This is a genomic window from Niastella yeongjuensis (assembly GCF_900110245.1).
In the GTDB taxonomy this organism is placed as follows: Bacteria; Bacteroidota; Bacteroidia; order Chitinophagales; family Chitinophagaceae; genus Niastella; species Niastella yeongjuensis.
Genome location: NZ_FOCZ01000008.1, coordinates 288,357 through 346,027, shown reverse-complemented (window position 1 = coordinate 346,027; position 57,671 = coordinate 288,357). Strand labels below are relative to the sequence as shown.

Here is a 57,671-nt window from a genome sequence, read left to right as displayed (position 1 = left end):
CGGCATCGATGGCAAAACCTATACCTTGTCGAGCTTTAAAAATGCACAGGTGCTTGTCATTGTTTTCACCTGCAATCATTGTCCAACGGCCCAGGCCTATGAAGACAGGATCATTCAACTCACCAAAGACTACAGCGCCAAAAACGTAGCAGTAGTGGCCATTATGCCCAATGACCCCAAATCGGTACGGTTAGATGAATTGGGGTATTCCGACATGAGCGATCATTTTGATGAAATGAAGGCCAGGGCCAAACAAAAACATTTCAACTTCCCTTATCTATACGATGGTGATGCCCAGGCTACCGCCAAAGCCTACGGACCTGTAGCCACTCCCCATGTATTTATATTCGACAAAACCCGTACGCTCCGGTACCAGGGCCGTATAGACAATGTAGAAAAGCCCACCAAAACACCCACGGAACTCAATACCCGCGATGCCATCGACGCCCTGTTGCAAGGCGAACCGGTTTCCGTTGAAACCACCAAGGTCTTTGGCTGCTCCATAAAATGGGCCGAGAAAACATCACTGGTAAAACAAGGCTTTGAAGAATGGGCCAAAGAACCGGTATCAGTAAATACCATCGATGAAGCCGGGTTGAAAGATTTGATCAGCAACAATTCCGACAAATTACGACTGATCAATATCTGGGCAACCTGGTGTGGTCCCTGCGTTACCGAGTTCCCGGAGTTCATTTCCATCAACCGCATGTTCAGGCGGCGCGATTTCGAGTTCATCAGCATCAGCGCCGATGACCCTGCTAAAAAAGAAAAAGTACTAAAATTCCTGCAACAACAACAGGCATCCAACACCAACTATCTGTTCTCCATAGACGACAAATACAAATTGATAGAAACCGTAGATCCCAAATGGCCGGGTGCCCTGCCCTACACCATACTGGTTGAACCCGGCGGAAAGATCGTATACGGCAAACAAGGAACGATAGATGCAGCGGAGATAAAAAAGCTAATTGTAGATAATAAGTTAATTGGCCGGTATTATTAAGTTAAACTGTCAACATGTTAACTTGTAAACCCGATCAACTTGTCAACCCTATCAACGTTCCCATTATCACAATTCTTAACTTATAACCACTTCACTCCACCACGCTTACAGTATAACTCTAATTACCAAATATCATCACATAACAATAAAGTCAAATTCGGAGTTTTGCTATTTGAGAACTTAAAAGAGAAGGTTATTTTCGTCACAACCTAATACCTTTTAAGACCAGTTCCTATGAAAGTTATACAAGCTCTTAACCTGCTTTTAATAGCAACCTGTGTTTATACCAGCACAGCTGCTCAATGTACCGGCGGTTGCCCAGTGGGCAGCTTATCCATGCCAGTCAGTTCAGCGACGCTGGCAGCTGGTTCTACCTATTGCATTACTTCCTCCACCGATTTAAGCGGCAACGCCTATACTGTTAATGGTACCCTGGTAATACAGTCAGGAACTGTCACGATAGGCAGTATAACGCTCGATAAGGCCGGAGTAATACGGGTAAAGAATACCGCCAAACTTATTATAACAGGGACCGTGACTGGTAGCAATACGACACCTGTATCTGCCATCGACAACCTTTCCGTATGCGGTGGCGGCATACTGGATATTATAGGTTCAGTTTCACAGGGCAACATAAATATAGCCGTTTATGATATGGGGGCCATGAAGATCAAAGGTGCCTGGACGTCAGGTACAACCGGCACTTCGGTGAAGATCGGCAAGGGATCAGTAATTGAACTATGCGCTTCTTTCAACTTTTCCAAAGATGGTTTCTTTACAGAAACCAGCACCGACCCCTCTTACCTCGTAGTACATGGGGGTATGATGCAAAGTAATTTCGGTGGTGGGTGGCTGTCATCAAAGCAAGGTAATTCCAAAATTTATATGACGACGGAAGCTCAGATAGCCTTTGTATCGCATCCTCTAGACCATACCTGTTCTCCCTGTATGGATTATCACCTGGCGCCTATCGGTACCAACTCCAGCTGTGGTTCCGCAGCCTATGCGTTGTACAACACGGTACTGTCCTCCCCTCCTGACAAGCCGGTTATGCGCCCTGATGACGAAAACACGGATAAGGTGGCCATCTATCCTAACCCGGTTAAAAAATACCTGTACCTGCAATTACCAAAGAAACATACGTATACCAGCCTAGCCATATTTACGCAGGCCGGACAACTGGTACATAAAGCCACGGTAAAAGCCGGCAGCACCCCAACACGGTACGATCTCCCTGCACAACTACCAACAGGTATCTACTTTGTTCAATTGACCGGAAACGACTCTTCACTCACGTTGCGTGTAGCAAAAGATTAATAAAATAAGAAGACCTGTCAGGCTTTAGCCAACAGGTCTTATCTTATTGAGATGGCGCATTACTAATAATTTCTACCGGTACGCTGCCGGCTACTACGGCTCGAGAACATATCTTTTCCGAAATTCTTGAAGTTATACATAAAGCTAACCAGGAAGAACCGTTGCAATACGCGGGTATAGGTATCTTCCACATACAACTCATTCACCGTACGGTTGATGCTTTTATTCTGATTTAACAGGTCAAAACCGCTGATGCGCAATTCCCCGTTCTGTTTTTTAAACAACAGGCAGGAAACATAAGCATTCCACATGGGAATAGCCTGGTTAAAGCCCTGTGCCCGCCCTGTATTTACATAATAATCAAAATCGTTGTTGAACATTATTCTTTTGAAGATCGTATAAGTAACATCTATTGAATAATGCTGATCGAAATATTTATAGTCCGTGGCACCCTGCGTTGTGTAATTCGCATTGTTATAATTAAAGTTGGCATTGGCCTGCAGGTCTAATTTATCCTGGATAAAATAATTGAATGAAATGCGCTGGCCCAATGTGCTGGTATAGTTGAAACGAACGGTATCCAGGATCTTGCTCACATCGCGGCCATAGCGCGCAGACGAAGTAAGGTTCAGGTTCACGGGGCTGCGGCGGCCGGTAGTTACTTTTTTAAGCGGGATACCCACCGTTCCGGAGAAATTAAAACTCTGGGAACCGTTCAGGTTATCGGGCCGTGTTAACAAGATCCCTTCCGCTTCTTTACTGGTGGTGTTTACGATCTTGTTGTTAACGACGTTGGCCCCTGCATTCATATTGAAATATAAAAAGTTGGTCAGGTTGAACGTGCTGTAAGTAAGATTGAAGGTATGGGTAAACTCCTGTTTCAGGTTAGGGTTACCGGTGCGAATGTTCAACCGGTTGCTTTCATCGCGCACGTTCTGTAACTGACTTACGCTTGGGGCACGCGTGCTACCCCGATAATTAAACCGCAGGTTCTTACGGGGCGCCGGGTTGAAATTAAAAGAGGCGTTCGGGAAGAAGTTGGTGTAACTCTGCCGCATGGTAAATGAACTATCCTTACCGGCAGCAGTAATCCGGCTGGTGTAGTTTTGCATGGTGGCAAAATTCACGGCACCGCCAAACTGATAATCGAACTTCTGTTTTTTTACCCGGAAATTGGTCCCCAGCCTGTTTGCTGTAAACAGGTTCTCAAAATAGTTGGTTTGGGCTGTATCAACCAGGTCGAACAATGCATTGGTAGTATCATAATTAAATACATTGCGATCGCTGTTGCTTTTATTGATCGTATACGCATAGTTCAACTCCCATACGATACTTGAATCGATCATTTCAGTTACCGACGAACTAATGGTGTTATTAAAAGAACGGGTAGTTTGATCGTTGATCTGCTGGCGGTTGTCGAAACGGTATTCCGTTTTGGTTGAATCAAAGAAATGATAAGGCGAGAAATTAAATCCATTGCCATTGCTGTTGTTCACCGCCGTGTTCCAACCCATTGTAAAGGTGCGGCCTGGCTTATGAAAACGGTGACGGAACAACAGGTCATTGGTAAAGCTTTCCCCATCGCGGGTATTGGAGCTATGGGTTGATCCATCGATAGCTTTATAATCCAGCCTGGCATTGACAGCCCGGGTAGTGGAGGTAGAACTATCATCAGAGGTGCCTTTTTGATAATTGAGCGAGGGTGTTACCAGCACTGAGTTCATACTGTCAATAGTATATTCCAGTCTAAAATTCAACCGGTGATTGATATTGATATCGCTGCTGTTGCTTTTTGAACTTACATAGGAAGAGGAGTCTCCGCCAAACATATTCTGCCGGTAGTTCTCGCTGTAGTTGCCGTTGTTGGTTTTTGCCACAAAATAGCTGCCGCTGAAATTTAATTTGCGTCCCCATTCATCACGGAAATTGATACCTGCACTCCATGATTTGGTATTTCCATTAGCAGCAGCAGGTGCATTACCACCGCCACCACCACGGCCGCCACCTCCGCCCTTTCGTCCACCACTCATCCCGCCCATGGAACTAACCAGGTCGTTATTGGTGAATCCTAATTTGTTGATGTTATTGGCTCCGCCAAGAATGGAGATCTGACGCGAGTTATTGAATGTACTGAAAGAACCGCTGCCTTCATACCGGCCTTCGGTACCCGCAGAAGCGCTGGTGCGGCCGAAAACACCTTTCTTTTTATCTTTCTTCAGTTTTATATTGATGGTGCGTTTGCGGCTGCCATCATCAATTTTCGTGAACTTGGCCTGTTCACTCATATCATCAAATACCTGTACGGCTTCCACCATATCCGACGACAGGTTCTTGGTAGCCAGCTTGGGATCGTTCAGGAAGAACTCTTTCCCATCTACATATACTTTAGTGATCTCTTCGCCCTGTGAAGTAATATTACCATCCTTATCAACTTCAACACCCGGTAATTTCTTCAACAGGTCTTCTACCGTTGCGTTGGGTTTTGTTTTAAAAGCGCTGGCTTTGAATTCTATGGTATCTTTCTTGATCTGTATGGGAGGCGCCGTCACCACAACTGCTCCCATCAACAAGGAGGTATCCAGTTGCATGAATACAGTATCAAGGTCCATCACAAATTGTGACTGGGTAATATTCAGGTGTTTGGTATAAGGCGCATAACCAGTGAAGGTAATGCCTAATACAAAGTTTCCTTTCACCAGGTTTTTTATCTCAAATAAACCCGTTTTGTCGGCCACTGCAAAACCAATGGCAGCTGAGTCAACCGGGTTAATAATCGTCACCGTTGCATCGGGTAATGGCAGCCGGTTTTGGCCATCAACGATCTTACCGCTTATTTTATTTTGAGCAGTAACAAATTGTGCCGTAAAAATGAATAGAATAAATAGGGTAAAAATCCGCATGCACCTCAAGACGGAGGTTCATCTTAAAAAGTGGCACGACATTAAAAAAATATTAGAACCTAACGTGTCAGCGTTACACTCATTAGTCCTATAACCACATCATTGGCAATGGTATGCAGGCTTACAGACTGCAGTTCTTTATTGGGATCAAGCCGCATATCGAGTATAGTAGCTGCACCACCATCGATGGCCATGTTTGAAAATCCTTTAAGTGAAGTATATTCCTGAGCCGTAGTATATAGTTTTCCTGTTTTTAATTGCAACCGGAGCGGACGGGCCGCACTAGTCGTAAAACCAACACCATCAATGAAATAATCCTGTTCAATGGGCCACCAGTTTTGTGGGTTCACCAGGGCCAGCGTATCGGTTGTTCCATCTTTATAATGTACCCGTAATTCACCATTTACCAGCCTGGTTTGCATGGGATTGGTTGAACCGGCCATTAAATAATAGGCATGACTCGCATTACCGGCTAATGGCACCACCACCGAATCAGGATAATTATCCCATTTTGAAGTGAACGCAATATTCTTTGCCAGCGTATCGGCTGGTGTTGCCAGCGGAATATGTTGCTGCAACATGATCTCATTGTTAACAGCGGCCTTACGTAAACCCGCATCGTCAATTACCGGTTGCACCAACGGATAACACCAGTTACCTATTCCCTGTGTTGGTAATTGTAAAGTGGGCGCCTGTGGCCTTGGTGACAAATACGACTGTCTGAAAATATTCGTTACCTTATCGTTATAATACTTAGTAAGATCTACTTTTTCGAACCGGCTGGCAGCATTGGCGGTTACCTGCCAGTTTAATATGGTAGTATCTACTCGGTTACCTTCCCATTCAACCTGAACGCGGTTGCTGCCTGGCACCAGCGAAGCCGCTAATACTTCAATCACATCGGTGGTTGCATGCGCAGGCAATTGTCGTGTTTGTTCAAATGAATTCACTTTTATTTTAGCAGCAACAGCAGCTCCATTGTTTCTTATATAGAAATGGAGATCAGCGTCATCACCTTCCCTGTTCGCAATAATTTCAAGGGGTTGTTTTACTTCAAAGCAAAGCGGGAACCACCAAACCATTTCTCCCTGCCGTAATTGTATAAAAGCAGTTTTATTTCCTGCCGCACTCTGTACAGTTGCCTGCACCTGGTTGCTGGTTAACATGATGTTCTGCAGGATCTGCTGCGGATCAAAAATGGACTGGATAAAACCTGCTGGTGTAGCCGCTGTTAATTGTGAGCCCATGGCATACACACTGTCATACTTCATGGGTTGAAGCGGTGTACCGGCCCATTTAATAACGATCGTATATTGTTTGGCTTTACCCGTTGTTATTTCTACAACAGGTTCGCCCACGGCATCAGTAACGCCATGCCAGCGCACCGGTTGATTGTTCACCGTGATAGATTCAATCGCATCTTTCCAGGCCCGTACCCGTAATTGCAGGTTCATGGCATGGGGGTATGCCGGTTTCAGGATATATTGATCCGTATTGGCTGTTCTTTTAAAATCAAGGGCGATATCCGGTGTTTGCAAAGCGGCGGAATTCCAGGCAGCAGGCCAGCCTGGTTTTATGGCCAGGGTATCTTTCAATGCATCGGGTGTAATACCAAACAATCCTTCCACCAGCGACCGGCCGGCCATCCCAATGGGATCGGCAAAATCGCGGTATAATTCTCCACGGATGGCATCGTAATACGACAACTGCTCAAACCCGCCGGGGCTCGATGAAAGGTACATACTTTCAACCAGGGCGCTTTTCCATAACCGGTAGGCCTCTTCTGAGCGGTTACCCTGCCAGTAGGCCAATGCAGTATGCAGGTTCTCGGCCAGTACCACATTGTTCAGCGACCAGTCATATGGCTGCCAGTTGGTGGTGGTCAATACATAGTTGGTGGTATCACGTAATCCTTTTGCCCGCACCGGAATGTGTGGAATGGATTTGTCTACATATCGCAAAGCCTGAAAAGCTTTAAACCCGTCAGGCAGCTTTTCATCGATGGCATGATAGATGGTCCACAAGCCGGCTGCCGGGTGTAACAATCTATCGCCCAGTGCATCTTTATATTCTGCATACCAGCCCAGCTCAGGCAGCCACAGCTGGTTGTTTACGGCATCAAATATTTTGTTGGCCTCGTTTTGATACGGTGTGGGATCCTCCCCTACAATAGGTGCCAGTTGCGCCGCTACAGTGTTGGCGCGGTAGTTATAAGCCGATGAATGCGTAACGCCGCCGCCACTGTATTGCAGGGCGTCGCTTGCCCAAATGCAGCAATAAGCATCATACAGGCCATCGTTATCAGCATCGAAATTTCTTTTCTCCCACGCTAAATGCCGTTGCAGCAATGGCCATTGCTGTTTTATATAGGCAGTATCGCCCGTATAGTAAAAATGTGTTAACAACTGATCTACAAACACCAGGTTCATATCGTAGTGGTGCGGACGAAAATCGCCATTGGGATTGCGGCAGATGTAGCCGCTGCTGAACATGGATGTGCCCATCTTCTCCAGCTGACGCGCCAGGTGCAAAGCCGTATCAAATACTACCGGACCGGTTGCAGGTGTGGTTACCTGTGACAAGGCATAGCTGCTGAAATGTGTTCTTGCCCTGTCGTGCCAGCCAAGTGCATCCGCCACATAGGCGCCGCGCCAGGCTGGTAACCGCATCCGCCAGGCAACTGCGCCATGCATATACGTAGGCGATTCCCAGATGCCATCAGCGGCCACACTCAATGCGCCCCCCAGTGTATTGATCCAGGGATCGGGTGTAACTACTTTAACGCGACCAGCCAGTTTTTTACGGGCAGCTTCTGCTTCATTATAAGTTTGTACCAGCTTGTTGTAGGAAACCTGTATTGTATCGGCAGGTTGTATCAAAAAATACTGCGCGCCATTCACCACCGGCATTTTGCCCGCAATGGCCGGCGTAGCCGAGGCATTGCTTTGATATAATGTCAACGGGTCCTGTTGCCGGGTAGCGTCTATTACTTTAATGATAGAAGTGGGCGGAACAATAGCCGAGAGCTGCTTTAGCTTTTTATTGATCTCACCAGGCAATTCGTTCTTGGGCTTGTATTGTATTTCATACCGCTCATCTTCAGTCAACACCCGGCCGGTGCCGTATAAGAGATGAAAGCTGTTTTTTGAAATGGTATAGGTATTGTCTTTACAATAATCCGGTTGCAGGTAGAAGGATGACTCCGGATCAGCACCGATATCACCATCACGGGAGAACTTTTTTCCGGAAGCACCGCCAAACACCCAGCACAGGGCTACCTTGTTACTGACATTTACAAACTGGGTCTTTATGATCATCCCTTCCGTATCGGCCAGCGCCAGTACGGTGATTTGCAGGGAGCCATTTCCCAACAGCGGGTCTTTCACCTCGTACATCATAGAGCCGGGGCGATAGATGGCCTTAATTGATTTCGCTGCTGTTATCCAGGTACTTTTATTGCCTGCGATCAGGCCCAGTTTAAAATTGCCGCCCATACCCGGCATGTATAAAGCAAACTCCGGCAAATCTCCGGTCTCAATTCTAAAACCCGTATTGGTGCCATATAAGGCGCGGTTAAAACGCATTTTCCCATTCACCGTTACAAAGTCTGTTCCTTCAGCCTGGTAGTGTAAAATCCGTTCTCCAGCTGATTGTATGCCCTTTACTGCAGCCGGTACCGGTGCTTTGCTTTTGGCCAATTGCGCCTCTACAGAAGTAATAGTAGCCAGAAATGCAATAAAGTATAATGACTTGTAGAACATGCTTGGGTATACTGGTGGGTGAATGCTATTAAAAGACAATTGGTGTCATAAGAAAGCTGCAAGAAGGGCAAAGGGCAGAGGGCAAAAGGCAGAGATGAAAACTTCCCGGCCTTTATCAACTTTGTCAACCCTTTTCAACCTTCTCAACTGGTTAACACGTCAACTGGTCAACTCGTCAACTCGTCAACTCGTCAACTCGTCAACTCGTCAACTGGTTAACTCGTCAACTAAAACATCTGCCTCAACCCCTCCCACTTCACCTTCCACGTGCCGTCCTGGGGAAAGCCGGGGTTATTGGTTTTGTTATTATCATAACCGGCGCACATCATGGCAACAGCGCTTAACAACCCACCATTACCGGGCAGGTAGATCGTCAAACGATCGTCCTGGTAATTATGTCCGTTAAGCAGGAAGGTGTTTGTTTTTACCGGCATAAACAACGCATCCAGGGCTTTGTCGGGCATGTGCAGGCGGGTAGCCGTCATGGCCATCAATGGAAAATCCCAGCCCCAGGTAGTTTCCCATTTCCATACTTTCAATATGAGGTTGTAGGTATTCTTCATTACCGTTGTATCGAGGCGGTCACACGCAGGCAGCGTGCTATAGGCGCCTAATACTGCCGGGTGATCGGTAATATAGCGTTCATTGGTATAACAATCGGGCGTGCTTTCTGTAGCCAGGTATACCCCGTTTGCCTGCGGCCATTTCGAAAGGTTCTTTACAATGTTATCCCATTTCTTTTCCCGCGGCATGCCCAGGCGTTCGCGCCACTGTTGCGCTGTGGTCAATGCCCATTGCCAATAGGCCAGTTCATACGTTGGGTTATAGGTACGAACCGCATCAAAACATTCCTGTGCAGGGATCAGTCCTTTGCCGAGGTTGTATCTTCTATTTACCGAATCCCAGGTGGGGAACGAAGCCATAAAAGTGGCGGTGCCAAATACCAGGTCTTTATATTTCTGTAAGATCTTTTTATCTTTTTTAGCGCGATACGCCAGTTCCGCCATATAGATCAAATGCGGTTGCTGCCAGATGAGAAAAGCGCCCACGGAAGAAGGTGCTTCCTTACCATCATGATCAGTCATTTTTTGCCAGCGCAACCCTTCAAAGCCCTGACGTTTGGCAATCTCTTTAGCGCCATTGGCCACCTTGAAATACCAGTCCAGACTTTTCTCCATTAATTCAGGGCGACCCCATAATGCATAATGTACGGCATGCCACCAGTGCATTTCGAGGTGTGGTTTGCCATACCAGCTGTTGTAGGTAAGACCGGTTTCCTGCGGTGGAAAATCGGAGGCACATTGTATTCTGGTAAGATATTGCGATAATACAATTCTTCTTTCCAGTTCCTTTGCCCGCTCATTGGTACTGCCGGAAAAGTCGATTGCGCCACCGCTTGTCCAGAATGTTTTCCAGGCAGCGGCAGAGTTGGCTGCGGTTGCCACAAAATCAGGGGCAGCCTTATGGGGTTTATTTTTCGAGAAATAAAACGAAGCCCTGAATACGCTGTCGGCAGTTGGCATGGGCTGTACAATAATGTCATGTTTACGGCGCATGGTTACGTTTGCCGGTTCCATAAACCCGTATTGCACGTAATAGTTGGTAGTATCCAGGATGCGGTGAATGAGGCCATCGTTTAATACAGTCTGGTGTTTGGTGCTATCGCCATCAAAAGTACCGGCATCTTTAAAATCCCCGTTTGGATAGGGGAAGTGCAGTTTGATGGCAATGCGTTTTTCCTTCAACAGCTTAGAGGTTATATATACACCTATGCCATCCTGTTGCTGATGCGCATACGTTACCACCTTCACCCATTCTCCATCTATTGTAAAACGGCTTTCTATACAACCACCCCACAGGTCAAGCACCTGACCTACGTTTTTGATATCTTCAATAGTAGCCAGCTGACCATCTTTTTTTGTGATCTCCAGCCCTATATTACCTAATTGTAAACGATGTGGATTTATGCGGAAGTAATCTACTGCTTTGCGGCTGCGCTCGGGTTCTTTTACCTGAACGCAATAGGTGATCTTTTTTCCGTTCAGGTCGTATTCTTTCAACGTTTCTTCGCGCTTGTAATTTTCTGTATTGGGGAAGCTGTGCCAGCCCCACTCCGATTGTGTTCCCAGCGGAACACCTTTTTCATAATAGGCGGGAAAACTTTGTAAGCCGGTAACATCTACAGTAAAGGCAAAATTTCCATTTCCTACAGACAGGGACGACAGCGGATCGGCTTTATCTACATGCGGGTTATTTCTTGTTACCAGGTCAAACCGGTTGATGGCCTGCTGTGCCTTGCTGCTATATATAACAATACTGCCGGCTACTATTAAAATCCATTTTTTCATAATCGAGAATCGTATATTTTGTTACCGGTTACCAGTTCCCGGTTACCGGGCAAAAAAAGTCGGAAACTCCGATTACTTTTAGAGGGATCGAAATTTAGGCCTGGTAACAGGAAACCGGTAACTGGCAACCAATAACTAAATAACTTATAAACTAACGAACTAAATAACTTACAAACTAAGAAGCAACTTTAACTGCCTGTCTGGCCAACAACTTCCATCGTCCTTTTTGTTTTTGCCAGATCAGTAAAATATTCAGTTTTACACTGCCCGGGTTACCTCCATCATTGGTAGTGGCCGATAAAGTATGACGTACAATAGCGGCATCGCCAGAGATGGATATTGTCTGATTGGTAAGATCGATGGTTACAAAATCTGATTTACCCGTAACAATATTATCAACAAAGGTTGCCTTGTCTTCTATCTTGCCACTGCTGTGTCCGTAACTTAACAGATCGGCGGTAATATTCTGCAAGCCTGCTTTATCACCATCGATCATGGCCTTTTTCAAATGCTCCACTGCTGCGGTCACGGCAGTTTCTTCTTTATTTTGCGCCATGGCAACATTCATTACGGTGGTTAATACAATAAGGTAAACGAGTCGTTTGATCATATACTAGTATTTGAAGGTTATTTTAAAGGTGCAATAGTTACCGGACCTAACAATCCTGAGGTTTCCGGTTCCCATTTTGCAGGCGTAAACAATCCATTGGTACCGCGGTTCTCTGCCAGTCGTGCCGGGAAGTTGACGTTGTAGAACTTCTTCCAGGGCGCCCCTTCTTTCTCCATATCAATGATACGATTGGTCATGCCGTTGGTAACCCTCACCAGCAATTCATTGTTGGTGGCTTTCACCAACCCTGCCGGAACGATTACTTTATAAACGGGTCCCAGTAAGGTTCCCAGTGTTTTTCCATTGAGTATCACTTCAGCACTCCAGGCCACTTTGCCCAGGTCCAGTTCATAAGCTGACGCAGCCCCTGCAGGTTTGGCAAATTCTATGCTGTATTGGGCTGTTCCTGAAAATACTTTTCCTAAAGGCTCAGGGATCTCTGTCCAAGAACCCAATTTAGGAACTGAAATAGGTTTTGGTAAATCAGGGCCGCCCATCATGAAAAACAAACGCCAGTTCCCTTTTATCTCGGTGCTTTTACCAGCGAGGGTATAATATGAATATGGCTTACCGGTTTGGGCTTTATTGGCTGTTTGCAACACACAGCTTCCACCGGGTTCCAGCTGCACATATACTTCCAGTTTGTTATTCTTCACTCTAGTTTTTGCTACACCGCTTTGTCCCGTCATAGGATCGAACTGAATGGCGCTGGCAGCTTTTCTACCCAGGGGCACCCATTCATTAACGATGTTTTCTGTAGCGTTGCTTATGAAATAATAGTTACCGCCGGGAATGCTTCTGCGAATGCATTGTAATCCTGCTCCATACATGGGCTCAGGAAATACGTTGGCCGCCTGCAATAAGGCGGTGATATCGTTCCCTTTTATAAAGGAGCCTTTGCCGGTTGTGGCTTTCTGTAAAGCACCCTCGCCTGCAAATTTCAATGCAGCGGTTATATTGGTAAACTGTTGTTGTCTTTCTGCCAGTTGGCCATAACCGGGTACACCGCTGGGGAAATTGTTGTATACAAGAATGGTAGCACCGGCTTTTGCCAAATCAGCCAGCTTTTGCAGCGTGGGCAACGGCAGGTATTTCGTATTAGCCAGCACAATGGTACGGTAAGCGCCTCCGGGTGTTTGTAACCCACTGCCGCTTGCTGTTACCTTTTGTAACTGGTTGTCTGAAATAAGATCAAATGCATAGCCTTTTGCCAGCATGTCTTCCGCGACCTTGTTAAAATCGGTATTTTCAAAACCCTTCATGCCATCATAATGATGCAACAGGTCGCGGCCAGGTTCAGAATTATGATCACTGAAAGGGAAGTATAATAAAATGTCGTTATCGGGTTTACCGCTTTGCAGGAACGACTGGCAACGGGTTACATAAGTATTTAATGTGCCAAAGTCTTTCCAGAACGGATGAATGGGTTGAAAATGTACGGCTGCATAAAACAACCAGCCCGGCCAGGTGTCGTTGATCGGCGAATAACAAATGCCATGGTACACAATATGATTTACACCACCGAGAAAGTATTTGTCAACCACAGTTTTTACGTCTCCCAGCGTTGATTTGAAATGCTCATTCAACCAGGTTGCAGCTTCTGCCGATGCCAGGGGTTTGTTCAGAATATGGGCAGCAGATACAGCGAATTTGAACCGCAGCAATTCACTGCCTTCGGTTTCCGGAATATCAACCACACTATAACAATCTAAAATATTGGCAGGCGAACCGTGCGACTGGTTACGCACTATTTTTCCTTTTTCCTGCGCCCACCGGTGCCAGGGCATGGTGAATTTTTCCAGCAACAGATCGGCGATGGTTTGCCGATAATCGTATAACACGCGCAGACTGGTTTCGTCGCGCTCTTTTTTTAATAATTGTGGTAGGAACAGTTTAAGATCGTAGCCGCGGCGGTGATTGAATTCATCAAAAAAGCCGGGCGTGTAATTGCTTTGTCCGTGCGCATCATCCACTTCATAGCTATCATTAAAGAAACCACGTAACTGGCTCAGGTCGGCGCCTACAAAGGCAGTGTCGAAACGGCTCAGGTATTTGTTCAATGCCTGTTCAGAAAAATGATCGATCGCATTGCCTTCGGCGCCGGGGGCGGCCCGCTCTACCATTTTACCATGCCAGCCCATAAACAGGGCATATACCGTCCAGGTACCAGCGGGCGCTTTCCAGTTTAAGTTACCTTTTGCATCTACCTGTGCTGTGAGATCGATGGCCTTTCCATCATCACTGTATGCCATTACTACCTGCAGGGGCAGGTTCTTTTTATATTTTAACTGGTCAATAGCCAGTGCCTGCAAATTTTTGTTTGCATACACCGGCTCTTCCAGTTTTTTAACGTTTGTAACATGCTGGCTTTCCTTCAGCATGGCCAGGATGTTAGGACCCGTTGTTCCTGCCGGGGGATATAATTCTTTTTTATCGGCGATGGTATTACCAATAGCATTGAGGTAGGGTTGTTGCTCAAATTCTATCGATTCCCTGATACCATGGCCTTCTTTTACCGTCCAGGTTTTGTATTCAAAATCCTTACACGCTTCTGCATCGCCAATGAGCGGACCGCCGCCAAACGGCCAGCCGCTACCGGTTGCGATATCAATCTGCATATTCAATCGTTTGGCTTCCTGCAGCGTATAAGAGAAAACCTGCATCCATTGAGGCGATAAATAATCGATAAACTCAGATTCATAACCGGCCACGCCATAAATGGGCGTTATTTCCAGGCCGCCCAAACCCACTTGCGCATACTGGGTCATATTGGCACTCAGGCTTCTTGTATTTACCGCACTGCCCGGCCACCACCAGCGGGCCCAGGGTTTGGTCACCGCGTTAACAGCCGGCCATTTTATCTGGGCCTTCCCAATTATTAAAACAAAGGACAAAGTAAGGATGCAGATCAATCTTTTTATCATCTGGTTTTATTGAATATGTATTATATTAAGAAAAAGGCGCAAGCATTAAGTAATAAACCCTACCCTATTGCGGCTTGCGCATTGAATGAGACTTAAAACCAATTGACAAAATAGTTAATTATATTTTAACTGCATAGACTTCTGACTGACCTTCGAAATTTGCCCTGAAAATAATCCACTTCCCATCGGGTGAGAAATGTACATTGGGTTCCAGTTTGTAGTTGTGGTGCTTCATGTTCACCAGTTTGGTGGCTTTAAAATGATCACCTTCGGGGGTAAACAAATAGATATACATGCCATCGGGTGCTTTGGCTACCTGGCCGGGGTCGCCGCCATCACCGGCAAACAATTTCTGATCTGGTGAAGTGGTGAAGTGAACGCTCCATTCGTTGCGGTCCAGTTTATACTTTTTCTCTTCCAGTGTTTTTACGTTCACCCCACCAACATAGAAATTAGTACCCCGTGGCAATTGCTGATCGAACCAAATGGTTTTACCATCGGATGAGAACCACTCATGACCGGCGATCTCATTTTCCATGGTACGCTTGTGCATGAGTTGTACTTTGCCTTTATTGGCATCGCGCACATCGATGGTCCAAATGCGATCAACCTTATGCCAGGGACCTTCATGACAAAACATCAGTAAGTTGGGGTCTGTTGAGGAAAACTGCACATGATTCAGCCAGGCGCTGTCTGTAAAGATTGGTTTCAGTTGTTTGCTATTGATGTCAATAACAAACAGGGTACGGGGCAAACGGGCCTCGTATATTTTATTGAAGTAATCGTGTTTCTCAGGATTCAGTCTGTAGATCTCTCTTTCGGCATCGGAACTGCGATAACCGCCTAATAAGGTTTCATTCGCATTTACTGTAGCAACGGTTGCTTTAAAATCTGCCGGGAAAACATAGATCAGTTTTGTTTGCTTGCTGTCTACATTAGTTACAAACACACTGTCTTTCATCTGGTAATAAACATTATGCCCTTTGGTGGCCAGGATCTCACCATTCATAGGGGATGCCTGATGGGTAACCTGTTCCAGTTTACGGGTGTTCAGATCAACGGTATACATTTGACGGCCATTCGTACTATCGGTACTGTAAAAAACCATTTTATTACCAACGAACGGGTTGTTGTGAAAATAAAAGCTGGCATTGTTACCAGGTTTGTTGGTAAGCCGTACTACAGTGTGGTGGGTGGTAGCATCGATCCAGGTTTCAGGCATTGGCTTTTGGGAGCCGGTTTCCATTACGGGTTGTGCGGAGGCAGAAAAACAAAGTGCTGAAAAAAATGCAAATGATATCACTTTCATATAGTAGCAATTTAAAGTCCGAAAGACGTAAGGAAGTTTTACTTCGTTGCATACATCTTTCGGACTTAATAAGTTTTAATGTCTATTAATAGTAACCCTGATTCTGATCGTATAACCCAGGTTTGGCAAGTATGTCAGCTTGCGGTATTGGATATACGGAGTACTCAGGTATTACTTGTTGAATAGTACTAGTAAGCGCATCGCTTGCGCGCCATGCATTCATTGTTGTAACAAACATGTTTTCACGTACCAGGTCATTCCAGCGAATGGCCTCACCCAAAAACTCACGGCGTCTTTCTTCCATCAGATAAGGCAGGTCTACTTTGGCAGGAGCAGCGGGCACCCCGGCTCTGGTGCGTACCCAGCTCACCACGGTGTCGGCATAATCCGCCGGACCCGGCGCTCCATGTAAAATACATTCTGCTTTCATCATCAATACATCTGTATAGCGCAGTACAATAAAGTTGACTGGCCAGTCGGCGCGGTCTTTACCCTTAAGAGCTACATTTAAGTATTTTTTAATGAAGGGGCGCGTAGTATCAAGGGGGGCATTGGCGGCTGTAGTAGTAACAAAAGCTTTTTTTATTGAGAACGTATCTCTTATATCAATCACACCGGCGCCCGCACTGTTCCTAAAGGATTGTGTCATATTCGCACTCACATTATAGTTGGCGCTGCCATAACCATTGCCATACGAAGTGCCCAGGCCCGGGCCACCCCAATAAGAATCCGGAACCAGCTGGCTGGGGAAATCAGCGCCATTGATGGAAGTCGCATACTGAACATCGAACACTACCTCTTTATTGTTTTCGTTCGTGTAAGAAAAGATCTCGGGATAGGTACGAGCAAAAGTAAATTTCCCGCTGCTGATTACCTGGTCGAAATAGGATTGCGCTTTGGTCCATTCATTACTGTTAAGACCGGGACCACTAGGAAGAACAGGGCCGGATCTTGTCATATATACCAACCCAAGCATTCCTTTTGCCGCCAGTGAAGTGGCGCGTCCCACATCAGCGGAAGGCCAGCTTACAGGCAGGTTAGCCTCAGCATATTCAAAATCGGCAATAAGAAATTTGTATACACTGTCCAACGAAAATCTTGGAATTTTCCCAAACTCATCCGTCAATAAAGGCTTGTCTACAATCGGCAGCCTTCCATAATATTTCACCAGGTCAAAATAATAAAAGGCACGCATGAAGCGGCATTCAGCAGTGTACCTGGTGATCTGTGCCGGCGATAAATAATCGGGGCCTTTTGTTGCAATAGCATCCAGGGCAACATTCGCATTGGAAATACCATTGAAATTGTTTTGCCAGGCATTTACAATAAACCCGGTTGTGGTAAGGTTGGGTGAAAAATTCTTAATGCCCTGAAAATCGCGGTTACCATCTGTAGTCACATTCAGGTTGTCTGAACGCATCTCCTCCATCCACATCCAGTTCGTAGGAACTGTTTTCAATTTGGAATAAGCACCATTTGTTGCCAGCAGAAAATCATTCGCATTCTGAAACAGGGAGGTGACTGAAATATCTGAAACAGGTTCCTGATCAAGCTGCTTGCTGCAGGAAGTGATTCCTGCCATTGAAGCTAAAAATATGAGGTATGTTATTCGTTTCATTGTAATAGCCAATTTAAAGATGAACACTTAGAAGCTTACGTTTACACCAACTGTAATGGTTTTGTTTAAAGGCATAGCGCCATAGTCGCCGGGCAATGGAAAACTACCACCACCTACATTGGTATTTGACGCTTCGGGGTTTACACCGCCTTTGTATTTACTCCACATAAACCCGTTCTGCACAGAAGCATATACCCGTGCATTGCTGATGGCATTGGCCTTGATATACTTTTTCAAATTGTAACCCAGGGTAATATTCTGGATCCGGAAGAAGTTGGAAGAATACAGCCAGTCAGTGGTAAACAGAGGGATCGTATAATTGTAACCGATGCTACCACGTGGAGCATTATAATTCTGGTTCTCAGCTGTCCAGCGGTCTCTCCAAACACCTAAGTTGGTAGCACGGCCGTTAGCGGGGTTATCGATTGCGCGACCCAGGAATGAATAAATGGTACCACCGTTTTGTCCGTACATCTGTATGCTCAGGTCCAGGTTTTTATACTTGAAATTATTGGTCATACCATAAGTAAACTTGGGCGAAGGCTGACCAGCTGCTACCCTGTCCTGTGCATCGATGATCCCATCGGGATGCGCATCCACATATTTTTCATCACCAACAACCTGTCCTTTCAGTTTGGCCACTTTGGGATTGTTGATGTCGTCCTGTGTAAGAATACCATCGGTTTGCACCAGGTAATAGCTATACATGGGTTTACCAATGCTTAACAGGAAAGGCGGATTACCACCCAGTCCATTGGTGGTGATATTGATATCGGCACCATCGTCACCCAATGCAGTAACCTGGTTTTTGTTATAAGCTATATTGAAATTGGTTGTCCATTGAAAATCACGTTTGGAAATGTTGGTCGTATTCAGGGCCAGCTCCACACCTCTGTTCTCAACCGATCCCAGGTTCTTCAGTGAATTAGAGAAACCGGAAGGAGCAACTACTGGTATACTCAGCAGAAGGTCGGTGTTCTTTTTAACATAAGCATCAACCACCACATTGATACGGTTATTGAACAGGGTGGCATCAAAACCTACATCATAGGTATTGGCCTTTTCCCATCTTACATCAGGATTGGGAATTGATTTTGGGATCACCCCATTGGCCGCCACTGGGGTGTTGCCACCAAAATTATAGATTGCGAGCGTGTATAATTGCTGGCTGCTGTAATCGCCAATAGAGTTGTTACCAGCCTGACCCCAGCTCGCCCTTAATTTCAGGTCATTCACGAAATTAAGGTTACGCATGAATTTTTCTTCTGAAACCCGCCAGCCCAATGACAGCGAAGGGAAGGTACCCCATCTGTAGTTCTCACCAAAGCGGGAAGACGCATCCCGGCGAAGGCTTGCCTGCAACAGGTATTTATCAGTAAAGGCATATTGTACCCTGCCAAACATCGAAACCAATGTATTATTGCTTTCAGTGGTGTTACCGGTTACTGTACCATTGCTGGCCACCGTTGCGTAATTGAGTGTAGTAATATCCCCGAGGGCAAAACCATTACCACCAATTGTTCCCAACGTGTAATTCTCCGTATGAACATAGTTATAGGCGAAACCACCTACTACATTAATGGTATGGTCATCGGCGATCGTTTTATTATACGTTACCGTGTTCTCATTTACAAAATTCTGCTTTCTGAATCCGGCATAAGTACCTGATGCCCTTTTACCAGGACTGTTAAGAAAGTCAGAGATGTTACCACCAGCAAAATCCGAGAGATACCGTTTGTTACTATTGTTTGTTTCGTCGTAATTGAGTGTAGATTTCGCAGTTAACCCGTTCATGATCTGGTATTCACCATACATGGAATATAGGAGACGGGTGTTCTTAAACAGGTTAGACGAAGTCTGTAAAGCCGCTACCGGACTGGGGGTGGAGCTTGCCCATCCATACACCGCATTCTTCCCGGCGCCGGAGTATATCCCTGCCGTATCTTCCACTATGGGCGACATGTTGAATAATTTCATCAACTGGTTGTCTTTACCCTCAGCTTGTGGCGAATTGGTTTCGGAATAAGAAGGCGCCAGGTTAAGGCCCAGCTTGAATTTTTTACTCACATTTACTTCCATATTCGCCCGGGCCGAATAGTTCTTATAGCCGGAGTTTATTAAAACACCCTGCTGGTTCAGGTAATTTCCTGAGAAGAAATAGCGCACATTATCAGTACCGCCGCTTGCACTCACTTCATAATTTTGAAAATTAGCGGTCCTGAATGCCTCATCCTGCCAGTCAACAAACTGCAAACCCGGGTGACCAGGCTGTGTCCATCTGTCATCTGTCATATAAGTGTTGTTGATGACACCAGGCGCTAACTTAAGTATAGCAGCACGCTGTGCATTGGTTTGCGAAGCCGTTCTGCTGCCATCCTTTACTGAAGTCACCCATTTATAGTTGGCCAGTTCAGTAGCCTGGGCAATCCATTCTTCCGGACTTAACACATCCAGTTTGTTAGCCACCTTGCTGGCGCCAGCATAAGCGTTCACTGTTACTCTGGCTTTTCCTAATTGTCCTCTTTTGGTTGTGATGATCACTACACCATTTGCCGCCCGTGAACCATAAATGGCGCCGGCTGCTGCATCTTTTAACACCTGGATGCTTTCAATATCATTGGGATTGATATTATTGAGTGGATTTCCCACAAAGCCGCCGTTTGATTGCTGGGCCGTCATATCTAGCGGAAATCCGTCAATAACATACAAGGGCTCGGTACCGGCCCCTATAGAACCTGCACCCCGCACCTGAACGCTAAAACCCTGGCCAGGCATACCGGTTTGTTGTTTGATCTGCACACCAGGCATTTGGCCTATCAGGGCCTGATCAACCCGCGCAATGGGTTTTTCTTCTATGCCTTTTGCGCTAAACGTAGATACGGCTCCGGTGATATCTCTTTTCCGGGCAGTACCGTAACCTACAACCACCACATCTTCGAGCGTACTTTTTTCGCTAATCAGGCTTACGGCCAGGGTGGACTGACCATTTAAAGGAGCTTCATTTTTGGCAAAGCCTACAGAAGTAATAATAAGTGTCTCTTTGCCAGTTGTTACGGTAATAGAAAAGGAACCATCTTCTTTGGCAAGGGTTTTATTATCTGTACCCTTTACCTGTATAGTTGCGCCGGGGACTGCATTACCTTTTTCGTCGGTAATTTTACCCTTTACAACGATACCATTTTGTGATCTTGCTTGAAAAACTGTGAAGAGAAGTAATAGAGGTATTAACCAAATACCTTTGGGTTGAAGTTGCTGAACTCTCATAATGGCACTATTTAGTAAGTTAACAATCGCCTGATTAGAATAAAATTAGGGGCTGCTGTTGCAACAGTCGTCCTGTTCCATCCTGTCTTGTATTGTTAATCGTCAGATTTACAATTCCGGCAACGATTGCATAGATCATAGTGAGTTTACGGGATGAAACAGGATAGTTTACGCAAAATGAAGGGGTAACTTACTAATAACAATTGCCATTAACCAACCAAACGAACTAACTTGCCATGCCGCACCTATCCTTTGCAGCTATCACTATGCCCGTGGTAGTTAAACTTTATTATTTTCTTTCTCCTCCTTTATTAAGTTATCATACACTGTAAGCTGTAAGCAAATACAGGTCGCGCACTCCATCCCCTAACCGGCAAAGAACCGCATTAAAGAACCTAAGAACCCAATAACCCAAAAACCTAATAACCTAAGAACCTAAGAACTATAAACCTTGTCATCAATTAAACCTGTTATATGAAAAAAACGATCATTGCCATTGCACGAGCCCATTCGTGTAAATTGTCCCTGCTTTTAATGCTGATATCCAATTATTCAATCCATGCCCAAACACTGGCATTTCCAGGCGCCGAGGGATTTGGCCGGTTTGCAACCGGCGCCCGCGGTGCCGGCACCAGGCAGGTATACCTGGTCACCAACCTCAACGATGCCGGGGCTGGTTCTTTTCGCGATGCAGTAAGCACACCGGGCCGGATAGTAGTCTTTCGTGTAGGCGGCATTGTTAACCTGGCCTCCGATGTAGTAGTGGCCGCCAATACCACCATTGCCGGACAAACAGCGCCGGGTGATGGCATTGTGTTCTTTGGCAAACGGGTAACTTTTACCAACAGCGTCAACACCATTTGCCGGTACCTGCGTATTCGCCTTGGCGCAACCAATAACTCCGGTAAAGACGCCTCGGGCATTGCGAATGGTGCCAATATGATCTTTGATCATTGCTCCTTTACCTGGGGAATGGATGAGGTGTTCTCCATCAACTGGGATAACAAAAACACCTCACCCGACAACATCACCATTCAAAATTCTATAATCGGCCAGGCGCTGCATCGGGAGAACCATTCCTGCGGTGGTTTGATACAAACACCCGATGGCGGCAAGGTCAGCCTCATCAGGGACCTGTACATCAGCAACAAAACCCGCAATCCCAAAGTAAAGGGCAAGAATGAATTCGTAAACAATGTGGTGTACAACTGGGGCAATGGCAACCGCCTGGGCGATCAAATGAATTATGGCTGGGAAGGCGACGCCTATATTATGGGTGGTTCATCCGGGGTATCGGAAGTAAACATTATCAACAACTATTTTGTGGGTGCACCCAATACTCCACCCACCGTTTCCACTCCCTTCTCAAGGGGAACCGGCACGTTTAATTTATACGGTGCCGGCAACTACTTCGACAATAACAAGAACGGCACGCTCGATGGCAGCCTGGTGCCTTATAACGCTACCGGCTACCCGGGCCTTGATGCGGCTAACTTTAAAACAACACCCTACGCTTATCCAGCCGCCAGTCCTTCCATGACTGCGGCCCAGGCTTATTCCTGGATCGTGAGCAATGTTGGCCCTACGGTACCCAAACGCGACCAGGTTGATTCCCTCATTGTTGCAGAAGTAAACTCGCGAGGCACCCAGGGCCGGTACATTTATCGCGAAACCGATATGCCTTTGATCAATGGTGGTTTGGGAAGAGTGCTAAACGGTACTGCCCCACTCGATTCCGATTCAGATGGCATGCCCGACAGCTGGGAAACTTCGCATGGGGTGAACAAAAACAATGCAGCCGATGCCATCACCAGCAGCAGCACCAACCCGGTTTATCTGAATATTGAAGTTTATATCAATTCTTTGGTATCCTCCACTCCGTTACTGGTACAGCACGAAGGGAAAACACCGGCGCCCCAGCGACCAATAGCAGCAAAGTAAGGCCAGAAAGTATAAAATTACCCCAAAAGGCGGTCTGCTGTGTTTGTAAACATTGAGGCCGCCTTTTTGTTATTACCTTTGGTAACAGACAATTTCAATTCTTAGTAAAAAAATATCTATATGTCAATACAAAATGCCATACTCGCTGGTGGATGTTTCTGGGGTGTTGAAGAACTCATTCGGGCCCTGCCGGGAGTAAAAGAAACAAGGGTTGGGTATAGCGGCGGCGATGTTCCCAATGCCACCTACCGTAACCATGGCACACATGCAGAAGCCATTAAGGTAACCTTCGACGACAGCATATTGTCTTACCGCCAACTGCTGGAATTTTTCTTCCAGATCCACGACCCTACCACGCTCAATCGCCAGGGAAATGATATTGGCACCTCTTATCGTTCGGCTATCTTTTATCACAATGAGGAACAAGAGCAAACCGCTGCCGAACTCATCAGGGAATTAACCGACGCCCATATCTATTCCAAACCCATCGTAACTACCATTACACCGGAATCGGATTTCTGGGATGCAGAGGAAGAACACCAGGATTACCTGCAAAAGAATCCCTACGGTTATACGTGCCATTTTATCCGTCCGGAATGGAAACTGGAAACGGAAAAGAAATAGCAATGTGGAGTGAGACGCATATGATCAAATACTTCATTTGCGTATTTTAACAATATGAAGTAAGAAGTCAGAAGTAGGAAATACGAAGCTCGCGAATTTTCTACCTCTTACTTCTTACCTCTTACTTCCTACCCCCTACCCCTACTTCCCCTCCAACTTTACCCGTAACACACTGAATGAATAAGGTGCTGTAGCCAGGGTTATTTTTTTATTCTTTATTCCAATCGTTGATTCAACAGGCGCTACATTGGCTGGACTATCAAAAGAATTAACCGCGGTAAGTTCAGACTGCATCGATAACAGTTTACCTTTGGCAGCGATCTTTTTTACACCATCCAGTTGCAGGGTGTTGTTTTGTGCTTTGTCAGAGGCGTTCACTACTTTAATGATCAGTTCATTGGCCGCAGCATCTATACAGGCCGACGCATATAAACTGTCCTGCCCGGTCACTGCCTCGTTGTTTAACGTAATGGGAACTACCTGGGAACCCTTGTTAAGGGAGAATAATTTTTGTACCTGGTAATCGGGTGTGCCATACGCCTGCAGGTTGTTCACCCAAATAAGATCGGGCGCCCATTGCCAGCCATCTACATTCGCAAACAGCGGTGCATAGGAAGCCATGCCTACTACATCGGCATTGCGTTCCAGTCCGGTCATAAACGCCGCTTCAGACAACGCTGCCAGCCAGGTATTGCGGTTGTTGCCCACCGTTTTATCAACATGCGAGGCGTATTCACCACCAAAAACCTTTGAACCGGTACGGGGATAATTATCATAGCGGCGGGCATTTTGCAGAAACCATTCGGGTTTTCGATAATAATGTTCGTCTATAAAATCAGCATTCAGTTTACGCAGCTCGCCATTCAGGTAATCGAACCGTTCCCCATTGGGATCAGTGCCGGAGCTGCAGATCAATTTTATATTGGGATATTTTGCTTTAATGGCTGTCTGGAATGCCTTTAAGCGTTCAATATATTGTGGTCCCCAGTTCTCATTGCCTATACCCATCATCTTCAGGTTAAAGGGCGCAGGATGCCCCATATCGGCCCGTACCTTACCCCATTGGGTCCTTACATCGCCATTCGCAAATTCAACCAGGTCCAGTGCATCCTGGATAAACGGATCGAGGTCTTTCATGGGCACCAGTTCTGCCGAATTGAACTGACAGGCCATGCCGCAATTCAGAATAGGCAATGGTTCCGCGCCAATGTCTTCTGCTAACTGAAAGTATTCAAAGAAACCCAGTCCAAATGTTTGAAAATAATCAGGTGCATTGCGATAGGGGAATTCAATATTCCACCGGTTGATCATCAATTGTCTTTCTTCAATGGGACCAACCGTATTCTTCCAGCGATACCGGTTAGAAAGGTCGAACCCTTCTACTATACAACCACCGGGAAAACGGATAAAACCGGGTTTCATCCCGGCCAGCAATTGCACCATATCGGCACGCATCCCACCGGGCCGGTTCTTCCAGGTATCACCGGGAAACAAAGAGATCATATCCAGGTCTACCGTACCATTGCCTTCGAACCAGATGTTCAGCCTGCCTTTCAACACAGTCTCATTGGCATGAAAACTTACGGTTGCTTTATGCCAGCTGTCGCCTGCTTCGGTTAACGACAAAACCGTATCGCCTACCACTCTTTTTGTAGTGTCGGTTAATTCAATATGCAGTTTCGTGTGTGCCTCCCGTTGGCGGTATAGGATTGAAAAGTCATACCGCAGCCCTTTCTTAATACCCATACCGCGGAACCCTTCATTGGTGAGACCAAGATCGCCTTTGGTGGCATTGTTCATGGTAACCCGCAGAAAACGGGGATTGCGGGTATTTTCCGAGCCCTGGTTGATCACCAGCAGTTCGCCTTCCACCATCTTTTTTCGGTTTACCGTCCAGCCCATCATAGGTTTGAAGAACTCAAACGAGCGGTTCTTTACCATCTCCGCATAAATCCCTCCATCGGCCCCAAAATTGATATCTTCAAAAAAGATCCCCCACATGGTTGGGTCAATAGTAGCTTTTGGTTGCGCAACATTCACCACCAGGCTATGCGTTTGTTGAGAGAAAGTTGTATTGAGTACTCCTATTACCAGCCAAACAAGCGTTATCGTTTTTTTCATTATGCTGAATTCTAAGTTATTATGTTTTTAAGTTATTGAGTTCTTTAATTCCTTGTCAAATCAACGCTTCTTTCCCCAGGTAGCAATTCCAGCATTGCTCAACCCACTATATACCAAAGTACTACTTTTCTTATTCTCCCAATCACGTTCGTGGGAAACATATACTTTATCAGTATATGCCCCGTTGTTCCATTTTAGTTCCAGCCAGGGTGCGGCGTATGACCAGGTATTGGCGGCACTGCCATTGATGGTCCCATCGGCATGCAGGGTAATGGTAGTGGCTATCTGCAGGTCGGCATTTACCTGTTCAGCGGCATAGCCCGGCACTACTTTATACCCCAATACAATTTGTTCCCATTCACCGGTAAGCTCAGTTTGCGCAATAGCTGTTTGTGGCACGTTGGCATATCGTTCGGGCGATACCACCGGCCAGCCATCGGGTGTCCAGTATATTTTACGTATGTGCAGGTCCATAAAGAATTTATCGATGGAAGGCCGGCCCTGGTGCGCCATAAAGTACTGGCCATCTTTTTCAAAAACTGCACAATGCGATACGCCCTGCCAGCCGCCATGTCCCTGAAACTGGTAGGGCGCCAGGATCATCGGGTAATCATCTGCTTCGTTGTTGATATCATTTCCATTAAAATCAAGAAAGGGCCCTTGTGGTGTGGCGGACCTGGCTACCCGTACATTGTATTTTGTTTCCAGCCAGTCGTACGCAATAAACAGGTAATATTTGTTTTGCGAGGCGTTGTAAATGATCTCCGGCCCTTCGATATTTCCATTTACGATCCCATTGGTAAACCCGCGTTGGGCAATGCGTTTTCCTTTATCACCGGTGGTAGCGGGTAAACCGGTGGCGGCGTCCAGTTGCAGCACATAAATACCGTCAAAGGCCGATCCATAATACAGCCAATGTTCGCCTTGTGGGGTAACCACTACCGTTGGATCGATGGCGTTGGTTTGGGTTACGGCAAAGTCGTTGCGTGAGCTAACTACCACTCCCTGTTCGGTCCAGGGACCCTCCGGTGTCGCAGCAGTGGCCAAACCAATCACACTCAGTCGTAAGAGGGCGGAGGACAGTGAATAATACAACCGGTACTGGTTATTTACTTGCAGCACATAGGGCGCCCATAACGATTGAAAGGGCGTTCCGCCAGCCTGTGTAATGTATGCAGCGCCTTTTGCCGGCAACGCATTAAAGGCCCAGCTAACAAACTGCCATTGCACCAGGTCTTTCGATCTTCTTATCTGAATGCCCGGTTTTACGGTAGTGCCATACGCCGCATCGGTACTGAAACAATAGTAGTACTCCCCGCTTTTTACAATGGATGGATCGTGTACATTGTATGGTCCCCAATGGGTATAGTAAGTAAAAGGGGCTATAGCGGCATATGTATCGTTAATGGAATTTACATCAAAGGTGGAATCAGCCGGTGGCACCGTATCCAGCGGGGCTATGCCTGCTTTTTTCCCGCAACCAGCCAGGAGGCAGCTGATCGTCACAAAAAGAAACTGTAGGAAAGATAACGTCATTAGTACAGTTATAGTTGGTTATTTGAATTAATGGGGTTCCAGGTTCGCAGCTTTCGAAATCGAAGCAAACGCCCCGGCAACAGGTAACTGGTAACCGGTACCTGGTAACCGGTAACTGGTAACCGGCAACCTGTAACTTGCAACCTGTAACTAACTAATATCCCGTATTCTGTTTTAAATTTTTATTCACATCGATTTCAGCCTGAGGAATAGAGAAGAATTCCCGGCCAGGCACAAAACTATTGAACTCGGGATCGTGTACTTTGAGTTCGGCCAGCCTGGTGGCATTCTGTAACCAGCCCCAGCGGCGCAGGTCATCAAAGCGGTGACCTTCCAGGGCAAATTCCAAAGCGCGTTCATGCGCAATACGATCGCGCATTTGTTCCTGTGTCAAAGCTGCAAACTCAGTTTCCCGATCGGGCAGGTTGGCCCGGTTACGCACGCGTTGTATATATTTGGCGCATTCAGCACGATGGTCCAATTCATTCTCGCATTCGGCATACATAAGCAGTACATCGGCATACCGCATCAATCGCTCGTTGACGCCCGAGCGCCAGTCTTTTTCATCAGGCACCTTCCCATCGCCATTGCCATATTTCTTTACACCCAGTTTACCCGGCTCTGCCGCATATACGGTTTGAAATGATTGTCCATACAGTTTACAACCGGGATAATTGTAATAAATAGTGGCCTGCAGGCGGGGATCATCCCCACCCGTTTTTGTTTTTTCTTTTTTAAATTCATCAACGATCCATTGCGTGGGCGCCGCATCGTTCCAGCCAAAAGGCGCAGGACCAAATGTAATAGCGCGGGCAGTTGTCTTACTCCAGTCTGCCCCGGGCGAACTTACCCACCCCAGAGTTATGCCTCCTGCCTCGCGACTGAACTGCACCTCAAAAATAGACTCCCTGTTGTTTTCAAATGCTTCGGTGAAATTATCGCCATAGTTGTCCATCAGCTCGTAACCACCCATACCCATCACTTCTTTAAATTTGGCCGATGCCAGTTCATATTTCTTATTGAATAAATAGCTTTTGCCCAGGAAAGCAAGTGCAGCGCCCCGGGTTGCCCGGCCCAGGTCGGCACCCGCATAAGAAACAGGCAACAGTTTGGATGCTTCATCAAAATCCTGGTATACCTGGTCCCACAGAACTGCCGGTGCTACCTGTGCCGGATAGTATTCTTCCTGCTGTTCATAGAACTTTGTTATCAGGGGAATATTATTGAAAAAGGTCACCAGGTAATAATAATGAAGTCCCCGTAAAAACAGCGCTTCCCCCTTTAACCGTTTGTACAGGTTCTGATCTTTAAAGGGCACTTTATCGATATTAGCCAATACAAAGTTGGCGCGGGTAACACCACCATAAAAGGCAATCCACAACCATTGTTGCATAATGGTATTGTTAAACAGCTTGAACGAACCCGTGTTCGACAATACATCCCAGGGACTGGGGCTCATCATATCATCACCCCGTAAATCGAGTGCACATTGCGCAAAACGCATAAAGGTACCATCGTAATACAATGCCTGGTAAACGGCATTCACCGACATCAGCGCATCATTCTCGGTTTTCCAGAATGTAGTGACCCGTTGTTGATTAGGATTGTCAAGCTGCAGGTAATCTTTACCACATGCCATACCGGAAATAGTTATAATGGCAGTGAGTAATATATGTTTACTTTTCATTGTTCATAGTTTTTAGTTCTTAGTTCCAGGTTATTGGGTTATTGAGTTATTGGGTTCTATGTTCTTGCGCTCTGTGTTCCTGGAGGCCGCGATGATGTTTTCTGCCTTCTGCCCTCTGCCTTCTGCCCTTCTGCCTTCTGCCCTCTGCCTTCTGCCCTCTGCCCTCTGCCTTCTGCCCTCTGCCCTCTGCCCTTCTGCCCTTCCCTCACAGCCCCACCTGCAACCCAAAAAGAAACGACCTGGGATTCGGCAATCCGCCTGCTTCATTGGCAGTGAATGGGCGGTTGGGGTATGAACCGTTATCGATAGCCCGGTCGAACAGGCCATTGTTATTGGCAAAGTCAGGATCGAAACCCGTGTATTTGGTAAAGGTTACCAGGTTCTGCGCTGTGATATAAATTCTCAGGTTCGACAAATGCGCTTTCTGCAGCATATGTTGCGGCAATGTATAACCGGCCTGCAGGGTGGTGATGCGAAAGAAGCTGCCGTTCTCCAGCCAGCGCGAAGAGTTACGTCCGTTTTTATTTGGGTCGAACATCACTACGCGGGGAACATTGGTATTGGTATGGGTGGGTGTCCAGCGGTCGAGCAACCGGGTGCCGTAATTATCCCAGCCAGCCCCGCCTTCAATACCGGCACGGATGCTGTTGAAGATCCTGTGCCGCTAACACCCTGCCCCACTATCGACAGATCGAATTGTTTGTACGACGCCGCTGCATTAAAGCCGTAGTACAATTTAGGAATGGCGCTGCCGAGGTACGTTCTGTCATCGTCATCAATTTTTCCATCAGGCGAGCCTGTTAGTTTACCATTGGCATCGCGGCCATTGATGTCTTTAAACCGGTAATCGCCCGGGCGCGTCAATTCTTCCTGGTATCGTTTAATAGGCGATTTGGCATTCAGGGCATCTATTTCCGGCTGCGATTGAAAAATGCCATCTATCACCCAGCCGTACAACTCTCCTACTTCACGTCCCACTTCTGTTTTAGTGAGGTTACCATACCCATAAATAGGATTGTTGCCATAACCCAGTGACAGCACTTTGTTTTTAAGGGTCGAAATATTGGCATTGATGTTATAATTAAAACTTCCTTTTTTATCGGCATACCCCAGTTGAAACTCGAAGCCCGAGTTTTGCGTAGAAGCGCCATTTATATAAGGAGATTCACCGGGATACACACCGGTAGAACCGGGGATCGCCACCTGCAACAGAATGTCTTTACCGGTATTGCGAAAATACTCGGCCGAGAAGGTGAGTTTTTTAAACAGCTCCACATCAAGACCAATATTGCGACTGATCATACTCTCCCATTTTATATTAGGCGCCGGAAAAAGAGTTTGGGTAGCACCCAGCGCCAGCTGATTGCCAAACACCGCATGCGCATAAGAGTTAATAAAGGCCTGGTATTGATAATCCCTTATTTCCTGGTTACCCAGCTCACCATAAGAAGCGCGCAACTTCAACTGGTTGACAAACGAAGGCAACGCTGTTTGCAGAAAATGCTCGTTGTGCAATTTCCAGGCTACTGCCAGTGATGGAAAATTACCCCAACGATACCTGGGTGCAAACCGGGATGACCCGTCCCGGCGAATGGTGGCCGTTAATAAATACTTATCATCATAGATATAGTTTACGCGGCCAAAGTAAGACGAGAGGCGGCTTCTGAATTCATCGCCGGTTGCTGTTATGCCGGAGGTACCATTGCTCAGCACCGGGAAATAAGGCTGGTTAAACCCTTCGGCATGCGCAAAGCTGCGCGACAGATTGCTTTCCAGCACTGACTGCCCCGCCAGTACATTCAGGGAATGCAGGCCAAATACTTTATCAAACGTAAGGGTGTTTTCGATGGTGCCCGTATTTCCTGAACCACGCCAATCGTTCAGTTTGGCTATATTGTTTACATAAAACCAACCCAGATCGTGAATGGGTTCAAAATAGAAATCACGCCAGTCCGTCCTTTCATAACTCAGGCTCAATTTATATTTCAGCCATTTGGCAAATTCATATTCACCATAGGCATTTCCAATAAACCGGAAGCGTTCCGTTTTACTGTCCAGCACATTGTTAAAACCAATAGGATTGGCCGTATACGAACCATGAATGGTTTGACTGGAGCTGCTGTACCCGTCGCGGGTAGCAGTATCATGAACCGGCAAACTGGGAATGGCATTTACAATGTATCCCAGAATATTACCGGTATGCAGAAAGGTCATAAAACGCTGATCGATCTTTGCATAGTTGAACGATTCGCCAAACTTGAAGCGGCCTTCCTTAAAATCGGTATTGATGCGGAATGAATAGCGTTTATAAGCAGGGCCCTTACCGGCTACCGTTCCGGCATGATCGAAGTAGTTGATGGAGACATAATATTTAGCGGCATCGGAACCGCCTGAAATACCCACGGTATGCTCCTGGATATTACCGGTTTTGAAGGCTTCCTTTTGCCAGTCGGTATTTATGTTCTTTACAAATAATGGTGAGCCGGGATCATTGGCCGGCTTTATCACCTGTGCCGGTTCCGCATTGATACTGGCCTCATTCACCAGCTCCTGGTATTGTTGCGTATTGGTGACATCGAACCGTTTTACAATATTCTGTACCCCATAATAACCATTGTAATCCAGTTTGAACTTGCCGCTCTTGCCGCGTTTAGTGGTGATGATGATCACCCCATTGGCCGCGCGCGATCCGTATATGGCAGCAGCTGATCCATCCTTTAGCACCTGGATCGATTCTACATCAGCGATCACCAGGTCGTTCACCGGCGCCTGTACACCATCGATAATAAACAGCGGGCTGTTGTTGGAAAAGTTTCCGATGCCGCGTATTCGGATGGCCGGCGCAGCACCGGGTTGTCCGCCACTGGTGACACTTACCCCAGCCACCTGCCCCTGTATGGCTTTCAGCACATCATTGGTGGCAATCTTGTTCAACATTTTTGGATCTACCGTACTAATGGAACCAGTGAGGTCTTTTTTCTTTTGTGTTCCATACCCGATGACCACCACTTCTTCCTGTTCTGTTATATTCTTTTTCAGCACTACATCGATGGCATTTTTGCCGCTGATGGCCACTTCTGTCGTTTGCATATCTACCGAAGAAAATATGAGCGTGGTGGCGCCATCAGGCGCCTCCAACCGGTAAAACCCTTTTTCGTTGGTAACGGTGCCAATGGAGTTTGAACCTTTTACCATCACCGATACGCCGGCCAGCGGTGCCCCTGCTTCGTTGGTGACGGTACCACTGACAGGTATGCTCATCGGGGTATTGACATCCTTTGATATTACGATCACTTCATTATCGATGAGGTTGAACCGCAATCCGCTTGCTGAAAGCGCCGATCTTAATACAGTTGATACGGGCGTTTCTTTTACCGCAATGGTCACCAGGAAATTGCGCGGTAAAATATCGTTGCTGTAAGCAAATCGATATTCGGTTACTTTTTCTATGCTTTTAAACAATTGAGGAATGGATGCATTTTTCAACGACAGGGTTACTTTCTCTTCCTGTGAAAGTCCCCTGGCTGAAACATGCAGACAACCAATGATCAATAAAGCAGTCGTTAGTTTCATAATCCTTACAGCTTTGGCTAATGCCACGTAAAGCAAGGTATCCGCTGTTGGCGGATGAAATTTTTTCATACCTTTAGAAAGTTTAAAGATGAATAATGGAAACAGGCAAACCATTCGCGTTAACCTGTTTCGGCTTTAAGCAGGGGAATGTTGCCGCATTCCCCTATTTTGGCCTCCCCCCGTCTCCGCCAACTGGCGGAAGGGGGGGTTGGGTTATCTCGCAATAAAACTTAGCCTGTTAATTTTTCAACCTTACTTCAGTCAACACTACCAACTTCATTTCTTCCGCGTCAACGAGTTAACTCGTTAACTCGTCAACTTGTTAACTGATCAACTCCTCACTTAAAAATCAATATCTCCTTATCCCCCTCAAACCGGTAATTAAACCGTTTCGACGTTCTTAGAATCTCCAGCACCTGTTCAATCTTCTCCTTCTTAAATGTGGCGGTAAAATGATATTGCCTGATCTCATTGGCTTCAAACTGAATGTTCACATTGTACCAGCGATTCAGCTGATAGGCTATTTCTTCAAACGGCTCATCTTCAAATGCCAGGTTGTTCTGCACCCAGGCCACTTCTTTTACATCGCCGTTATCTGATTTTTTCACCGGTTTTATCACTCCTTGCTCCGGTACTGTTTTATCAACTGGGGGCAGGGTTGCCGGGGAAACACCGGTTTTGATCTCCGTCCATAACACTTTTTCGTCGGGATGGAGTAACAGCTTGCGGTTGTTGTCTTTTTTCAGGGTCACTTCTGCCAGCCCGCGAATCAGCACAGCCTCTGTTTTGTTTTCGTTGTTGTAGCTTTTTACATTAAAGGCAGTGCCCAGCGCTTTTACATCCATACTGGCGGTGTGTACAATAAAGGGTACGGCGGCATTGTGCCGCACTTCAAAAAATGCTTCGCCTTTCAGAAATACCTCGCGGGTGTTTTTGGCATACTTGTCGTTCAGGTACAATTCACTGCCTGCATTCAGGATCACCTGGGTACCATCGGGAAACTGGAAACTTTTTCGTTCACCGGGTTTGCATACATATTGCACCCGCTCCGGTTGGGATACAGGTATACGTTGTGATTTCCAGATCATATAAAGGCCAACAGTAAGTATTGCCAATGCAGCTATGGCAATGGAAGTAAATCGTGGATAGGCAACTGTTCGTCTGTTGCCGGAACGGTTCAATTCAATAACCGGGGCACGTTCGTTGCCTTCCACCTTATTTTTAAGAAGTGTCAATTGTTCATCCAGGTCGCTCTGGGCCAGGGCGGTAAACAACAACCGGTACTCCTGTACGGCATCTGCTATCAGGTCTTTTCTACCAGGGTTTTCAACTAAAAAGGTTTCCCAATAATGAACGTCGCGTTCATTGTTCCGCAAACAATAATTTATAAAGGACTCCTCCTTTAACAGCTCTTCAACGGTCCGGTACTTTGATTGCATGGCCCCTCTTTTATAAGCAGAGTGCCCCGCTCACCGGATTTACCCGTTATTGGTAAAATAAATTTTAGAAATGAAACAGGGAGGCAGCATATAACAGTAAAAGTGATTGGATACCCGAAACAACCTCAGGCTGTACCAATCGTTGTTTTATCCTGTACAGGGCTTCGTGAATCTTATTATATACAGTGCGGTGTGTGAGTCCTGTCTTTTGCGTGATGGCATCATAACTCAGGCCTTCGTAGAATTTTAGCAAAATCAGTTCGCGTTGCCGGGCTGGCAGGGCATTGATAACGGCCATCAGGTGTTTGCACAAAGCATCGTGTTCGTCTTTTATGATCAGCGTTTCTTCCCAGGAAGTTTCAAACCCTTCTTCTTCTTTTTTGCTCCACGCTACATCCAGGTTTACGGTGCGACGGGCCTTTACCCAATCGCTTGTGAGCCGCCGTAAAAACGAAATGATGAGGTAGCTGCGCACATTTTTCGCGGCCATCAGGGTATTGCGTTTTTCCCACAGGTAAAGGAATTGCTGTTGTATTACATCTTTAACCAGGTCGCTGTCGTGACTGTTTTTAAGACCAATAAATAAGAGGGTGTGGTAATACCGGGTGTACAGCTCGTATAAAGCTTCCTTATCACCTTGCAGCAGGCGTTCCCAACAAAGATTGTCGGTATGAATAGCAGTCTGGATCATTATTGGCAGTCAATCGTTACACCTAATATAAATGTATTCACCACATTTAAAAAATATTTTTCTAACGGGTTCAATAAGAGCGGGGAATATATAGCAGTCTGGAAAAGATGATGACCTGTAAGGTCCGCCATCGGGTTTTAAACAACCAGAATGTTTATGCGGTCCTTACAGGTCATCCAATAAAAACAAAAGCCTGTCAGGCTTACAGGTCAATTTATTCTAGCGCAGTTCAGTGATAGCGCAATGGTCCATATCACCATAATCGAGGTTTTCACCGGCCATACCCCAAATGAAGGTATAGTTAGATGTTCCGGCACCGGAGTGGATGCTCCAGTTGGGCGAAATCACCGCCTGTTCGTTCTGCATCCAGATGTGGCGGGTTTCCTGCGGTTCACCCATAAAGTGGCAAACGCTTTGTCCCTGTGGCACTTCAAAATAGAAATACACTTCCATCCGACGGTCATGCGTATGGGCGGGCATGGTATTCCACACACTGCCGCTTTTTAATTCAGTCATCCCCATTTGCAGTTGACAAACTTCCAGCACGCTGTTCACGATCAGCTTATTGATCACGCGGTGATTGGCAGTAGCAGCACTTCCCAGTTCTACCACGTCTGCATCGGCGCGGGAGATCTTTTTAGTGGGATAGGTATGATGTGCCGGTGCTGCATTGATGTAGAACTTGGCGGGCTGGCTGCCATCAGCAGAGGCAAACTGCACGTCTTTTGTTCCCTTACCAATGTATAAAGCTTCTTTGTAGTCCAGTTCATATTTCTGTCCATCGGCAGTAACGGTTCCTTTACCACCCACGTTGATGATGCCCATTTCTCTTCTTTCGAGGAAGAATTGCGCTTTCAACTTTTCTGGATTCGGTAAACTTACAGCACCTTTAACCGGCATCACACCGCCGGCGATATACCGGTCATAATGCGACAAGGTAAAATGAGCCGCATCTGCTTCAAATAATTTATCTATCAAAAACGCCTTACGCAAAGCAGCCGTATCCATTTGCTTTGCCTCATTAGGACTTATTGCGAATCTGTTATCCATTATAAAGATCTTTTGTTTTAATTCTTGTATTTGTTCTTTGAACAACTATAGGCAGAAGGCAGAGGGCAGAAACCGGGACGCGGCCACCTTTCAACTTCCTTCCTCATTTCTTCCCTTCAACTTTCAACTTGTTAACTTGTCAACTTGTCAACTCGTCAACTCTATCTCCCCATCCAGCCACCATCAACAGTAAGTATCGTTCCGGTTACATAGTTAGATGCGGGAGAAGCCAGGTACACCGCGGCTCCCTGCATATCTTCGCCTTCACCCCAGCGGCCGGCAGGAATACGCGACAGGATCGATTTGGCGCGCTCAGGATCATTACGTAAAGCTTCGGTATTGTCGGTTGAAATATAACCAGGTGCAATACCATTTACCTGTACGCCTTTGCCTGCCCATTCGTTGCTGAGGGCCATGATCAGCCGGGCAATAGCGCCTTTACTGGCAGCATAACCCGGAACGGTGATACCACCCTGGAAGCTTAATAAAGAAGCAGTGAAGATAACCTTGCCGCTTCCACGTGTGATCATGTCTTTACCAAATTCGCGGCTTAAAATAAACTGGGCGTTCAGGTTCACGTTGATCACTTCATCCCAGTATTCATCCGGGTGCTCAGCAGCAGGTTTACGCATAATGGTACCAGCGTTGCAGAATAAGATATCAACGGGCGGACATTCGCCTTTTACTTTGTCGATAAAGGAATAGATAGCTTTGCGATCGTTGAAATCGGCCTGATAGGCTTTAAACTTACGGCCGGTAGCTTCCACTTCCTGCTGTACTTTACTGCCTGATAACTCCAATGTCGCAGAAACGCCAATAATGTCAGCGCCGGCCTCAGCCAGGGCTACAGCAATAGATTTACCGATACCTCTTTTGGCACCTGAAACCAGTGCGGTTTTGCCTGCCAATGAAAATTTTGAAAGAATGCTCATAATTAATTTTGTTAACGGAATACAATGCTTGCCAGGGTGAGAGAAGCCCTTTTCCCGATACATCGGGAGAGAATAACAGGGCTGCAATTTCCTGCATGAGCGGTAGACTACCAAATTTTACGGGGAAAGAAGTCTATCTATTTGCTGTTCATTGGCTTATGGCCTTATTTCACCTCCATCACCGCTTTGCTGTTGTCGTAGGGAAGCTTCATTGCTGACAAAGCAGGCGTTGGAACGTTTTTCAATACGATCACAGGGGCCGACTGGCCACTGGGTACCTGCAAACCCTCCACCACTAATTGTTGCACATCCTCAACAACCATGGCGGGCCTGAAATCTTCCTTTTTGTATTGCAGTTTTACATTTTTGAGTATAATTCCCCTGGCATGCCGCATATACAATCCCCAGCAGGGCAATTCACCAAACATAGAGAACTCGGGATAGTCGCCTGCATTTTCGGGTACTTTTGAAAGCGAGTCAAGACCGAAATGCGCCACCTGTTTACTGCCGCCCCCTTCGTAACTGATGCTGATGTTTTCCAGCAAAATATTTTCAACGGGATTATCTGGCAGCCCGGTAACAGAGGCGGGAAATACGTTGTGCGGATAATTCATTACAGGCCCTTCCATTTCATATCCCTTATCGGGTTTACCCGCCGGCACTTCTACCTGCACGTTAGCGATCCGGATGTTGCGCACTTTGCCAATGGGCGCTTCCTTTTTACGGTGTCCCAGGCGGATAAAGATACCGTTACCAGTATTGGTGGCTTTGACGTTCTCGATGTTTATATTTTCCAGCGTGCCGCCATCAACCGATTCCAACGCAATGGCCGAGCGATATGTATCATAAATTTTCAGGTTCTTTACCATTACATTTTTGAACCCGCCATGGGAAGCGGTGCCGAACTTCAGCGCGCTGGCGCTGGAGCGGATCACACAATCACTGATCTCTACATTTTCACAGATCGCTGCATCGTTGTTCGATTTTAAACAAATGCCATCATCATCGGCATTTACCGTACAACGGGTGATCTTTACATTTTTGCAGTTATCTACGTCGATGCCATCGTTATTGTAATACGCGGTGCTTTGCACGCGGATACTGTCTATCGTTAGGTTGGTGCATTCGTGGTAGGTTTCTACCCAGCAGGCCGCATCTTTTAGTAAGATGCCTTTAATGGCAACATGGTCGCATTTATTAAAGGTGAGCAGGTGTGGCCGGTTAAATTCTGCCGAGCGTTTTTGTCCCCAGGGATTAACCGTTTGCCATTGGGGATCCTGCAGGGTGCCTGCTTTCAACATGCGGTCAACATCAGCCACTACTTCCCTGCCCCGTCCATCGATTGTACCGGTGCCGGTAATGGAGATGTGGTGCTGGTTGTCGGCAACGATCAGTGCCGATGCTTTTTCCTTGCCATAATCGCTGCGTTTGGTGCTTCCCAGCAATTGTGCATTGGCCGATACATACAATTCCACCCCCGATTTCAGTTGTATTACACTGGTCATAAACCGCCCGGCTGGTATCAGCACCCGGCCACCGCCACTGGCAGATGCTTCATCGATGGCTTTTTGAATAAAGGGTGCATTGTTGGTAAGGCTATCCCCTTTTGCCCCGAAGGAAGTAATATCGTATGTCTTTTGTTGAGCGAGAATACTGGTAGAAAGAAGTACAAGCAAATGGAACAAGCTGATTTTTTTCATATTGCGACTGGTTCGTATGTTATTGAGTTATTAAGTTCTTTAGTTTTCTCAACCTAAGAACTTAATAACTTACGCACATATTAACTTCCTTAGTATTGAGATCTGGGTATATTCAATGGCGGTCCCGGTTTATCTCCCATCACAATCGTCATCGTACCGCCCTCCATGATCTGCTTATGCATGATGTAGGCATTGGGCCATGGTTTGCCATTCAGAATTACGCGTTGAATATAGATATTCTTTGGACTGTTCTGTTCTACTTTTAACGAAAACGTTTTCTTATTCGGTAATTGTATGGTGGCTTTGTCGAACAAAGGACTACCTAACACATAAGCCCCACTGGCCGGAAATACGGGATAGAAGCCTAATGAAGAGAAGATGTACCAGGCCGACATTTGTCCGCAATCTTCATTGCCGCTGATACCATCTGTAGTGTTGTCATACAGGTTTTTTAAAATGTAGCGTACCTTCTCTGCCGTTTTCCATTGCTGGCCGGCGTAGGCGTATAAATAAGTAGTATGATGGCCGGGTTCATTGCCATGTGCGTACTGACCGATCATACCTGAAATATCCGGCGGCGATTTGGGATCGAATTCTATTTTCAGTTTAAAGAATTCATCTAACCGGTTAACAAAAGCAGTGTCACCACCCAGCAATTTGATCAATCCTTCCACATCCTGCGGAACCAGCCACGTATATTGCCAGGCATTGCCTTCACAATAATCATCTATCCACGGATGGCTGGTTCTGCCCGGACCAAAAGTCTGGTTCCATTGCCCCTGTTCGTTTTTACCTCTGAAGAATTTGGTAGTACTATCGAAATAATTGCGGTAATAATGCGAGCGTTTGGTAAATAACTCCGCATCTGCTGCCCGGCCCATTTGTTTTGCCATGAGGGCAATGCTGCCATCGCTGATGCAATACTCCATGGCTTTGGCTACCGACTCCTGTACCCTGTCATTGGGAATGTAAGCAAGGGATTTTACATAATTGAGCCCAAACTCATCGCGCAGCGAGGTATTCTTTACTGCTTCAAAAGCCAGGGCGGTATCAAATCCGCGGTACCCTTTCAAATAGGCTTCTGCTACTATCTGTACGCCACTCATGCCGGGCATCAGGTTGGTTTCATTACCAGCCAGGTGCCAGATGGGTAATTTGCCCTGCTGCTGATAGATGGCCAGCATGGTGTTGATCATATCATTCACCCTGTCTGGCTGCATAATGGTATATAAGGGATTCAACGCCCGATAGGTATCCCACAGGGAGAAGATGGTATAATTTTGAAAAGTTGCTTTATGATTTTGTTTATCTGGCCCCCAATATTCGCCATTTGCATCATTGAATAAAGCGGGGTCAATCATGGTATGATACAACGAAGTATAAAAGATCTTTTTGGCAGCAGCATCTTTGGTTTCGATGGTGATCCTGCCCAGCTCCTTGTTCCATTTTGCATCCGCATCCTGTTTCACCTTTGCGAAATTCCAATTGGGTATCTCTGCATCGATATTGGCCAACGCATTGACTGAATTTACCGGTGAGATGCCTACCTTCAGCATCACAGTACCAGGCGCTTTAGTAAAACTGATAACACCTTTCATACTGTCGCTCTCGAACTGTTGTATGGGAGCCGATAAACGGATGGCAAAATACAGCCGCTGGTCTGGCGCCCAGCCCCTTGAAAAGCGATAACCATAGAACGTGGAGTCATTTACTTTTTCGAGATGGGTTGCTGTCACTCTATCTCCAATGCCTTCTTTAAGATTGATCAGGATATGCGCCGCTTCCCCTGCGGGGAATTGATATTGATGAAACCCTACCCGCTCGGTGGCTGTCAATTGCACCTGGATCTTATAATCATCCAGCGTAACCGCATAATAACCGGGTTGTACTTTTTCGTTTTTGTGCGAGAAATGGGACGAAGGGCCGGCTGTTGGCGCCCCCTGTGTTACATCGCCGGTTTTAACCGGTCCGGTAAACGGCATAATAAGCACATCACCCAGATCGGGCATGCCGGTTCCACTCAAATGCGTGTGAGAGAAACCTTTAATAATGCTATCGGTATAATTGTAACCAGAACACCAGTCCCACCCCCTGAAGATATTATCAGGGCCCAGTTGCACCGCGCCAAACGGCACATTAGCCCCCAGGAATACGTGGGCATGACCAGCAGTACCAATGTAGGGATTTACATAATCTGTATAATGCTGGGCGAAGGAAAACGAATGGATTAATAGAATACTGAAAAAAGAAACTAAGTTTCTAATGTGGTGCCTACCTCTCATGCTAGTGAATTTACGATTATTCAGTTGCAATATAGTGACAGGAGTGGCACAAATGTAATGGTGGGGCGAAAAGGGCAGAGGTCAGAGATGAGACCTCTTTGCCTTCTGCCCTTCCTCTCGTTAACTTAACGACCAATCTCTTTAAACAAATTCGGATAATCCGTAATAATGCCATCTACCCCATCGGCGATCAGGCTTTTCATTTTTTCTTTGTCATTCACGGTCCAGGGAACCAGCTTCATGTTTTTGCTGTGGCAGTAATCGGCCATAGTTTTGTTCACCAGGCTCGATTCCGGACTATAAATATGGGGCAGGAAACCGAGGCTTTTCAGATTGCTGTCCAGGTTCTTTCCTACGGTTAAATAGCCAATCACAAGATCTGTATACTGTTTGTGCACATACTGCAGCGGGCGTACATCAAATGATTGTATATAGAACCGGTTGCCGATATTTTTTGCCTTCACCTCTTTCATTACCGCATCCACCAGTTCGGCCGGACCTGAATTATACTGCAGGCTGTCGTATTTGGGCGAGGTTTTCAGCTCGATGTTATAAATAGGTTTGGGCAGGTTGTTGGCAGTAACATAGGCCTCAACGGAATCAATAAGTTCACCTAATAAAGGCAGCTCCACCTTCATTTTTTGTTGCTGTGGAAAGGCAGCATAGGGTTTGGAACCCACATCAAATTTGCGGATGTCTTCATAATTCATTTGGTGCCAGATGTATTTTTTGGCATCGTCCTTTGCTATTTCACTGCCATCGGCATATAAGGAATGCGTTACATTCACAAACGGATCATGCGAGATCAATACCTTACCGTCTTTGGTAAGATACACATCCACTTCAATACAGTTAGCGCCCACTTCCACCCCTTTCTTCATAGCCGGAATAGTATTCTCAGGCATCAGGCCGCGGGTACCGCGATGACCTTCTTTATAAAAAGCCGGATAGTTGGCTGGTATGGACATATGTTTGGAGGCCGTGCAGGCAGCTAAACAACCTGCTACTACAGATAAACCCAAAATGCGATTCATGATATGTTTTTTTGATTACTTCAACGTCATGTATAACAAAGCGGCTATTACGGCACCAATGATGGGACCAATCACTGGGATCCAGGCATACGTCCAGTTCCCTTTGCCTTTTCCTTTAATGGGTAATAAGGTATGTACAATGCGTGGACCGAGGTCACGCGCAGGGTTGATGGCATACCCGGTGGTTCCACCCAGTGATAAACCGATAGCCCAAACCAGGAAGGCCACTGGCAAAGCGCCTAAGGAACCCAGCCCGATGGGTGTTTTGGGTTCTTTGATCTCAGCATCGGTAAAATAGAAAACCACAAAGATCAACACGAAAGTGCCTATGATCTCACTTAATAAATTGAAGGTAGTATTTCGGATAGCCGGCCCTGTGCTGAACACGGCCAGTTGGGTATCGGGATCATTGGTAGCATCGAAATGATCGCGGTAAATTAACCAGGCCAGAAAAGCGCCAAGCATGGCACCCAATAACTGCGCACCAATATATACCGGCACCTTGGCCCATTCAAATTTACCGGCAACGGCCAGGGCAATCGACACAGCGGGGTTCAAATGCGCCCCGCTATAGGGGCCTGCAATTACAACGCCTACAAATACGGCCAGCGCCCAACCGGTGGTGATCACCATCCAGCCACCGCTATTGCCTTTGGTTCCTTTCAAAATTACATTCGCCACAACCCCGGCCCCTAACAAGATCAAAAACATAGTACCGATCACTTCGGCAGAAAATGCTGACATATGGTATTGTTTATCGTTAGATGATTTTCTCCCTGAAGGAGGTTTTGTTTTGCTTCCTGCTTTTCGGCAATGAATTGTGAAAGTTAACAAGTTAACCGGTTAAAGAGTTAACAAGTTGGCGGACTTCTAAATATTAGCAAGCCACTCACTACTCACTACTATTCCTCTGCCCATGCTTTCGCTGCCTTTATCGCTTTCAACCAGCCTTTTGTTAATTGACTGGCATTGGTGCCATCGGGTGAAAAGCTTTTATTGAGTTTCCATTGCTTTTTTATTTCATCGATGTTTTTCCAGAAGCCTACAGCTAAACCGGCCAGGTAAGCCGCGCCGATAGCAGTGGTTTCGGTGATCTCTGGTCTGATCACGGTTGCCTGTAACACATTGGCCTGTATTTGCAGCATCAGGTCATTGGCAGTGGCGCCCCCGTCAACCCGAAGTTCTTTGATAGGGTTGCCGGCATCAGCCTGCATGGCAGTCAATACATCCATGGTTTGCAACGCAATGCTTTCCAAAGAGGCGCGGGCAATATGGGCTGATGTAGTACCACGGGTAATACCCACCATTGTTCCGCGTGCGTGCTGGTCCCAGTAGGGAGCGCCCAAACCGGCAAATGCAGGTACCAGGTATACGCCGCCGTTATCAGCAACGCTGCGGGCCAGCTCTTCTACTTCCGACGAATGTTTTATAATACCCAATCCATCCCGTAACCATTGCACTACGGCACCACCTATGAAGATGCTGCCTTCGAGCGCATATTGCACTTTGCCATCAATTTTCCAGGCAATGGTAGTTACCAGGTTATTCTTAGATAAAATAGGTTTGTCGCCAATATTCATCAGCATAAAGCAACCGGTACCGTAGGTATTTTTTACCATGCCGGGTTCCGTGCACATTTGTCCGAATAAAGCGGCCTGCTGATCACCGGCGATGCCTGCAATGGGGATCTGTGCGGCCAGGATCTGCGCTTCTGTTTGTCCAAACACTTCGCTCGATGAACGAACAGTGGGCAACATAGAAGCCGGCACCTCCAATAATTTCAATAATTCATCATCCCAGGTGCAGGTATGAATATTGAACAACATGGTGCGCGATGCATTGGTAATATCAGTGGCGTGTACTTTACCACCGGTGAGCTTCCACACCAGCCAGGTATCGATGGTACCAAAAGCCAGTTTTCCTTCCTGCGCTTTTTTACGCGCCCCTTCCACATTGTCCAGGATCCAGCGGATCTTGGTAGCAGAAAAATAAGCATCTACGATCAGTCCGGTTTTCTCCTGGATCAGATTGCCAGACTTTACTTTCAACTGATCACAAAATTCCGCGGTGCGTCTATCCTGCCACACAATAGCATGGTGCACGGGTATACCGGTTTCTTTATCCCATACTACGGTTGTTTCGCGCTGATTGGTGATGCCGATGGCGGCGATATCGGTTGCTTTCAATCCGGCCTTGCTTACGGCTTCCACTGCAACGGCCAGTTGGGTGGCCCAGATCTCGCTGGCATCGTGTTCAACCCAACCCGGTTGCGGATACAACTGGGTAAATTCTTTCTGCGCTATCGAGATGATGGAACCGGCCTGATCGAATATAATGGCCCGTGAGCTGGTAGTGCCCTGGTCGAAACTTAGGATGTATTGTGGCATAGTCTCTTTATATGATCGTTAGTGATTTATGTGATGCATTAGTGATCTGGTGCGCTGTTCCATGTTTCAGGTTACAGGTTGCAAGCTGTAAGCCAATACACCTCTGCGCGGCAATCCGCGTCGCGGCATCTTTGCCTTCTGCCCTCTGCCTTCTGCCCCTCTGCCTTCTGCCCTTCACTACAAATATTGTTTCAGGATGCCCGCCCAAACCTGGTAGCCATCCGCATTCAGGTGCAGGCCATCCTGCGTATACCGTTTGTCGAGCTTGTTACTGGCATCGAGGAAATGGGGGTGCAGATCGATCAACGTGATCTTTTCTTCCGCGGCAATCTTCTTCAGTTCCGTGTTCACAAAAGCGATGTGCTCGTCTTTGTTATAATGTTTTTTAAATTGGGTGAACTCATTATTAACGGGCAGCAGCGTATGAAAATAGATCTTTGTTTTAGGCGACTCTGCTTTTATCTGCCTGATGATACGGCGATAGTTGTTTACGATCAGCGTATCGGGTATATTATGCTCAATATCGTTAATTCCGATCAACACAAACACTTTAGCCGGTTTGCCTTCGGTCACTTCGCTCAGTCTTTTCAGTACGCCATAGGTGATGTCGCCGCTGATGCCGCGGTTTTTGCAATTCGGGTTCTGCAGCAGTTCGGCCCAATCGACCCCCTGCGTAATGCTGTTGCCCAGAAAAATGATGTCTTTTGTAGAATTCGGATAACTTTTAAACATCCCGTACCGCAATTTATAAGCGGCAGGCCGCACGGCACTATCAATGGTAACCTGTTGCGCTAATACGTTCACATTCAATGAGATCATTGCTATGCAAGAAACAAATCCAAGCATTCTTTTTTTCATATAGCTACTATTTTTTGTTGGGCTGTAAATATATGTAGAACATATTATTTACAGCAACGGGCCTAACTTTTTTTAAATCGTTCTTCGTTAAAATTCATCGCCGTACAATATTTTGCTGAAGTAAGAAGTACGAGGTATGAATTATGAAGAGTCCGTATTTCCTGTCTTCCCTCCTACTTCCTACTTCCTACTTCCTACTTCCTACTTCCTACCTCCTACTCTCATAAATACTAAGCATTGTACTCAGCTGAATACTTCTTCCCAAACCGGTCTAGCGCTATAACCTTTACCTGTTTGGCCGAGGCTGGGATAACCGCATGGAACAAATGATCGGTTTTCTTTGGTTCTGCAAAGCCACGGGGTTTGGGCAGTTCAGGTCCTTCGTATAAGGCTACTGCCAGGGCATCAAACCCTTTCTCCTGTTTAAAGTCATTGTGTTTGGCGCCATCTACCCAGCATTCCACCGTCCAGGCCGGATCATAATTCCACACATTCACCTGCAGCTTTTTGCTGGCTGCATCCTGGTCCTGCACATAGATACTTACCTGGTGATCGGCTTCTTTACCGGTACTCTGATAATACCAGCTCAGTTCGGTGCCCTTCACTGAATACACTCCATACCCTGACGGAGTACCATCGCCACAGATGGGGCCCGTCCACCAGGCGCCGCATACGGTACCATGGTTGTGTTCGAAAATATCGTTTTTGATCACGTTGCGGTGGTAGTGTGTATGGCCCGACATGATATGCACATTACGCCCCTTGAGCACTGCATACAACGCATCGCTATTTTTTACTTCGTTATGAACCGGAATGTGCACACACACAATCACCAGGCGATCGTTCGGCACAAATGAAAGGTCTTTTTGTAACCAGGTTAACTGTTCTTCTGAAATATAACCATCGTACTCCCGGTCTTTGCCCAGGTAACGCACATCGTCCATTACCACATAGTGCGCTTTACCCCTGTTGAAAGAATACCAGGTGGGCCCATAATGTTGTTGAAATGTATCGTCCGACATATCATCGCCGCCCTTGTTGTAATCCATGTCGTGGTTACCGATGCATTGAAAGAAGGGAATGCCCATTTTTTCTACGGCAGCATTGTAGCTGGGAAACAGATCGTGGTTATCCCATACCAGGTCACCAACGGTTATACCATGTAATAAAGCGCCATTGGCGGCCTGTACGAATTTCTGTACATCGGGCACAGATTCCGCCATCATGCGTTGCACGTCTTTTTCATGCTTCACCTGCGGATCGGCCCAAATGATAAACTGGTGATCAGTATCGTCGGTGGGCAGGGGTTCCAGCTCAAAGTTGATGGCTTTGCGGGGGTTTATATCCTGCACCATTTTGTAATGGCGTGATAATCCTTTTTCGTGATGGAACGCATAACCGGCAGGGGTAGAAACAAAGATGGCTACGGCATTGGGGTGCAGTTCCATTTCATATTTGCCCGATTCATCGGTAGCTACCACGGAATACCCATCGCTTACAATTACATCTTTCAGCCCTTTGCCTTTGGCCAGCACGGCGCCTTTTACTTTTTTATCAGCACCAATAAATGCTTTTGCTGGTGAAAACGGCGTCAATACCCAGCCTGCAGTCAATAAACCAAGGGAAGAGATAAACGATCTTCTTTTCATTTATACAGATTATCTTTTTAACGAGTGAATCGGCAATCATTAACATTATAAACCCACCCCTACCCCTCCCAGGAGGGGAATCTCAACCCTATCAACTTTAAACTTTAAACTAGCAAATAGCGTTCAGCCAGTTTGGTATACGATGCTACCTGCTCCCGAACCCAATTCTCATCCTTACCTAATTCCTTCGACATAATAGTAGCCACGGGCTCCGCCATGCGAATACTTTCGCGGGCATCTAACAATAAGGCACGGGTGCGGCGCGACAATACATCTTCTACCGTTCTTGCCATTTCGTGCTGCACGGCCCAGATCACCTGTGCTTCGTGTATTTGTAAACTTTTACTCAGTAATTCATTGGCATGTCCATTCATCAGTGCTTTCACATTGGGCGTATCGCTGCCATAGAAATATAAAGGATCGTTCAAATTAACATTGTCCTGGGCACCGTGGATGCTCAAATGCCGGGTTCCTGTTTTTTTATGCGGCCATTGTAATTCCTGCTCTACCCGGTCTACCATATCTTCCCCCATTTTACGGAAGGTGGTCCATTTACCACCTAAAATGGTAAACAGGTGCGAAGGCGTTACCATGATCTTATGACTGCGCGAGATCTCCTTTGTTTTTTGTTTACCGCCTTGTGGCGCAGCGAGCGGACGTAAGCCGGCAAAAACGCTTAATACGTCGCTTCGTTTGGGTTTCTCCACCAGGTAATTGGCGGCATTCTCCAGAATAAAGGCAATTTCTTTTTCAAGGGCCTGCGGTTCCAGCGAGGCCTCCTTCACCGGTGTATCTGTAGTGCCCACCACTACCTTTCCATGCCAGGGCACGGCAAACAGTACCCGTCCATCACTGGTAGCCGGGATCATCAACGCATCATCGGCGGGGTAGAATCTTTTATCGAGCACCAGGTGCACACCCTGACTGGCCGTAATACTTTTTGACCCCGTAGGGTTATCTAACTGTAAGATCTCATCTACAAACACCCCGGTGGCATTTACCACGGCTTTGGCTTTGCAGGTATATGTTTGACTGGTTTCCGTATCTGTAACGGTAACTCCTGAAATGTGCTGGCCATTGTCTTTTATAAGCCCGGTCACTTTCATGTAGTTCAGGGCTACGCCGTCTTTTTCAATGATCGTTTGTACCAGGTTGATAGCAAGGCGCGAATCATCGAACTGACCGTCGTGGTACAGTACACCGCCCACCAAACCTTTGGTTTTTATATTGGGCAGCCTGGATAATGCTTTATTACGCGGAATAAAAACCGAAGCACCGAGGCTCAGGCGGCCCGCGATCCAATCGTATAATTTCAGTCCGATGGTGTATTTCAACCGGTCCCACCAGGTATAGACCGGTATAATGAAAGTCTGGTTCTTTACCAGGTGCGGAGCATTGCGCCATAAAAGGCCCCGCTCGATGCTGGCTTCTCTAACCAATTGAATATCACCTTGTGCCAGGTAACGCACGCCCCCATGCACTAATTTGGTGCTGCGGCTGGAAGTGCCTTTGGCAAAATCTGCCTGTTCTACCAGTAAAGCACTATATCCCCGGCTAACTGCTTCTAAAGCAATGCCTAAGCCGGTTGCTCCCCCTCCTATGATGATCAGGTCCCATTCTTTTTGGGCATTCAGCCTGTTTATAAGCGCCTGGCGGTTTTGTACGGTTTCAGCTTCCATTATATATCCAAAACTTTCGTTTTATTTCAATTTTATTACACAACAATATTAGTGAAACAATTTGAAACCATAAATTAAAACATATCGAAACTCTAAACAACCGATTGCCTGCCCCCCAGGACTGACGTTCCATCCACTGATCCCATGAAAATCAAGGGGTCACCCTATAAAGACGCTTTGTAAACCAGTCTGGTACTAGAGCTGCGGGAATTTTAAAGGCTGGTTGCCCCTGTAAACACCAGTTTAACAGGCAGCAAACACCCTGTTTTTGCCCTGTTAGAACCTATTCAACTTCAAGCAACTATAAAAGATATCCCGTAGATATTCCATAGATGTTCCAGAGATGTCCCAATAATATCCCGCCTCTTAATAGAGGCGGGATATCTGCATGATAACTGAGTAAAAAAAGCAGGTAACTACTAGATAGGAACTATATCTCCCCTGAATCGGGCATATTTTATCCGGCAGTGTCACCCGGGTTTAACTGCAGGTAGGGTTATCAAACAATTGGTTTGCAATCATCTGACAATTTTATTTTAATTTGGTGTAACCATTATGATCTCACAAACTGAACGCCATCAATTCATACTGAACAAACTAAGCAAGGAAAGCTTCGTTAACGTGCTTGAACTATGTAAGGAACTCGATGTTTCTTCAGTGACCATACGAAAGGACCTGAAACTGCTGGAGGATAAAAGCCTGTTGTTTCGCACGCATGGGGGTGCCACCATCAATAATCCTTACACCATCGATCGCCCTGTTAATGAAAAGGAGAAACTGCAGTCGAACGAAAAAATGCGGATCGGAGCTACCGCTGCGCAATTGATTACCGACAACGATTCCATCATTATTGCGTCCGGTACTACCGTATTAGCACTGGCGAAGAATATGCCACAAAAAATGAATGTGACCGTTATTACCGCCTCATTACCGGTGGCAACAGAACTGAACAAACACGCAGATATCGAGATCATGCAGCTGGGCGGTATCATTCGTAAAAGCTCTTCTTCCGTAACCGGTCCTTATGCCCAAAAAATTCTCACTGATTTCTTTTGCAGTAAATTATTCCTGGGGGTAGATGGCATCGATCTTGAATTTGGGCTCACTACTACCAGTGTAATGGAAGCGCACCTGAACCGCCAAATGATCGATGTATCGCAAAAGGTGATAGTTCTATCCGATTCAACAAAATTTGGTAAACGGGGCTTTGGGCGTATCTGCGGCCTTGAAGAAGTAGACCGCGTCATTACCGACAAGGGAATATCGGAGCACTTTGTGAATCAGCTGGAGAGCCGCGGTATAGAGGTAACTATAGTTTAAATTTCAATAACCCAATAACATATTCTCTTTTAAAAGCTTCAACGCTGCCACCATATGATTTTCTACTGTATTCTTCGATAAGCACAATCTATCTGCAATTTCTTTATACGAACTGCCTTCTTCGCGGCTCATTGTGAAGATGCGTTTCTTTTGCGGTGGTAACCGGTTCAGCGAACTTCTGTATAAACTTTCGAGTTCCTTATGCAGTATACGGCTGTCGGTAATAAACGAGCTGGATGGCTCTACAGCCGTTAACTCCAACGATACGGTGGCCACTTTTTGTTTACGCAAATGATCTATAAGCCGGTTGCGCACCGATTTATATAAATAGGCAGACAACGACAGGCTGCCATTCAACTGATCGCGCTTTTGCCAAATGGCCAGCATAACGTCCATCACTATCTCTTCAGACACGTTTTTATCGGAAACCAGTTTCAGGGTATAACTATACAATTTATAAAAATAACGATCGAATAAAACACGGTAGGCTTTATCATTGCCGCTGCGCCATAAGGCTATTAAATGGCTGTCTGTTGTATTCATATCCATAGCAACCCGTTGTGTGATTAAAATTATTGCTATTATTGTGTTGGGCAGTTGCCCTATTTGATATTTGCGTTGTACTTTTTGATATTAATGATGGTAAACTTTTACAAATACCTGCCGGTTAGTTCCACTGATGAAAGCTGGGGCCTGAATGTACTGAACACCGGGTGCACGCACATTGTTGCCGGTTCCGCATACCCTTACGATACCCATCCGGCACATCATAATTTCAATTGGGACAAAGGAAGGATACTACACGAGTTCCAGGTTATTTACATCACCAAGGGCGGTGGCATTTTTGAATCGAAAAGCGGCGGCAAACAAATCATTACTTCCGGTTCCGTCATACTTTTGTTTCCGGAAGAAAGGCACCGGTATAAACCTGATAAAAAAACAGGCTGGGATGAATATTGGGTAGGCTTTACCGGACCTATTGCAAAAAACCTGTTGAGTAAAAAATTCTTTACACCCGCCACGCCGGTTATCCCTGTTGGTTACCAGGAAACCCTGTTGCATCTTTTTCAGGAGATCATCGATAAAACAAAAGAAGAGAAAGCAGGTTACCAGCCATTGATTGCCGGTACGGTATTACATTTATTAGGCACCATTTATTCGCTTTCGCAACAGGAAAAGTTCAGTGGACAGGATGTGGAAGCCATTGTTGATAAAGCGCGTTTATTGTTTCGTTCTAATATCGAGCAGAATATTTCACCGGTTGATGTAGCACATGAACTGCAGATCAGTTATTCGCGGTTCAGAAAAATATTTAAAGAATATACCGGCCTGGCGCCCGGACAATTTCAGATACAACTGAAAATACATAAAGCAAAAGAACTGCTGACAAATACAAACAAGTCAGTAAAAGAAATTGCATTTGAGCTCAACTTTGAATCAAACTTTTACTTCTCTAAATTGTTCAAGGAAAAAACTGGTGTAACACCGATCCAGTTTAGAAACAAGAAATAAGAACCCGTCCCCTGGCACCCTTATTGCGTAATTCCTATAATCCTACCCATTTTTTACAGTTCCGGCCTCAACATTCCCTTATACCCAGCCAGCAACTTTGAACCTTAATATTATTTGATTCACTAAAATATGGCTATGTTGAGAATTGCACAAATAGCTCCGCTTATTGAATCGGTACCGCCCAAATATTATGGCGGCACGGAGCGGGTAGTAGCTTATCTTACCGATGCATTGGTGAAATTGGGACATGATGTAACATTGTTTGCTTCGGGTGATTCCATTACCAGGGCCCGACTGGTATCTGTAACCCCTACCGCATTACGTTTGAGTAATTGTGTTGATCAAATGGCCGGCAACATTTTGCAATTGCAGGAAGTTATGGACCGCTCGCACGAATTTGATCTGTTGCATTTTCATACTGATTATTTACACTTTCCGGTAACGCGACGCAGTCATAAAAAAACACTGACTACGCTGCATGGCCGGTTAGATATCCCGGAATTAAAACCATTGTACGAAAAATTCAATGACATGCCGGTGGTGTCTATCTCCAATTCGCAACGGCGTCCTTTACCAATGGCCAACTGGATAGCCACCGTATTTCATGGAGTACCAGCGGATTTATATGAATATGGCAAAGGTGAAGGTGATTATGCGGTATTTCTGGGCAGATTTTCCCCCGAAAAAAGGGCTGATCGTGCCATTGAAATCGCACGCCGGGCAAATATGAAAATAAAGATCGCCGCTAAAGTTGACAAGGCAGATGAAAAATATTTCGACAAAGAGATCCGTCACCTGCTCGATCAACCTCATGTGGAATACCTGCATGAAATTGGCGAAAAAGAAAAAGGCCCGTTGCTGGCCAATGCCAAAGCATTGCTGTTTCCCATAGACTGGCCCGAACCTTTTGGCATGGTACTGATAGAGGCCATGGCCTGCGGTACGCCCATCATTGCTTTTAATCATGGTTCCGTACCTGAGATCATTGAACATGGCAAAACAGGTTTTATCGTAAACACTATGGATAAAGCAGTAGAAGCTTTAAAAAATATTCATTTAATAAACAGGGACACCTGTCGCGAAACTTTTGAAAGAAGGTTCAGCGACATCGTAATGGCCCAGAATTATGTACGCCTGTATGAAAAGGCGCTGCATAAACAATCCGAAAGATCTTTTTACTTAACACCAGCGTATAGAAAATAAGTTATAACCCAGTTATAAATAATGGTTTATGAAAAAGCACGACACCCTGGTAAAACTACATGACGACAAGTACTACATTCTCGCTTCTTCTTCGTATGCTGATGATCGTGTGCTGACTTTAAACTATGGCGATACGTTTGGAATTTTTGACCGGTGGGGCGATATAAAACAATTTGGGACCTGTGTGCAGGGGATTTATCACCAGGGCACGCGGTTCATCAGCGATATGGAACTGGAAATAAATCATTACCGGCCCATGCTGCTAAGCTCCAACATAAAGAACGAGAACGAAATGCTGTCGGTTGACCTCACTAATCCCGATATTAATGAGGAACACAACGTAGTTATTCCAAAAGGCACGCTACATATTTCACGTAGTAAATTCCTGCAGGATGGGGCCTGCCATGAATTGATCATGCTGTATAACTATGGTTCCGATTCGTATGAACTTACTCTGGAAATCACCTTTGACTGCGACTTCAGAGACATCTTCGAAGTGCGGGGCATGGACAGGAAGCAACGCGGCGTTTTACAATCGCCTTTTGCATCGGCCAACGACCATGTGGTGGTTTCCTATACCGGTCTTGACAAAATTGAGCGGCAAACCAACCTGCATTTTGATCCGGAACCAACTTCCATAAAAGACAATAAGGTCACGTACAGGATCAAACTGCTACCACAGGGTGGCACCTTCAGCATCAACTGTACTTCTGTATTTTCCGTGTATGCCAATCCGGTTCAGTTTGAACCTTATTTCATTGCCTATGATAAGATCAAATCGGGTATGGAAAAGAGTAAGGAGCTGGTTGCCGATATCTATACCGACAATGAGCAATTCAACAACTGGATCAACCGGTCGAAAAACGATCTTATATCCTTACTGGTGCAAACGCCTTTTGGCAGTTACCCTTATGCCGGTGTGCCCTGGTACAATACGGTATTTGGCCGGGATGGTACCTTCACCGCCCTGGAAACGCTGTGGGTAGCACCCAACATTGCAAAAGGCGTTCTGCTATACCAGGCAGCCCGCCAGGCTACCAAAGTACTTCCTTTACAGGATGCAGAGCCGGGAAAGATCTTACACGAAATCAGATCGGGGGAAATGGCCGAGACCGGTGAAATTCCATTTAAACTCTACTATGGCAGTATAGATACCACTCCCTTATTCATTGTACTGGCGGGTCAATATTTAAAAAGGACCGGCGATTTGGAAACCATCAACAAGATCTGGGAAAATATTTTACAGGCGCTTACCTGGATAAAAGTATATGGCGATATGGATGGGGATGGTTTTGTTGAATACCAGCGCAAGGCAGAGAGCGGTTTGGCCAACCAGGGCTGGAAGGACTCGCATGATTCCATCTCTCACGCAAATGGCGATCTGGCCAGCTTTCCTATCGCGTTATGTGAGGTACAGGGTTATGTGTACGATGCAAAAATACAGGCGGCCTATATGGCAAAATGGTTAGGTAATACCGAAATGGCTGAACAATTGACTAAAGAGGCCGAGAACCTGAAACAACGCTTTAACGAAGTGTTTTGGGATGAACAATTAGGCACTTATATTCTGGCGCTCGATGGGGATAAAAAACCCTGCCGGGTAGTATCATCGAATGTAGGACATCTTTTATTCTCCGGTATTGCCACACCTGAGCGGGCTGTACGCGCAGCTAAATTGTTGATGAGCGATGATATGTTCAACGGCTGGGGGCTTCGCACGTTGTCGTCAAAAGCTGCCAGGTACAACCCGATGTCATATCATAACGGATCGGTATGGCCGCACGACACAGCCATAGCAGCCTACGGAATGGCCCGCTACGGCATCATGGAACCCGCTCTGCGGTTGATGCAGGGTTTATTCGATGCCTCCCTGTTCATAGAATTACAACGGCTGCCTGAACTATTCTGCGGCTTTCCCTTCAGGCGGGGCGAAGCACCCACCGCTTACCCGGTGGCCTGTTCACCACAAGCCTGGTCGGTGGCCGCGGTATTCCTGTTGATTCAGGCCTGTTTAAGCATCTCTTATGATGGCTATGAAAAAAAGCTGTGCTTTTACAAACCGGTACTACCCGATTATATAAAAGAGATCCGGATCTCGAACCTGCGATTCGGCAATAAACAATTTGAGCTGGACCTCATTAAGTACGAGCACGACCTCGGTATTCATGTAATTAAGAAACCGGAGGATTGGGAGATCGTTACGATTAAATGATTATTATGATGGCTGGTTATTAAAATGAATCTTTAATATTTTTAAATAACGGAAGCAGGAAGTAAGAAGTACGAAGTTCGCGAGTATTCTTACCTCCTACTTCCTACCTCTTACCTCAACAAACCTGAACAACGTTCATACCCAACAATAGTCCCAGCTTCTTTATCTTCGAAACTATATGCCCCACTCCTACTGCGCAGTGATGGGCGGGGCCGTGGCTGTTCCAGTCGTTTACAAAACGGCGGGCGCCAATGGAGAATTTATAACGGCTATTGGTATTTCCTATTTCCAGGATGGGGCCGGGAACGGATGTGGCTTCTGCAGTCAACAATTGCAGTTGTCCATTGCCCTCTTGTACAACCGAAAGCAGGGTAACCGGTCCGTTCTTTACCGACATTTCTACCGATAAACCACGCCCTACTTTTCCATGATACACATGCAGGGGCCGCACCTTTGTTTTCCCTTCTGCGATAGCAATATGGCCCGGACCATCGTGCCCCATCAACACGATATCTTCTTTAAAATCCATGGCGTAGTATTCGGTAAATGAACCACCTGCGCCAAAGCTGTCCATGATCTTCATGGCCTGCGCATTCTTGATCTCGTATTCGCCGGCCACGGGAATACCACGGGCGGTCAATAAAGAGTTACCAAGAATGATGGAACTGATGGTATCTTCATTTTCTTCATTGCCGGTCCCTTTGTAATAATAAGCCATGGACCCTAACTGGTATTGCTCCGTTAGCCTGTCCAGCGCAACGGAAGTACGTGCAGCCCGTTTTAATTCTTCTACAGCACAATCGCTTTGTACGTCAAAGGTGGAATAAAACAACTGTACGCGTTCGTCTATTTCCTTTTCTGTTACCGAACGGCGGATGGCAGCCAGTTCATCTACTTCTATCAGTTCTATATGTCCGCCAAAGAAGCGGTATTGTTGGGTAAGGTCGGAATATATATCCAGCATACCGCTGTAATAATGGCCCATACAACCCAGGCGATTAAACGACATCGTGTGCGCTACTTTAGCGGCTTCCACCCATTCGAGTATTTCTTTCCAACATTCCTCATCGTTGTGCAGCATGCCGGTCACCTGGTAAAACTGTATGCCGGTACGCAGGAACACATTGGCTATTTCGGGTACCGGACAAGCGGAGCAATACGCCAGCCACTCCCCCGTCATGCGGGTGCGGTCGTTCATTTTATTGAAAGCGGCATAATCGATGGCGGCTTCGGGTGAAAGGTTCAACACAATCACCGGTACTTTGGCCTGCTGCACCACCGGCAATACCGTCGATGACAAGGCATATGTTGTTACGTACAGCAATATGAGGTTTACGCCTTCTGTCCGGAAGCGGTAACCTGCTTCAAAGGCTTTATCGGCCGTATCGACCAAACCGGCATTAACGATCCCGGGGTGGTCGGTAGCAATGCGGTCATGGACTTCCTGCAGGTAGCCTTCCAGCCGTGCTTTCAATCCATCAAATTGTGGCCAGTAGGTATCCAGTCCAATCCCGAACAAACCAATTTTAAAGGCAGGGGTATTCTTCATACTCACCAATACGCAAAATGGGGTATGAACCACTAGTGGAATAAAAAAGGGCAGAGAGCAGAGAGCTGCGACACGGAAGGCTGGGATAAAATTAAACAGAAGCTTTAAGGTGGGTTGCCCTTAAAGGGCGGCTCACTTTGGCATAAAAAAAGGTGAGCCACTCAGAAAGAGTGACCCACCTTAAAATTATTTCATTTACTACAACGAAACTTTATACCTGGTCACAGTATGGTATTTTTGACCAGGTTGCAGAATGGTAGTAGGGAACTTTGGTTTGTTGGGTGAATCTGGGAAATGCTGCGTTTCCAGGCAAAGTGCTGTACGCAGTTTCACGGGATGGCCGCCGCTGGAGAAGGTACCATCGAGGAAATTACCGCTGTAGAACTGGATGCCAGGCTCAGTAGTATATACTTCCAGTTTGCGACCGCTGGCAGTGTCAGACAAAGTAGCTGCCAGTTGCAGGGTGCTGTCGGTACGGTTCAACACAAAGTTGTGGTCATAACCGCCGGGTACAGCGTCGATGCGGGCGCCAATGGTTTCAGCTTTGGTAAAATCAAATGGTGTTCCTTTTACGTCTTTGATCTCACCAGTGGGGATCAAAGTAGTATCAACCGGTGTATAATGATCACCATTGATCTGCAGGCTGTGGTTTAAAATGGTGTTTTCGGTGCTGCCAGTGAGGTTAAAGTAACTGTGGTTGGTTAAGTTAACCGGTGTTGCTTTATCCGTTTCAGCAGTGTAGTCGATGTTCAGCGCATCGTCTTCACTTAAAGTATATACAACTGTTACTTTCAGGTTGCCGGGGAAACCTTCTTCACCGTCTTTGCTTAAGTAAGTTAAGGTAAGCGCCGGTATGCTATCGGTAGATGGAGTTGCGTCCCATACTACTTTATCAAAACCTTTGTTACCACCATGCAGGCTGTTTTTTCCGTTATTGGCAGCCAGGGTATACGTTTTACCATCGAGTTTGAATTTGGCATCTCCGATGCGGTTGCCATAACGGCCAATGATAGCGCCGAAATAAGGCGGCTTTTTCAGGTATTCAGCCAGGTTTTCCATACCCACTACTATACTTGATTTGTTTCCGTTTTTATCTGGAGTAACCCATGATGTTACAACGCCACCATAATTGGTAATGGTTACTGTAATCCCGTTTTTATTCGTAAGGGTAAACAACTGTACTTTCTTTCCGTCTGTTTCACCCCAGTCTTTTGAGGTAACGCCTGCTTTGATCATTTCTTGAGAATTTTCTGTTGAAGGTTGTTTGTTTTCGCCGCCGCAGGATGCTGCACCGGTAAGCAGCGCAAGCAATGCTACATGGCAAATCAATTTGTTCATATGGTTTCCCTTATTGAGTTTATAAAATAGGTTACTTTGAAAATTTGTCAAATATACGGGCTAAAGCCTATTTCAACTCCAATACAACCACTGAGAAAGGCGGCATTTTAACACTCAACGTTTTGCCTTTTAATGCAGCGCCCTGGAAGGGAGCTGGTTTTATTTTAGCAGGCTGTTCAAAGGTATTATGGTCCTGCAATTTGGCCGAAGTAAGTATACGGCCGCCAACGGTTTTATAGTTGCCGCCTTCCAGCGTAATGCTAATGTCCTGGGCAGCTTTTGCATCGATATTCACCAGGG

37 protein-coding genes (2 of these 37 cut by a window edge) are annotated in these 57,671 nt (G+C 46.3%); 8 read left to right on the top strand and 29 right to left on the bottom strand.

The annotated features are described in order from the left end of the window. Window positions 1-1,003, top strand: partial view of a redoxin domain-containing protein gene (locus tag BMX95_RS22585; RefSeq protein ID WP_081197697.1) — the 3' portion only. The gene continues 128 nt to the left of window position 1, outside the view; the window shows 1,003 of its 1,131 coding nt (coding positions 129-1,131); its start codon lies off the left edge, out of view; its stop codon occupies window positions 1,001-1,003. Window positions 1,004-1,237: 234 nt separating this feature from the next. Beyond that, window positions 1,238-2,320, top strand: coding sequence for a T9SS type A sorting domain-containing protein (locus BMX95_RS22580; RefSeq protein WP_081197698.1), 1,083 nt, complete (start codon window positions 1,238-1,240; stop codon window positions 2,318-2,320). A gap of 62 nt (window positions 2,321-2,382) precedes the next feature. Here the strand turns inward: BMX95_RS22580 and BMX95_RS22575 are convergent, their stop codons facing one another. The 8 genes from BMX95_RS22575 to BMX95_RS22540 form a co-directional block, all read right to left on the bottom strand. Then, on the bottom strand, window positions 2,383-5,220 hold the full coding sequence (locus tag BMX95_RS22575) for an outer membrane beta-barrel protein (RefSeq protein ID WP_081197699.1): 2,838 nt from the start codon (window positions 5,218-5,220) through the stop codon (window positions 2,383-2,385). Window positions 5,221-5,279: 59 nt separating this feature from the next. After that, on the bottom strand, window positions 5,280-8,981 hold the full coding sequence (locus tag BMX95_RS22570; RefSeq protein WP_081197700.1) for a DUF4450 domain-containing protein: 3,702 nt from the start codon (window positions 8,979-8,981) through the stop codon (window positions 5,280-5,282). Between the two features lie 227 nt (window positions 8,982-9,208). After that, entirely contained in the window at window positions 9,209-11,329 is a 2,121-nt protein-coding gene (locus BMX95_RS22565; protein ID WP_081197701.1) for a hypothetical protein, read from the bottom strand. Between the two features lie 175 nt (window positions 11,330-11,504). Next, window positions 11,505-11,939 carry a nuclear transport factor 2 family protein gene (locus tag BMX95_RS22560; RefSeq protein ID WP_081197702.1) on the bottom strand — a complete coding sequence of 145 codons (435 nt, stop codon included), beginning with the start codon at window positions 11,937-11,939 and terminating at the stop codon, window positions 11,505-11,507. Between the two features lie 17 nt (window positions 11,940-11,956). Further along, complete coding sequence (locus BMX95_RS22555; RefSeq protein ID WP_081197703.1) at window positions 11,957-14,863, bottom strand: glycosyl hydrolase; 2,907 nt, start codon at window positions 14,861-14,863, stop codon at window positions 11,957-11,959. 118 nt (window positions 14,864-14,981) lie between these two features. Beyond that, window positions 14,982-16,172 (bottom strand): oligogalacturonate lyase family protein, encoded by a 1,191-nt coding sequence (locus BMX95_RS22550; RefSeq protein ID WP_081197704.1) that lies wholly within the window; start codon window positions 16,170-16,172, stop codon window positions 14,982-14,984. A gap of 85 nt (window positions 16,173-16,257) precedes the next feature. Then, on the bottom strand, window positions 16,258-17,790 hold the full coding sequence (locus tag BMX95_RS22545; protein ID WP_081197705.1) for a RagB/SusD family nutrient uptake outer membrane protein: 1,533 nt from the start codon (window positions 17,788-17,790) through the stop codon (window positions 16,258-16,260). A gap of 27 nt (window positions 17,791-17,817) precedes the next feature. Then, entirely contained in the window at window positions 17,818-21,054 is a 3,237-nt protein-coding gene (locus tag BMX95_RS22540; protein ID WP_081197706.1) for a SusC/RagA family TonB-linked outer membrane protein, read from the bottom strand. Window positions 21,055-21,528: 474 nt separating this feature from the next. Between BMX95_RS22540 and BMX95_RS22535 the strand changes: the two genes are divergently transcribed. Both BMX95_RS22535 and msrA read left to right on the top strand, forming a co-directional pair. After that, entirely contained in the window at window positions 21,529-22,995 is a 1,467-nt protein-coding gene (locus tag BMX95_RS22535; protein ID WP_081197707.1) for a pectate lyase family protein, read from the top strand. 120 nt (window positions 22,996-23,115) lie between these two features. Next, a complete protein-coding gene (gene msrA, locus BMX95_RS22530; RefSeq protein WP_081197708.1) occupies window positions 23,116-23,619 on the top strand; it encodes a peptide-methionine (S)-S-oxide reductase MsrA in 504 nt (167 codons plus the stop codon). Between the two features lie 141 nt (window positions 23,620-23,760). On the opposite strand, the gene BMX95_RS22525 is transcribed toward msrA, so the two are convergent. The 17 genes from BMX95_RS22525 to BMX95_RS22445 form a co-directional block, all read right to left on the bottom strand. Beyond that, window positions 23,761-25,740 (bottom strand): alpha-L-arabinofuranosidase C-terminal domain-containing protein, encoded by a 1,980-nt coding sequence (locus tag BMX95_RS22525; protein WP_081197709.1) that lies wholly within the window; start codon window positions 25,738-25,740, stop codon window positions 23,761-23,763. 60 nt (window positions 25,741-25,800) lie between these two features. Beyond that, window positions 25,801-27,276, bottom strand: a complete 1,476-nt coding sequence (locus BMX95_RS22520; protein ID WP_081197710.1) for an arabinan endo-1,5-alpha-L-arabinosidase — start codon at window positions 27,274-27,276, stop codon at window positions 25,801-25,803. Between the two features lie 154 nt (window positions 27,277-27,430). Further along, window positions 27,431-28,963 (bottom strand): RagB/SusD family nutrient uptake outer membrane protein, encoded by a 1,533-nt coding sequence (locus BMX95_RS22515; RefSeq protein WP_081197711.1) that lies wholly within the window; start codon window positions 28,961-28,963, stop codon window positions 27,431-27,433. A gap of 205 nt (window positions 28,964-29,168) precedes the next feature. Continuing rightward, window positions 29,169-29,555: a hypothetical protein gene (locus BMX95_RS22510; protein WP_133053848.1), complete on the bottom strand. Its 387-nt coding sequence runs from the start codon at window positions 29,553-29,555 to the stop codon at window positions 29,169-29,171. Beyond that, window positions 29,504-32,605 (bottom strand): SusC/RagA family TonB-linked outer membrane protein, encoded by a 3,102-nt coding sequence (locus BMX95_RS22505; protein WP_165758815.1) that lies wholly within the window; start codon window positions 32,603-32,605, stop codon window positions 29,504-29,506. Before BMX95_RS22505 ends, BMX95_RS22510 begins: the two co-directional genes overlap by 52 nt. Window positions 32,606-32,874: 269 nt before the next feature. Next, window positions 32,875-33,975 (bottom strand): FecR family protein, encoded by a 1,101-nt coding sequence (locus BMX95_RS22500; RefSeq protein ID WP_081197714.1) that lies wholly within the window; start codon window positions 33,973-33,975, stop codon window positions 32,875-32,877. A gap of 64 nt (window positions 33,976-34,039) precedes the next feature. Next, the gene (locus BMX95_RS22495; RefSeq protein WP_081197715.1) at window positions 34,040-34,666 is read right to left on the bottom strand and encodes an RNA polymerase sigma factor; all 627 of its coding nucleotides are present in this window, start codon (window positions 34,664-34,666) and stop codon (window positions 34,040-34,042) included. A 219-nt stretch (window positions 34,667-34,885) separates the two neighbouring features. Next, complete coding sequence (gene kduI, locus BMX95_RS22490) at window positions 34,886-35,716, bottom strand: 5-dehydro-4-deoxy-D-glucuronate isomerase (RefSeq protein ID WP_081197716.1); 831 nt, start codon at window positions 35,714-35,716, stop codon at window positions 34,886-34,888. 161 nt (window positions 35,717-35,877) lie between these two features. Continuing rightward, window positions 35,878-36,648 carry an SDR family oxidoreductase gene (locus BMX95_RS22485; RefSeq protein ID WP_081197717.1) on the bottom strand — a complete coding sequence of 257 codons (771 nt, stop codon included), beginning with the start codon at window positions 36,646-36,648 and terminating at the stop codon, window positions 35,878-35,880. 164 nt (window positions 36,649-36,812) lie between these two features. Further along, window positions 36,813-38,348: a glycoside hydrolase family 28 protein gene (locus BMX95_RS22480; RefSeq protein ID WP_081197718.1), complete on the bottom strand. Its 1,536-nt coding sequence runs from the start codon at window positions 38,346-38,348 to the stop codon at window positions 36,813-36,815. 89 nt (window positions 38,349-38,437) lie between these two features. Continuing rightward, window positions 38,438-40,630 (bottom strand): GH92 family glycosyl hydrolase, encoded by a 2,193-nt coding sequence (locus BMX95_RS22475; protein WP_081197719.1) that lies wholly within the window; start codon window positions 40,628-40,630, stop codon window positions 38,438-38,440. Window positions 40,631-40,755: 125 nt separating this feature from the next. Beyond that, window positions 40,756-41,664, bottom strand: coding sequence for a glycerophosphodiester phosphodiesterase family protein (locus BMX95_RS22470; RefSeq protein WP_207631485.1), 909 nt, complete (start codon window positions 41,662-41,664; stop codon window positions 40,756-40,758). A gap of 15 nt (window positions 41,665-41,679) precedes the next feature. Beyond that, the gene (locus tag BMX95_RS22465; RefSeq protein ID WP_081197720.1) at window positions 41,680-42,408 is read right to left on the bottom strand and encodes an MIP/aquaporin family protein; all 729 of its coding nucleotides are present in this window, start codon (window positions 42,406-42,408) and stop codon (window positions 41,680-41,682) included. A gap of 158 nt (window positions 42,409-42,566) precedes the next feature. Next, window positions 42,567-44,051, bottom strand: a complete 1,485-nt coding sequence (glpK, locus tag BMX95_RS22460) for a glycerol kinase GlpK (RefSeq protein WP_081197721.1) — start codon at window positions 44,049-44,051, stop codon at window positions 42,567-42,569. 177 nt (window positions 44,052-44,228) lie between these two features. Continuing rightward, on the bottom strand, window positions 44,229-44,909 hold the full coding sequence (locus BMX95_RS22455; protein WP_081197722.1) for a GDSL-type esterase/lipase family protein: 681 nt from the start codon (window positions 44,907-44,909) through the stop codon (window positions 44,229-44,231). Window positions 44,910-45,139: 230 nt separating this feature from the next. Beyond that, the gene (locus BMX95_RS22450) at window positions 45,140-46,558 is read right to left on the bottom strand and encodes a calcineurin-like phosphoesterase C-terminal domain-containing protein (protein WP_081197723.1); all 1,419 of its coding nucleotides are present in this window, start codon (window positions 46,556-46,558) and stop codon (window positions 45,140-45,142) included. A gap of 104 nt (window positions 46,559-46,662) precedes the next feature. Beyond that, window positions 46,663-48,237 carry a glycerol-3-phosphate dehydrogenase/oxidase gene (locus tag BMX95_RS22445; RefSeq protein ID WP_081197724.1) on the bottom strand — a complete coding sequence of 525 codons (1,575 nt, stop codon included), beginning with the start codon at window positions 48,235-48,237 and terminating at the stop codon, window positions 46,663-46,665. A gap of 555 nt (window positions 48,238-48,792) precedes the next feature. On the opposite strand from BMX95_RS22445, the gene BMX95_RS22440 reads away from it, so the two are divergent. Then, window positions 48,793-49,557, top strand: coding sequence for a DeoR/GlpR family DNA-binding transcription regulator (locus BMX95_RS22440; RefSeq protein WP_081197725.1), 765 nt, complete (start codon window positions 48,793-48,795; stop codon window positions 49,555-49,557). Window positions 49,558-49,560: 3 nt separating this feature from the next. Here the strand turns inward: BMX95_RS22440 and BMX95_RS22435 are convergent, their stop codons facing one another. Continuing rightward, entirely contained in the window at window positions 49,561-50,106 is a 546-nt protein-coding gene (locus BMX95_RS22435; RefSeq protein ID WP_081197726.1) for an RNA polymerase sigma-70 factor, read from the bottom strand. Window positions 50,107-50,193: 87 nt separating this feature from the next. On the opposite strand from BMX95_RS22435, the gene BMX95_RS22430 reads away from it, so the two are divergent. The 3 genes from BMX95_RS22430 (at window position 50,194) to BMX95_RS22420 (ending at window position 54,484) form a co-directional block, all read left to right on the top strand. Beyond that, complete coding sequence (locus BMX95_RS22430) at window positions 50,194-51,069, top strand: AraC family transcriptional regulator (protein ID WP_242672995.1); 876 nt, start codon at window positions 50,194-50,196, stop codon at window positions 51,067-51,069. A gap of 129 nt (window positions 51,070-51,198) precedes the next feature. After that, window positions 51,199-52,272 (top strand): glycosyltransferase family 4 protein, encoded by a 1,074-nt coding sequence (locus BMX95_RS22425; RefSeq protein WP_207631487.1) that lies wholly within the window; start codon window positions 51,199-51,201, stop codon window positions 52,270-52,272. A 28-nt stretch (window positions 52,273-52,300) separates the two neighbouring features. Continuing rightward, window positions 52,301-54,484 carry an amylo-alpha-1,6-glucosidase gene (locus BMX95_RS22420; protein ID WP_081197727.1) on the top strand — a complete coding sequence of 728 codons (2,184 nt, stop codon included), beginning with the start codon at window positions 52,301-52,303 and terminating at the stop codon, window positions 54,482-54,484. Between the two features lie 115 nt (window positions 54,485-54,599). On the opposite strand, the gene BMX95_RS22415 is transcribed toward BMX95_RS22420, so the two are convergent. The 3 genes from BMX95_RS22415 to BMX95_RS22405 all read right to left on the bottom strand — a co-directional run. Next, a complete protein-coding gene (locus BMX95_RS22415) occupies window positions 54,600-56,033 on the bottom strand; it encodes an arabinose isomerase (RefSeq protein WP_081197728.1) in 1,434 nt (477 codons plus the stop codon). A gap of 198 nt (window positions 56,034-56,231) precedes the next feature. Continuing rightward, complete coding sequence (locus BMX95_RS22410; RefSeq protein ID WP_081197729.1) at window positions 56,232-57,371, bottom strand: aldose epimerase family protein; 1,140 nt, start codon at window positions 57,369-57,371, stop codon at window positions 56,232-56,234. A 67-nt stretch (window positions 57,372-57,438) separates the two neighbouring features. Next, a protein-coding gene (locus tag BMX95_RS22405; protein WP_081197730.1) for an alpha-N-arabinofuranosidase crosses the window boundary here: on the bottom strand, window positions 57,439-57,671 show its 3' end. Its footprint extends 1,303 nt past the window's final position; only the last 233 of its 1,536 coding nucleotides appear in the window; the start codon falls outside the window, past its right edge; the stop codon is at window positions 57,439-57,441.

Coding starts and splice junctions, on each gene's coding strand:
- BMX95_RS22580 (WP_081197698.1), top strand. CDS start 1,238: ATGAAAGTTATACAAGCTCTTAACCTGCTTTTAATAGCAACCTGTGTT.
- BMX95_RS22575 (WP_081197699.1), bottom strand. CDS start 5,220: ATGCGGATTTTTACCCTATTTATTCTATTCATTTTTACGGCACAATTT.
- BMX95_RS22570 (WP_081197700.1), bottom strand. CDS start 8,981: ATGTTCTACAAGTCATTATACTTTATTGCATTTCTGGCTACTATTACT.
- BMX95_RS22565 (WP_081197701.1), bottom strand. CDS start 11,329: ATGAAAAAATGGATTTTAATAGTAGCCGGCAGTATTGTTATATATAGC.
- BMX95_RS22560 (WP_081197702.1), bottom strand. CDS start 11,939: ATGATCAAACGACTCGTTTACCTTATTGTATTAACCACCGTAATGAAT.
- BMX95_RS22555 (WP_081197703.1), bottom strand. CDS start 14,863: ATGATAAAAAGATTGATCTGCATCCTTACTTTGTCCTTTGTTTTAATA.
- BMX95_RS22550 (WP_081197704.1), bottom strand. CDS start 16,172: ATGAAAGTGATATCATTTGCATTTTTTTCAGCACTTTGTTTTTCTGCC.
- BMX95_RS22545 (WP_081197705.1), bottom strand. CDS start 17,790: ATGAAACGAATAACATACCTCATATTTTTAGCTTCAATGGCAGGAATC.
- BMX95_RS22540 (WP_081197706.1), bottom strand. CDS start 21,054: ATGAGAGTTCAGCAACTTCAACCCAAAGGTATTTGGTTAATACCTCTA.
- BMX95_RS22535 (WP_081197707.1), top strand. CDS start 21,529: ATGAAAAAAACGATCATTGCCATTGCACGAGCCCATTCGTGTAAATTG.
- msrA (WP_081197708.1), top strand. CDS start 23,116: ATGTCAATACAAAATGCCATACTCGCTGGTGGATGTTTCTGGGGTGTT.
- BMX95_RS22525 (WP_081197709.1), bottom strand. CDS start 25,740: ATGAAAAAAACGATAACGCTTGTTTGGCTGGTAATAGGAGTACTCAAT.
- BMX95_RS22520 (WP_081197710.1), bottom strand. CDS start 27,276: ATGACGTTATCTTTCCTACAGTTTCTTTTTGTGACGATCAGCTGCCTC.
- BMX95_RS22515 (WP_081197711.1), bottom strand. CDS start 28,963: ATGAAAAGTAAACATATATTACTCACTGCCATTATAACTATTTCCGGT.
- BMX95_RS22505 (WP_165758815.1), bottom strand. CDS start 32,605: ATGAAAAAATTTCATCCGCCAACAGCGGATACCTTGCTTTACGTGGCA.
- BMX95_RS22500 (WP_081197714.1), bottom strand. CDS start 33,975: ATGCAATCAAAGTACCGGACCGTTGAAGAGCTGTTAAAGGAGGAGTCC.
- BMX95_RS22495 (WP_081197715.1), bottom strand. CDS start 34,666: ATGATCCAGACTGCTATTCATACCGACAATCTTTGTTGGGAACGCCTG.
- kduI (WP_081197716.1), bottom strand. CDS start 35,716: ATGGATAACAGATTCGCAATAAGTCCTAATGAGGCAAAGCAAATGGAT.
- BMX95_RS22485 (WP_081197717.1), bottom strand. CDS start 36,648: ATGAGCATTCTTTCAAAATTTTCATTGGCAGGCAAAACCGCACTGGTT.
- BMX95_RS22480 (WP_081197718.1), bottom strand. CDS start 38,348: ATGAAAAAAATCAGCTTGTTCCATTTGCTTGTACTTCTTTCTACCAGT.
- BMX95_RS22475 (WP_081197719.1), bottom strand. CDS start 40,630: ATGAGAGGTAGGCACCACATTAGAAACTTAGTTTCTTTTTTCAGTATT.
- BMX95_RS22470 (WP_207631485.1), bottom strand. CDS start 41,664: ATGAATCGCATTTTGGGTTTATCTGTAGTAGCAGGTTGTTTAGCTGCC.
- BMX95_RS22465 (WP_081197720.1), bottom strand. CDS start 42,408: ATGTCAGCATTTTCTGCCGAAGTGATCGGTACTATGTTTTTGATCTTG.
- glpK (WP_081197721.1), bottom strand. CDS start 44,051: ATGCCACAATACATCCTAAGTTTCGACCAGGGCACTACCAGCTCACGG.
- BMX95_RS22455 (WP_081197722.1), bottom strand. CDS start 44,909: ATGAAAAAAAGAATGCTTGGATTTGTTTCTTGCATAGCAATGATCTCA.
- BMX95_RS22450 (WP_081197723.1), bottom strand. CDS start 46,558: ATGAAAAGAAGATCGTTTATCTCTTCCCTTGGTTTATTGACTGCAGGC.
- BMX95_RS22445 (WP_081197724.1), bottom strand. CDS start 48,237: ATGGAAGCTGAAACCGTACAAAACCGCCAGGCGCTTATAAACAGGCTG.
- BMX95_RS22440 (WP_081197725.1), top strand. CDS start 48,793: ATGATCTCACAAACTGAACGCCATCAATTCATACTGAACAAACTAAGC.
- BMX95_RS22435 (WP_081197726.1), bottom strand. CDS start 50,106: ATGGATATGAATACAACAGACAGCCATTTAATAGCCTTATGGCGCAGC.
- BMX95_RS22430 (WP_242672995.1), top strand. CDS start 50,194: ATGATGGTAAACTTTTACAAATACCTGCCGGTTAGTTCCACTGATGAA.
- BMX95_RS22425 (WP_207631487.1), top strand. CDS start 51,199: ATGGCTATGTTGAGAATTGCACAAATAGCTCCGCTTATTGAATCGGTA.
- BMX95_RS22420 (WP_081197727.1), top strand. CDS start 52,301: ATGAAAAAGCACGACACCCTGGTAAAACTACATGACGACAAGTACTAC.
- BMX95_RS22415 (WP_081197728.1), bottom strand. CDS start 56,033: ATGAAGAATACCCCTGCCTTTAAAATTGGTTTGTTCGGGATTGGACTG.
- BMX95_RS22410 (WP_081197729.1), bottom strand. CDS start 57,371: ATGAACAAATTGATTTGCCATGTAGCATTGCTTGCGCTGCTTACCGGT.